Annotated in this window: 44 protein-coding genes and 1 pseudogene; 22 read left to right on the forward strand and 23 right to left on the reverse strand. The window is 69.3% G+C overall.

The genetic code is table 11. The features are described from left to right. A partial coding sequence (locus PIQ37_RS19575; RefSeq protein ID WP_342074747.1) for a hypothetical protein occupies positions 1–317 on the forward strand: 317 nt, incomplete at its 5' end. Positions 318–328: 11 nt separating this feature from the next. On the opposite strand, the gene PIQ37_RS19580 is transcribed toward PIQ37_RS19575, so the two are convergent. The 6 genes from PIQ37_RS19580 to PIQ37_RS19605 all read right to left on the reverse strand — a co-directional run bounded on the left by PIQ37_RS19580 (position 329) and on the right by PIQ37_RS19605 (position 4,576). Then, positions 329–1,417 (reverse strand): MlaA family lipoprotein, encoded by a 1,089-nt coding sequence (locus tag PIQ37_RS19580; protein WP_342074748.1) that lies wholly within the window; start codon positions 1,415–1,417, stop codon positions 329–331. Positions 1,418–1,420: 3 nt separating this feature from the next. Beyond that, complete coding sequence (locus PIQ37_RS19585) at positions 1,421–1,738, reverse strand: STAS domain-containing protein (protein ID WP_043093981.1); 318 nt, start codon at positions 1,736–1,738, stop codon at positions 1,421–1,423. Then, complete coding sequence (locus PIQ37_RS19590) at positions 1,728–2,396, reverse strand: MlaC/ttg2D family ABC transporter substrate-binding protein (protein ID WP_017909943.1); 669 nt, start codon at positions 2,394–2,396, stop codon at positions 1,728–1,730. The genes PIQ37_RS19585 and PIQ37_RS19590 overlap by 11 nt, the downstream gene beginning before the upstream one ends. Beyond that, entirely contained in the window at positions 2,393–2,932 is a 540-nt protein-coding gene (mlaD, locus tag PIQ37_RS19595; RefSeq protein WP_017909944.1) for an outer membrane lipid asymmetry maintenance protein MlaD, read from the reverse strand. The genes PIQ37_RS19590 and mlaD overlap by 4 nt, the downstream gene beginning before the upstream one ends. Positions 2,933–3,035: 103 nt before the next feature. Then, complete coding sequence (locus PIQ37_RS19600) at positions 3,036–3,785, reverse strand: MlaE family lipid ABC transporter permease subunit (protein ID WP_017909945.1); 750 nt, start codon at positions 3,783–3,785, stop codon at positions 3,036–3,038. Continuing rightward, the gene (locus tag PIQ37_RS19605; protein WP_342074749.1) at positions 3,785–4,576 is read right to left on the reverse strand and encodes an ABC transporter ATP-binding protein; all 792 of its coding nucleotides are present in this window, start codon (positions 4,574–4,576) and stop codon (positions 3,785–3,787) included. Before PIQ37_RS19605 ends, PIQ37_RS19600 begins: the two co-directional genes overlap by 1 nt. Positions 4,577–4,907: 331 nt before the next feature. Here PIQ37_RS19605 and PIQ37_RS19610 point away from each other — a divergent pair, with 331 nt between their 5' ends. Continuing rightward, complete coding sequence (locus PIQ37_RS19610) at positions 4,908–5,195, forward strand: DUF6916 family protein (protein WP_017909947.1); 288 nt, start codon at positions 4,908–4,910, stop codon at positions 5,193–5,195. Here the strand turns inward: PIQ37_RS19610 and PIQ37_RS19615 are convergent. The 5 genes from PIQ37_RS19615 to PIQ37_RS19635 all read right to left on the reverse strand — a co-directional run bounded on the left by PIQ37_RS19615 (position 5,188) and on the right by PIQ37_RS19635 (position 7,957). Continuing rightward, positions 5,188–5,757 (reverse strand): GNAT family N-acetyltransferase, encoded by a 570-nt coding sequence (locus tag PIQ37_RS19615; RefSeq protein ID WP_342074750.1) that lies wholly within the window; start codon positions 5,755–5,757, stop codon positions 5,188–5,190. The two genes, PIQ37_RS19610 and PIQ37_RS19615, sit on opposite strands and share 8 nt — an antisense overlap. Positions 5,758–5,764: 7 nt before the next feature. Beyond that, complete coding sequence (locus tag PIQ37_RS19620) at positions 5,765–6,301, reverse strand: phage tail protein (protein ID WP_017909949.1); 537 nt, start codon at positions 6,299–6,301, stop codon at positions 5,765–5,767. Positions 6,302–6,359: 58 nt separating this feature from the next. Beyond that, positions 6,360–6,887 carry a phage tail protein gene (locus PIQ37_RS19625; RefSeq protein WP_017909950.1) on the reverse strand — a complete coding sequence of 176 codons (528 nt, stop codon included), beginning with the start codon at positions 6,885–6,887 and terminating at the stop codon, positions 6,360–6,362. Between the two features lie 68 nt (positions 6,888–6,955). Next, complete coding sequence (locus PIQ37_RS19630) at positions 6,956–7,501, reverse strand: phage tail protein (RefSeq protein WP_017909951.1); 546 nt, start codon at positions 7,499–7,501, stop codon at positions 6,956–6,958. A 51-nt stretch (positions 7,502–7,552) separates the two neighbouring features. Next, positions 7,553–7,957, reverse strand: coding sequence for a hypothetical protein (locus PIQ37_RS19635; RefSeq protein WP_267112391.1), 405 nt, complete (start codon positions 7,955–7,957; stop codon positions 7,553–7,555). On the opposite strand from PIQ37_RS19635, the gene PIQ37_RS19640 reads away from it, so the two are divergent. From PIQ37_RS19640 to recD, 4 genes are all read left to right on the forward strand, one after another. Continuing rightward, a complete protein-coding gene (locus tag PIQ37_RS19640) occupies positions 7,857–12,809 on the forward strand; it encodes a putative Ig domain-containing protein (RefSeq protein WP_342074751.1) in 4,953 nt (1,650 codons plus the stop codon). The genes PIQ37_RS19635 and PIQ37_RS19640 overlap by 101 nt on opposite strands. A 459-nt stretch (positions 12,810–13,268) precedes the next feature. Then, positions 13,269–16,676: an exodeoxyribonuclease V subunit gamma gene (gene recC, locus PIQ37_RS19645; RefSeq protein ID WP_342074752.1), complete on the forward strand. Its 3,408-nt coding sequence runs from the start codon at positions 13,269–13,271 to the stop codon at positions 16,674–16,676. After that, complete coding sequence (recB, locus tag PIQ37_RS19650) at positions 16,673–20,518, forward strand: exodeoxyribonuclease V subunit beta (RefSeq protein ID WP_342074753.1); 3,846 nt, start codon at positions 16,673–16,675, stop codon at positions 20,516–20,518. The genes recC and recB overlap by 4 nt, the downstream gene beginning before the upstream one ends. Further along, positions 20,515–22,506, forward strand: coding sequence for an exodeoxyribonuclease V subunit alpha (gene recD / locus PIQ37_RS19655; protein WP_342074754.1), 1,992 nt, complete (start codon positions 20,515–20,517; stop codon positions 22,504–22,506). Before recB ends, recD begins: the two co-directional genes overlap by 4 nt. Before the next feature lie 139 nt (positions 22,507–22,645). On the opposite strand, the gene PIQ37_RS19660 is transcribed toward recD, so the two are convergent. Continuing rightward, positions 22,646–23,389 carry an SDR family NAD(P)-dependent oxidoreductase gene (locus PIQ37_RS19660; protein ID WP_342074755.1) on the reverse strand — a complete coding sequence of 248 codons (744 nt, stop codon included), beginning with the start codon at positions 23,387–23,389 and terminating at the stop codon, positions 22,646–22,648. A gap of 85 nt (positions 23,390–23,474) precedes the next feature. Here PIQ37_RS19660 and PIQ37_RS19665 point away from each other — a divergent pair, with 85 nt between their 5' ends. Further along, positions 23,475–24,041: a TetR/AcrR family transcriptional regulator gene (locus PIQ37_RS19665; RefSeq protein ID WP_342074756.1), complete on the forward strand. Its 567-nt coding sequence runs from the start codon at positions 23,475–23,477 to the stop codon at positions 24,039–24,041. 228 nt (positions 24,042–24,269) lie between these two features. On the opposite strand, the gene PIQ37_RS19670 is transcribed toward PIQ37_RS19665, so the two are convergent. Next, the gene (locus PIQ37_RS19670) at positions 24,270–24,602 is read right to left on the reverse strand and encodes a hypothetical protein (protein ID WP_152236469.1); all 333 of its coding nucleotides are present in this window, start codon (positions 24,600–24,602) and stop codon (positions 24,270–24,272) included. Between the two features lie 214 nt (positions 24,603–24,816). Here PIQ37_RS19670 and PIQ37_RS19675 point away from each other — a divergent pair, with 214 nt between their 5' ends. Both PIQ37_RS19675 and PIQ37_RS19680 read left to right on the forward strand, forming a co-directional pair. Further along, entirely contained in the window at positions 24,817–25,098 is a 282-nt protein-coding gene (locus tag PIQ37_RS19675) for a type II toxin-antitoxin system RelE/ParE family toxin (protein ID WP_342074757.1), read from the forward strand. Between the two features lie 16 nt (positions 25,099–25,114). Beyond that, positions 25,115–25,405 carry a HigA family addiction module antitoxin gene (locus PIQ37_RS19680; RefSeq protein WP_267087448.1) on the forward strand — a complete coding sequence of 97 codons (291 nt, stop codon included), beginning with the start codon at positions 25,115–25,117 and terminating at the stop codon, positions 25,403–25,405. Between the two features lie 189 nt (positions 25,406–25,594). Here PIQ37_RS19680 and PIQ37_RS19685 read toward each other — a convergent pair whose 3' ends face one another. From PIQ37_RS19685 to PIQ37_RS19695, 3 genes and pseudogenes are all read right to left on the reverse strand, one after another. Next, positions 25,595–28,114, reverse strand: a complete 2,520-nt coding sequence (locus PIQ37_RS19685) for a DEAD/DEAH box helicase (protein WP_342074758.1) — start codon at positions 28,112–28,114, stop codon at positions 25,595–25,597. Between the two features lie 5 nt (positions 28,115–28,119). Further along, positions 28,120–29,049, reverse strand: coding sequence for a HamA C-terminal domain-containing protein (locus tag PIQ37_RS19690; protein WP_342074759.1), 930 nt, complete (start codon positions 29,047–29,049; stop codon positions 28,120–28,122). A 116-nt stretch (positions 29,050–29,165) separates the two neighbouring features. Beyond that, a pseudogene (locus tag PIQ37_RS19695) lies at positions 29,166–29,480 on the reverse strand (restriction endonuclease); the annotation flags it as partial. Between the two features lie 308 nt (positions 29,481–29,788). On the opposite strand from PIQ37_RS19695, the gene PIQ37_RS19700 reads away from it, so the two are divergent. Next, positions 29,789–30,490, forward strand: coding sequence for a DUF2306 domain-containing protein (locus PIQ37_RS19700; RefSeq protein WP_342074760.1), 702 nt, complete (start codon positions 29,789–29,791; stop codon positions 30,488–30,490). A gap of 293 nt (positions 30,491–30,783) precedes the next feature. Here PIQ37_RS19700 and PIQ37_RS19705 read toward each other — a convergent pair whose 3' ends face one another. From PIQ37_RS19705 to PIQ37_RS19725, 5 genes are all read right to left on the reverse strand, one after another. Further along, positions 30,784–32,046 carry an alpha/beta hydrolase gene (locus PIQ37_RS19705; protein ID WP_342074761.1) on the reverse strand — a complete coding sequence of 421 codons (1,263 nt, stop codon included), beginning with the start codon at positions 32,044–32,046 and terminating at the stop codon, positions 30,784–30,786. 73 nt (positions 32,047–32,119) lie between these two features. After that, positions 32,120–32,332, reverse strand: coding sequence for a hypothetical protein (locus tag PIQ37_RS19710; RefSeq protein WP_342074762.1), 213 nt, complete (start codon positions 32,330–32,332; stop codon positions 32,120–32,122). 311 nt (positions 32,333–32,643) lie between these two features. Then, on the reverse strand, positions 32,644–33,099 hold the full coding sequence (locus PIQ37_RS19715) for a hypothetical protein (protein WP_267121703.1): 456 nt from the start codon (positions 33,097–33,099) through the stop codon (positions 32,644–32,646). 655 nt (positions 33,100–33,754) lie between these two features. Next, complete coding sequence (locus PIQ37_RS19720; protein ID WP_342074763.1) at positions 33,755–34,660, reverse strand: type II toxin-antitoxin system RelE/ParE family toxin; 906 nt, start codon at positions 34,658–34,660, stop codon at positions 33,755–33,757. 223 nt (positions 34,661–34,883) lie between these two features. Then, positions 34,884–36,992, reverse strand: a complete 2,109-nt coding sequence (locus tag PIQ37_RS19725) for a methyl-accepting chemotaxis protein (protein ID WP_342074764.1) — start codon at positions 36,990–36,992, stop codon at positions 34,884–34,886. Positions 36,993–37,327: 335 nt separating this feature from the next. Here PIQ37_RS19725 and PIQ37_RS19730 point away from each other — a divergent pair, with 335 nt between their 5' ends. The 6 genes from PIQ37_RS19730 to PIQ37_RS19755 all read left to right on the forward strand — a co-directional run bounded on the left by PIQ37_RS19730 (position 37,328) and on the right by PIQ37_RS19755 (position 46,185). After that, positions 37,328–37,882 (forward strand): YdeI/OmpD-associated family protein, encoded by a 555-nt coding sequence (locus tag PIQ37_RS19730; protein WP_342074765.1) that lies wholly within the window; start codon positions 37,328–37,330, stop codon positions 37,880–37,882. An 88-nt stretch (positions 37,883–37,970) separates the two neighbouring features. Beyond that, the gene (locus tag PIQ37_RS19735; protein ID WP_342074766.1) at positions 37,971–39,320 is read left to right on the forward strand and encodes an MFS transporter; all 1,350 of its coding nucleotides are present in this window, start codon (positions 37,971–37,973) and stop codon (positions 39,318–39,320) included. Positions 39,321–39,488: 168 nt separating this feature from the next. Then, complete coding sequence (gene folE, locus PIQ37_RS19740) at positions 39,489–40,088, forward strand: GTP cyclohydrolase I FolE (protein ID WP_342074767.1); 600 nt, start codon at positions 39,489–39,491, stop codon at positions 40,086–40,088. Positions 40,089–40,119: 31 nt separating this feature from the next. After that, complete coding sequence (locus PIQ37_RS19745; protein WP_342074768.1) at positions 40,120–41,589, forward strand: DUF3375 domain-containing protein; 1,470 nt, start codon at positions 40,120–40,122, stop codon at positions 41,587–41,589. Continuing rightward, the gene (locus PIQ37_RS19750) at positions 41,576–42,265 is read left to right on the forward strand and encodes a DUF4194 domain-containing protein (protein ID WP_342074769.1); all 690 of its coding nucleotides are present in this window, start codon (positions 41,576–41,578) and stop codon (positions 42,263–42,265) included. Before PIQ37_RS19745 ends, PIQ37_RS19750 begins: the two co-directional genes overlap by 14 nt. Before the next feature lie 95 nt (positions 42,266–42,360). Continuing rightward, positions 42,361–46,185 (forward strand): ATP-binding protein, encoded by a 3,825-nt coding sequence (locus PIQ37_RS19755; protein WP_342074770.1) that lies wholly within the window; start codon positions 42,361–42,363, stop codon positions 46,183–46,185. 57 nt (positions 46,186–46,242) lie between these two features. On the opposite strand, the gene PIQ37_RS19760 is transcribed toward PIQ37_RS19755, so the two are convergent. Beyond that, positions 46,243–47,016 (reverse strand): sulfite exporter TauE/SafE family protein, encoded by a 774-nt coding sequence (locus PIQ37_RS19760; protein ID WP_342074771.1) that lies wholly within the window; start codon positions 47,014–47,016, stop codon positions 46,243–46,245. 96 nt (positions 47,017–47,112) lie between these two features. Between PIQ37_RS19760 and PIQ37_RS19765 the strand changes: the two genes are divergently transcribed. The 6 genes from PIQ37_RS19765 (at position 47,113) to bphP (ending at position 56,457) form a co-directional block, all read left to right on the forward strand. Next, the gene (locus PIQ37_RS19765) at positions 47,113–47,505 is read left to right on the forward strand and encodes a YchJ family metal-binding protein (RefSeq protein ID WP_342074772.1); all 393 of its coding nucleotides are present in this window, start codon (positions 47,113–47,115) and stop codon (positions 47,503–47,505) included. 300 nt (positions 47,506–47,805) lie between these two features. Next, positions 47,806–49,299 (forward strand): GGDEF domain-containing protein, encoded by a 1,494-nt coding sequence (locus PIQ37_RS19770; protein WP_342074773.1) that lies wholly within the window; start codon positions 47,806–47,808, stop codon positions 49,297–49,299. 167 nt (positions 49,300–49,466) lie between these two features. Next, a complete protein-coding gene (locus tag PIQ37_RS19775; RefSeq protein WP_342074774.1) occupies positions 49,467–51,764 on the forward strand; it encodes a lytic murein transglycosylase in 2,298 nt (765 codons plus the stop codon). Between the two features lie 777 nt (positions 51,765–52,541). Further along, the gene (locus tag PIQ37_RS19780; protein WP_342074775.1) at positions 52,542–53,792 is read left to right on the forward strand and encodes a TCR/Tet family MFS transporter; all 1,251 of its coding nucleotides are present in this window, start codon (positions 52,542–52,544) and stop codon (positions 53,790–53,792) included. Positions 53,793–53,950: 158 nt separating this feature from the next. Then, complete coding sequence (locus PIQ37_RS19785; RefSeq protein ID WP_342074776.1) at positions 53,951–54,550, forward strand: biliverdin-producing heme oxygenase; 600 nt, start codon at positions 53,951–53,953, stop codon at positions 54,548–54,550. Beyond that, a complete protein-coding gene (gene bphP, locus PIQ37_RS19790) occupies positions 54,547–56,457 on the forward strand; it encodes a bacteriophytochrome BphP (RefSeq protein WP_342074777.1) in 1,911 nt (636 codons plus the stop codon). The genes PIQ37_RS19785 and bphP overlap by 4 nt, the downstream gene beginning before the upstream one ends. Positions 56,458–56,478: 21 nt before the next feature. Here the strand turns inward: bphP and PIQ37_RS19795 are convergent, their stop codons facing one another. Then, the gene (locus PIQ37_RS19795; protein ID WP_342074778.1) at positions 56,479–57,657 is read right to left on the reverse strand and encodes a benzoate/H(+) symporter BenE family transporter; all 1,179 of its coding nucleotides are present in this window, start codon (positions 57,655–57,657) and stop codon (positions 56,479–56,481) included. Positions 57,658–57,671: the final 14 nt, after the last annotated feature.

The following is a 57,671-nucleotide window of genomic DNA, read 5'->3' on the forward strand; positions in this document are numbered from 1 at the left end:
CACGACGGGCATTTTTCGACGGCACATCCATGTGCCGGCGAAAAACGACGCGCATCCTGCGCGTCGCCCTTCGGGTACTCGCCCGCCGCGGCTGCCGCGCCGAGGGGACCCCGGTAAATCAACAGCCAAAGCAACAGCCAAAGCCAAAGCCAAAGCCAAAGCAAGAGCAAGAGCAAAGCGAAGGCACGTCCGCTACGGATACGGCGTCACCCGCTGCAATCCAACAGCCATTCCACTCTGCGCTGCTGCTGTGCGCGGTGGCAAAAAAGTTCAGGCACAAAAAACCCGGCCGAAGCCGGGGTTTTTGTGCTGCCTAAGTGCAGGCGACTCAACGACCGCCGCGCCACTCCGGGACCGGCATCGCGTCCACCGGTACCGTCGGATTGGTTTCTTCCTCGCGCAGATAGGCTGGCAGATCGTCGTCCTGACGCTTGTGCCCGCGCATGTCGCTCTCGATCTGATAGTTGCGGCGCTGCAGCCACGCATCGCGGGTCAGCTGATACTCGTCCGGCGCCTGGTCGCGCAGACTGTCCAGCGACAGCAACTGCGCGCGCGTGTCGACCAACTGCAGGCCCTGCAGGCCGATGCGCACCCGGTCCTCCTCGATCTGCTGCAGTGGTGACAGCGGCGCGTCGCCGACCAGGCCGAACGCATCGCGCACCGTGCGCGGGCCGAACAACGGCAGTTCCAGGTAGCGCGAGCGGCGCCAGCCCCACACGCCCAGGGTCTGGCCGAAGTCCTCGCTGCGCCGCGGCAGGTTGGCGTCGGTGGCCGGGTCGAAGATGCCGCCGATGCCCAGCGTGCTGTTGATCAGGAACCGGCTCAGGGTCTGCCCCGCCTGCAGCGGACGGCCCTGCAGCAGCTGGTTGACCATGGTCAGCGGCGAACTGAGGTTGTCGAAGAAGTTGGTCACGCCCAGCCGCACCGGCCGCGGCACCACGTTGACGTAGGCGCGCGCCAGCGGCCGCGCCACGCCACGATCGACCACGTTGTTGAAGGCATGCACCTTGCGGTTGAACTTCTCCCACGGATCGTAGCTCTGCGGTGCAGGCACGCCCTCCGGCAGGGTCGGATCGGCGACCGGGTTGTACGGGTCGCCGCCGTACAGCGCGGCGTAGTCGTCCTCGGCCGAGGTCGGCGTGCCGTTGGCCGACCCGGCGCCCGGGGCAGCACTCGCCGGCGGCATCGCCGCCGGCGCGCTTGCCGATGCCGGCGCGGCGCCGGTGTCCATGCCGGTGGCGCTGTCCGCGGTCGCCGCTGCGGCGTGCGCATCGGGAGCCGCGGCGCTGTCGCCGGCGGCCGGCGCGGTCTGTGCCACCGGCGGCGGGGGCGGTGGCGGCGTGCGCTTGGGCGCGCCAGCACAGGCGCCCAGGGCGGCGGCCAGGGTCAGGGAGGTGAGGATACGCAGCACGTTCATGTGTCAGCTCGCCGCAGGGGGAGAGTGGAAGTCCAGGGTCGAGGCCAGCCGGTAGGCGGCGCTCAGGTCGGTCAGGCCGGCCGGGGCGCCATGGATGGCGACCTCGGCCTGGCCCTGGGCGCGCAGGCGCGCGGCGAGTTCGGCGAGCAGCGCCAGACCGGCGCTGTCCACCCGCGAGACGGCCTGCAGGTCCAGCGCGCGTGCGCCTGGCAGCGCGCGCAGCGCTGCCGGCCACAGCGCGGTGGCCGCCGCACGGTCGAGCACGCCGCTCAGCGCGAGCGTGTCGCCGTCGCGGCGCAGTTGCGGCGCATCACTTGCCACTGTTGCCCGCCGGTGCCGCCTGCAGCGTGCCGTTGCGCAGCTCGGCCGCGACCTCGGGGATCGACTTGTTGCGCAGCGGGGTATCGAACTGGTTGCGGAAGGTCTGCACGTAGGACACGCCCTCGACCATCACGTCGAAGATCTTCCAGCCGGCGCCGGTGTTGCGCAGCAGGTAGTCCACCGGCACCGGGTCGCCGCCGCTGCGCAGCAGCTCGGTGGAGACCTTGACGCCGCGGCCGCCCGGCAGCGGGGTTTCCGACTTCACCCGCACCTGCGGCTTGCCTTCGAAGGTCAGCAGCGAGGTGCCGTAGCGCTGCATCAGGTTGTCGGCCATCGCGTCGCCGAACAGCTTGACGTCGGCGTCGGAGGCGCCGCGGCCGTGCACGCCCAGCACCAGGCGGGCGGCGTAGTCGCGGTCGAAGGACTTGTTCATCTCGCTGTCGATGAACTGGCGCAGCGCGGTGGGATTGCTCTTGAACTCGCTGCGGCGCTGTTCCAGCGTGGTCAGGATGCGCGTGCTGTTCTCCAGCACCACCTTGCTGGCCGAACCGGCCTGGGTGGCGGCGGCGGCCGGCGCGGCGGCCTGGGCCAGGGCGGCGGAGGGGGCGGCCACGGCCAGCGCGGCGGCGAGAGCGGCGGAAAGCAGTTTGATCGTCATGGCTTGGGTTCCGTTGCGGGCGTGGTGGGATCGGCCGAGGGTGCGGCAGCGGGTGTTGCGTTCTTGTCGCCGCCGGCACTGCCGCCGCCGAACATGTACTTGCCGACCAGCTGGATCAGGTCCACAGCCGGCTGGGTGAAGGCGATTTCCTGGCCGGGCTTGAGCGTGTCGGGGTCGCCACCGGGCTGCAGGCCGACGTAGCTCTCGCCCAGCAGGCCGCTGGTCAGGATCGCCGCCGAGGTGTCGGCTGGCAGGTCCTTGTATTTGTCGTCGATGGACAGGGTCACCACCGAGTCGAACTTGGTCGGGTCCAGGTCGATCTTGGCGACCTGGCCGATGATGACGCCGCCGATCTTCACCGGTGCCTGCGCACGCAGCTGGCCGATCTGCGAGAAGCGCGCGACCAGGTCGTAGCGGTGGCCGCCGAAGCCCCACTGGCGGTTGGTGGAAGCCAGCGCCAGCACCAGCAGCGAGGCCAGGCCCAGCAGCAGGAAGGCGCCGACGGCGAACTCGAGACGGGGACCACGGAGAGCCATAACGTGTCTACCTTGTTGATTCAGCGTGGCCGCGGCGCCAGTGCCGCGACCGGAATGTTGCCGCGGAGCCTGCCGTCGCCGGCCGGACCCGCGTTGGCGCCGCTCAGCGGAACAGCAGCGCCGACATGACGAAGTTGAACATCAGCACCAGCAGCGAGGCGTTGACCACGGCGCGGGTGGTGGCCACCGAAGTGCCCTCGATGGTCGGCTCGGCATGGAAGCCGACATAGGCCGCGACCAGCGCCGCCGTGCCGCCGAACACCGCCGACTTCAGCATCGCCACGCCGAAGTCGTCCCAGAAATCCACGCTGCTCGACAGCGCCGACCAGAACGTGCCGCGGTCCAGGCCGAGTGCCGCCACCGCCTCGAAGTAGCTGGCGCTGATCGCCAGCGAGCAGAAGATGCCGGTCAGCAGCGGCACGGTCAGCACCGCCGCCCAGAAGCGCGGCGCCACCGCCTTGGCCACCGGGTCGATCGCCATCAGTTCCAGCGCCTTGATCTGGTCGGTCGCACGCATCAGGCCGAGTTCGGCGGCGATGGAACTGCCGGCGCGGCCGATGAACAGCAGCGCGGTCAGCACCGGCGCCAGCTCGCGGTACAGCGACAGGCCGAGCAGCGTGGACAACGCATCGGAGGCGCCGTAGGTCTGCAGCGTGCGGTAGCCCTGCAGGGTCAGCACCAGGCCGACGAAGGCGCCGCCCACCGCGATGATCGGCAGCGAGCGCGCGCCGACCTTGTAGATCTCGCGGATCAGCTCGGCGAGCAGGTCGCGGGTCGGCAGCGAGCCGCGCAGCACGGTCAGGAAGAACAGCCCGGCGCGGCCCAGGGAACGGATCGGGGCAACGATGGCCATCAGGCGGCGCTCCGCGCGCGCTGCGGCGCATCGAACGGGATCGGGCCGTCGGGACGACCGTGCAGGAACTGCTGCAGCAGCGGGTCGGTGCTGGCCTGCAATGCCTGCGGGGTGCCGGCGAAGACCACGCCGCCGTTGGCGATGGCCACGGCCTGGTCGCAGATCGGCAGGGTCTCGTGGACGTGGTGGCTGACGATGATGCTGGTCAGGCCCAGGGTGTGGTTGAGGCGCTGGATCAGGCTCATGATCACGCCGGAGGCGATCGGATCCAGGCCGGTCAGGGGTTCGTCGTAGATCATCAGCGGCGGATCCAGGGCCAGCGCCCGCGCCAGCGCCACGCGCCGCGCCATGCCGCCGGACAGCTCGCGCGGCCAGGCGTCGGCAGCGGCCAGCAGGCCCACCGCATGCAGCTTCAATGCGACCAGCCGCTGCAGCACCGGCTCGGGCAGGCGGGTGTGGGCGCGCAATGGCAGCGCCACGTTCTCGGCCACGCTCAGGTCGGTCAGCAGGCCGTTGCCCTGCAGCAGCACGCCAATGCTCTTGCGCGTCTCGCGCAGCGCACGGCTGCCGCGCGGCAGCGGCTTGCCGAACACCTGCAGCGTCCCCGCGGCCGGCACCAGCTCGCCGGTCAGCGCCGCCAGCAGCGTGGACTTGCCGCTGCCGGAGGGGCCGAGCACCGCGGTGATGCTGCCGCGCGGCACGCTCAGCGAGACGTCGCGCAGGATCGCCCGGCCGCCGCGGTCGATGCGCACGCCCGACAACTGCACCAGATTGGATTCGGAAGACGCCATCGCGACCTTTAACGAAAATACAACATAGGATCGATCCGTTCGGCTGAACTTAACCGAACTGGCCCGTGCAGTATTGTGGCACTGCGCGGGCCGGTGTGCGCGCCCGCTTCGCCCCGTTCATGCAACAGCGTGTCATACGGCCGCGCATTGGCCGCCGGCGACGCCGCACATCGCCTCGGGATGGCCGCCACCGCGCCAGCGCCGCGCAGCTGCACTTGAGGTGTGGACAAAGGGCGGTGTGGACAAATGCCCGCACAGCGCTTGTGCGCGTCGCGACGGCACGCGACGATGCCGGCATGGCGCCCGTGCCGAACCACACCTGGAGTCAAGGATGGAGCTGTTGAGCTTGGAACACTTCGCAGGAAGCGTGAACGAGACGTTCTCGGCGCAGTTGAACGAAGGCGAGGTCGCATTCGTGCTGGTCGAAGCGCGGCCGCTGCCGACGCCGCCCGCGGCGCGGCGCGCGCCGTTCTCGCTGCTGTTCCGCAACGGCTCGGCGTTCCTGTTTCCGCAGCAGACCTACCAGATGCGCCATCCGCGCTTGGGCGAGATCGGTATCTTCCTGGTGCCGGTCGCGCGCGAACGCGACGGCTTCCTGTATCAGGCGGTGTTCAACTGACGCGCGCGGCCGGCTTCGTGCCGGCGCCATCCCAGCGCATGGCCAGATGGGTCTGGCCGGCCTCGCCAGCGACAAAGCCCAACTGCGCGTAGAGCCGCTGCGCTGCGGGATTGGCATGCAGCACGTGCAGCGTCAGTGCGCGCCCATCCGCATGCGCGAGCGCCTGTGCCTGCGCGATCAGCGCGCCGCCGATGCCGTGGCTGCGGCAGTCCGGCAGCAGGCTGATATCGACCAGGACGTGCGGATCCGTGCTGCGGTCCAGATACAGCCTGCCCAGCCGCGCGTGCGCGTCTTCCACGATCAGGAAGTCCGCGCCGGGAAAGTGCTGCAGATAGTGCGCATGCTGCAAGGCGAACTGCTGGTCGAGAAAGGCGCGCTTGGCTGGCTCCGGCCAGGGGACTGCGGCCAGTTCGTCGCGCCGCGTGCTGGCGTACAGGTCGCGTAGCCAGTCCAGGTCCGCGGCCTGTGCTGCGCGCAGGACGATGCCGCGCGCCCGCAATGCGGGCGGCGCGGCGAGCCCGGCGTCCCGTTGCGGAAAGCCGGGCGACGCGGCGATCGACATCATGTCCTCAGTTGAAGACCGGATAGTTGCCCTGCAACGCGATGCAGAAGTTCACCGCCAGATACGGCTGCCGGTTCTCGTGCGCCTGGCCGATGCCGGTGGGCATCAACATGGTCGGGGAGAACTGCGTGTTCGGCGCGACCGCCAGGAACGGGCGTTCGGTATTCACGTTCAGCGTCGACAGGGCGACACCGCTCGCAGGCGAAGCGGTTTTCTTCGTGCCATCCGGCTGCGAGGCAGCAGTGACCCCGTGCTGGTGCATGGGGATCTGCGTGCTCTGCAGGCTGACCGATGCCGAGCCGAAGTTGCTGCCCAGCGTGTGCGGCGTCAGGCCCGGCCCCGCGCCCTGCTGGCAACCGGCGCGCGTGACGAAATTCGGCAGTTGGAACGTGGTGGTGCCATTGCCGCCGTAGGCCACGCCGAGCAGGGAATACAGTACGGTGTTCTGCGTGATCGGCAGGGTGGCGCCGTTGCACAACGCCCAGCCGTACGGGTTGTAGTCGAAGCCGAACAGCTGGATTTCGCCGATATAGGGTTCGGTCATGAGCGGATTCCTCCGATGAGCGGATGCGTGCCGCGGCCGTGTCGGCGCGGCGCAGAGGTCAGGCCTGTTGCGGGAAGATGCCGGTGGTGGCGATGCAGTACTGCACGGTCAGCGTCGGCATGACGTTGTCGTGCGGTTGGTTGCCGCCAGCGAAGGACGTGCTTTGCGGCGACAGCGACAGCATCGTGGCGCCGGTGACGTCGCTTGCATAGAACTGGCTACCGTTGACCGCGGCCGGCAACAGCCCGGCGGGCGCGGTGGTGGTGGCCGCGGCGGTGGTGGCCTGCGCGGTATGCGTGTGTGCCGGCATCTGCAGCTCCGTCAATGTCACCGTCTCGGTGCCTGCGCGCTGGGCGAGCGGGTAGTTGCTCAGGCCCGGTCCCTGACCCTGGTGGATCGGCAGGCGACCACGCAGATCCGGCACGCCGAAGGTGCTGGTGCCGTTGCCACCGTAGGCAGTGCCGAGCAGGACGTACAACGGTTCGTATTCGGAGATCTGCAGCAGCGAGCCGTCGCACGCCTGCCAGCCCTGGGGCGTACGGCCGAAGCCGAACATGCGGATTTCGCCGATGAAGGGAGTACCCATGAGATGCTTCCTGGTCGATGAGGCGCCACGCGCACGACTGTGCGCGGCGTGCCCGGATGCGGATGCGCCTAGCTGCGCGAAGGGAAGATGCCGGACAGCGCGATGCAGAAATTGATCGTGGTGTACGGCTGCACGTTCGGATGCGCCTGGCCGCCGCCGCTATTGGCGATGGTGGACTGCGACAGTGGCACCGTTGCCCCTGGCGCAGCGTACAGCGCGTGCGGAGTTCCAGTAGGGATGTAGTTGTTGGCGAACAGGCGGCCGGTCGGTATGCGGTTGTCACCGTTGGCGCTGCTGCAAGTCATCAGGTGGGTATGCGGGGGCAGGTTGTCGCCTACCAGCGTCACCGTCTCCGCGCCGGCGGCCTGGCCCATCGGCACCGCAGGCGGCTGCCACGCCGGGTCGGCCGATGGCCCGTAGCCTACCGGCGTGCGTCCGCGCATGTCCGGCAAGCCGAAGGTGGTTTTGCCGTCGCCGCCGAAGCGGGTGCTGAGCAGACTGAACAGGGCCTGGTTCTGATTGATCGGCAGCAATTGCCCGTTGCACTGCGCAAAATATTTTGGCGCAAACGCGAAACCGGTCAGCATGATCTGACCGATGAAGAACTCGCTCATGCGGATCTCCCCCCGGAGTGGATGGCGGCAGACCTCGTGTCTGGCGCCAGACTACTTAATCACGACTTCGGCGACTTGCAAGCGACGATTTCGCTGAACCAGACAGACGTGACGCATTTGTTGCTTTACGCGGCGTCGAATTTGCTGTTCCAATGGCCGCGCGACGCGCACGGCCGATGCTTGCTGGGCCGATGTTCCGCGAAGTCCGAGGCACCAGGATGGCTGCCAGCGCCCATGGGGTGGCGCGTTTTGGGGGAATCGAAATATGTCTACAAAATGCTCCGCATCGAGCGGCGTGCGACGGATGTTGCGTTGGCTGATGGCGCTGCTGTTGATGACGACGTCGCAGGTTTGCATGGCTTTGTACTGCCCGTCGCCTAAAACCGCGACCGTGAACCAGGGCCAATCGGTGACGTTCGACGTCAGCGACTGCGACGGGACCTCGAACGGTGGCATGACCGATCCTCTTGTGCAGCCTGCGCACGGCAGTTTCGTGCTCAGCCAGCAGTCCGGTCCTGGCACGCAGACGGTGACCTATACCAACAACGGGGACGGCGCGACCTCGGACTCGTTCTACCTGCTGGACGAGGACAACAACCAGGTCGTCTTCAACATCACCATCAACCCCTCGCGCACCGCCAGCATCGCCGTTTCGCCGTCCAGCGCCAACGAGGACAGCGGGACGGCCTTCGTCTACACGGTGACGCTGAGCCAGACCAACAGTTCGGCGACCACGGTGAACCTGACCCGGAGCGGCACCGCGACCAGCGGGACCGACTACACCGGCGCGGTCAGCAGTGTCGTGGTGCCGGCCAACACGACGTCCGCCAGCTTCAGCGTCACCCCGGTCGCCGACACGACGGTGGAGCCGGACGAGACGGTGATCTTCCAGGTGGCAAGCGGTAGCGGCTACTCGATCGGCAACCCGTCCAGCGCCACCGCCACCATCGTCAACGACGACTATCCCTCGGCGAGCATTGCGGTGTCGCCGGCCAGCGTGGCCGAGGATGGCAGCGCCAATCTGGTCTACACCGTCACCCTGAGCCAGCCATCGCCGTCGGCGCTCTCGATCGGTTTCAGTGTGGGCGGGACCGCGACGTCCGGTACCGATTACGCCGCGGTCAACTCGCCGCTGGTGATTGCAGCCGGGCAGACCAGCGGCACCATCACCGTCGATCCCACCCCCGACAGCACCGTCGAACCCGACGAGACCGTGGTGATCAGCCTCAACGCGGGCAGCGGCTACACGGTGGGCTCGCCGTCCAGCGCCACCGGCACCATCCTCAATGACGACCAGCCGGCGCTGACGATCAACGACGTGTCGCAGAACGAAGGCAATGCCGGCAACACCGCGTTCACCTTCACCGTCTCGCTCAGCCAGCCGGCCGGTAGTGGCGGGGTCAGCTTCGACATCGCCACCGCCGACGGTACCGCGACCGCGGGCACCGACTACGTCTCCTCCAGCGTGAACGGGCTGACCATCCCGGCCGGCAGCAGCAGCGCCACCTTCACCGTGCAGGTGATCGGCGACACGCTCAACGAGCCCAACGAAACCTTCTTCGTCAACGTCACCAATGTCAGTGGTGCCACGGTCGCCGACGGGCAGGGCCAGGGCACGATCGTCAACGACGATGCGGTGCCGGCGCTATCGATCGGCGATGTCAGCGTCGCCGAAGGCAACAGCGGCACCACCACGGCGACGTTCCCCGTCACTCTCAGCGCCGCCAGCGGCCAGACCGTCACGGTCAACTACGCGACCGCCGACGGCAGCGCCAATGCCGGCAGCGACTATGTCGCCCGCTCCGGCACGCTGACCTTCGCGCCCGGCACCACGACGCAGAACGTGGCCGTCACGGTCAACGGCGATACCACCGTCGAGCCGGACGAAACCTTCACCGTGAACCTGTCGGGCGCCAGCAACGCCACCATCGCGCGTGCCACCGCGACCGGCACCATCCTCAATGACGATGCGGTGGTGACGATCTCGCCGACGTCGCTGCCGGCGGCCACCGCCGGCACCAGCTACAGCCAGACCCTGAGTGCCAGTGGCGGAACCGCACCGTATGGCTTCGCGATCACCACCGGCACATTGCCGGTGGGGATGCTGCTGAGTTCCGCCGGCGTGCTGTCCGGCACGCCCAGCGGCAGCGGCAGCTTCAATTTCACCGTGTCCGCGACCGACAGCGGCGCGTCGCCCATCAGCGGTAGCCGTGCCTACACGTTGACGGTGGCGGCGCCAACCGTGTCGCTGCCGGCGACGACCCTGCCCAACGGCACCGCCGGCCAGGCCTACAGCGCGGCGATCACCCAGGCCAGCGGCGGCATCGCGCCGTACACCTATGCGGTCACGGCCGGCGCCTTGCCGGCGGGCGTGACCGTCAACAGTGCGACCGGTGCGCTCAGCGGCACGCCCACCGTGACCGGCAATTTCAGCTTCACCCTGGTCGCGACCGACAGCACCTCCGGCACTCCGGGCCAGGCGGCGCGCAGCTATACGCTGGCGATCGTGGCGCCGACCCTGACCGTCGCCCCGTCCACCCTGCCGTCCGGGACCGCGGGCACCGCCTACAGCCAGACGCTGAGCACCAGCGGCGGGACGGCCCCCTACACCTATGCGCTCAGTTCCGGTGCCTTGCCTGCGGGCCTGAGCCTGAGCAGCGCCGGTGTCCTATCCGGCACCCCGACCGTGGCCGGCAGTTTCACCTTCGTCGTCGGCGTCACCGATGCCGGCAGTTTCGGCGGCTCGCACGCCTACACCCTGTCCATCGCCTCGCCGACCCTGGCCATCACCCCGCCGACGTTGCCGGCAGCGGCGATCAACGCCAGCTACAGCCAGGCGCTGAGCACCAGCGGCGGCACCGCGCCGTACAGCTATGTGCTCAATGCGGGCGCCTTGCCGAGCGGGATGAGCCTGAGCGCGGGCGGCGTGCTGTCCGGTACGCCGACCACGGCCGGCAACTTCGCGTTCACCGTGGACGTGACCGACGCCAACGCCTTCACTGCGGCGCAGGCGTTCACCCTGACCGTGGCCTCGCCGACGCTGACGCTGTCGCCGCCGGCGCTGCCGGCCGGCACCGCGGGCAGCGCCTACAGCCAGGCGCTCAGCGCCACCGGCGGTACCGCGCCCTACAGCTACAGCCTCGCCACCGGCGCGCTGCCGGCCGGGCTGAGCCTGAGCGCCGCCGGCGTACTGTCCGGTACCCCGACCCAGGCGGGCAGTTTCGTCTTCACCGCCACCGTCACCGACAGCACCGCCGGCGTCCCCGGCCAGGCCAGCCGCAGCTACACGCTGAGCATCGCCGCGCCGACCCTGACCCCGGGGCAGCCGACTTTGCCTGCCGGCACCGCGGGCACGGCGTACAACCAGACCCTGAGCACCAGCGGCGGCACCGCGCCGTACAGCTACAGCGTGGTCAGCGGCGCGCTGCCGGCCGGGATGAGCCTGACCACGGCGGGCGTGCTGTCCGGCACGCCGAGCGCGGCCGGCAGCTTCGCCTTCAGCATCAAGGTGAGCGACGCCAACGGCTTCTCGGCCACGCAGGCCTACACCCTGACCATCGCCTCGGCGGTGCCGGCACCGGTGGCGGCGAACGACACCGGCGCCACCCTCGTCGATACCGCGCTGACCCTGGCGGTCACCGGCAACGACACCGGCAGCATCGACAGCATCGCCATCGCCACGGCGCCCAGCCACGGCACGGCGACCGTCGATGGCGTGCGCCTGGTGTACACGCCGGCGCCGGGCTACGTGGGCGTGGACAGCGTGCACTACACCGCCATCGGCGCCGGTGGCAGTTCGGCGCCGGTGGTGGTCACCATCACCGTCAATGCCCGCCCCATCGCGGTGTCGGTGACGGTGCCGGCGGTGACCGGGCAGGCGCAGACCCTGGACGTCACCCGCGACGCCTCCGGCGGTCCGTTCGTGGCGGCCGCCGTGGTCGCGGTGCTGCCGGCCAATGCCGGTACCGCCACGATCACCCGCGCGGCCGCGAAGGCTGCGGGCGTGCCGACCGCGGCCGCGGACGACGGCCCGGGCTTCATGCTGACCTTCGTGCCGAACCCGGCCTTCTCCGGCAACGCCACGGTGCGCTTCACCCTGTCCAACGCGTATGCGACCTCGGCCGAGGCGGACATCGTGTTCATGATCGCGCCGCGCCCGGATCCGACCCAGGATGCGCAGGTGCGCGGCCTGATCGACGCGCAGGCCGAGTCGACCCGGCGCTTCGCCAAGGCGCAGATCGACAACTTCCAGCGCCGCCTGGAGGCGACCCACCGGGGTGCGCGTGGCTTCGACAACGGCGTGAGCTTCCAGGCCGGCTCGCAGTGCCGCCAGCGCGACCGCACGCTGCAGAGCGATCGCAACCTGGACGCGCAAGCGTGCGATCCGGCCAACCGCGACCTGCGCGACGGCGCCATGGACGGCGGCGCCGACACCGCGTCGGCGGCACCACGCGATGCCACTGCGGCAGGCGATCTCGGCCTGTGGGTGGGTGGTGCGATCCGCTCCGGCAGCCTGGACAAGCAGTCGCAGCGCGCCGGCGTGGATTTCCAGACCGATGGCCTGAGCCTGGGCGCCGATTACCGCGTCTCCTCGTCCTTCGCATTGGGCGCGGGCGTGGGCTTCGGCCGCGACGACAGCGATGTCGGCCGCGACGGCAGCCGCAGCAAGTCGACCGCGTACACGCTGGCGCTGTATGCCAGCTATCACCCGGGCCAGACGCTGTTCTTCGACACCCTGGTCGGCTACCAGCTGCTGTCCTACGACCTGCGCCGCTACGTCACCGACAACGGTGCGCTGGCCGAAGGCGACCGCAGCGGCCACCAGTGGATCGCGTCGCTGTCGGCCGGTGCCGACCTGCAGCGCGGCGATTGGCAGATCACCCCGTACGCGCGGGTGGATGCCGCGCGCGCCACGCTGGACGCCTACAGCGAAGCGGCGATGGCGCCGTATGCGCTGCGCTACGAAGACATGGACGTGGCCACCACCACCGGCAACCTCGGCCTGCGCCTGGAATGGCGCCGGCAGATGACCTGGGGCCGGCTGACCCCGCAGTTCCGGCTCGAGTACCAGCACGACTTCCAGGGCCGTGGCGACGCCACGCTGGGCTATGCCGACATCGTCGGCGGCACCCTGTACCGCACCGGGCAGAGCGTGTACGACCGCAACCGGCTGATGTTGGGCGTGGGCGTGGTGTTCAGCACCGACCAGGGCCTGTCCACGCGCGTGGAATACCGCGGCGTGACCGACGGCGACAGCGGCAGCGGCAGCGACCAGACCTGGATGTTCAACGTCGAGAAGAAGTACTGACGTTCAAGCCCCTCTCCCCCCCGGGAGAGGGGTTGGGGTGAGGGTCCGGCGCGAAGCGTCTCGTGATGTTCGGGTGCACGAGAGCTGCGCCCGTACCCTCATCCGGCCCTTCGGGCCACCTTCTCCCGGTGGGAGAAGGGAGTCCGCTAGCCCCTCTCCCGCCGGGAGAGGGGTTGGGGTGAGGGTCCGGCGCGAAGCGACTCGCGATGTTTGGGTGCACGAGGCTGCGCCCGTACCCTCATCCGGCCCTTCGGGCCACCTTCTCCCGGTGGGAGAAGGGAAGAGCTAGCCCCTCTCCTCCCGGGAGAGGGGTTGGGGTGAGGGTCCGGCGCGAAGCGACTCGCGCTGTTCGGGTGCATGAGGCTGCGCCTGTACCCTCATCCGGCCCTTCAGGCCACCTTCTCCCGGTGGGAGAAGGGAACAGCGCCGCCTGCGCGCATCCGGCACAATGCCCGGCACATGCCTGCCCCGTCCGCGCCCGATTTCCGGCTGTATCCGTCCAACGCGCTGGATACCCTGGCCGCCCTTCTCGCCGAAGAACTGCGCCGGCCGCCGCCGGAGCAGCCCTTGCTGGCGCCGGAGGTGGTGCTGATCCCGCAGGTGGCGATGCGGCGCTGGCTGCAGTCGACCCTGGCCGCGGTGCACGGGGTGGCAGCGAACCTGGAGTTCCTCACCCCCGGCGAGTTCGTCGCGCGCGCGCTGGAGCGCAATCTCGGCGCGGCGGCCGACGATCTGGACATGGCGACCATGCATTGGCGCCTGTACGCGGCGCTGCAGGGCGACCTGGGCAGCGACGCGGCACTGGCGCCGCTGGCCGGCTATCTGGCCGACGGCGATGCGCTCAAGCCGTGGAGCCTGGCCGGCGAGCTGAGCAACGTATTCGAGAAGTACCAGGCCTGGCGCCGCGACTGGCTGCTGCGCTGGGAAGGCGGCGCCGACCCGGACGATCCGCAGGCGCGCCTGTGGCGGCGTATCGCCACGGGCCGCGCCTACCGCGCACGCCGCATCGGCCAATACCTGGACCGCTACGCGCGCCCCGACGGGCCGCTGCCGCAGGGCCTGCCGCGGCGCCTGTTCGCCTTCGCCGTGCTCAACATTTCCCCGGACGTGCTGCGCGTGCTGGCCACGCAGGCGCGCGCCGGCACGCTGCACTTCTACCTGCCGACCCCGGCGCAGGGCTACTGGGGCGATCTGCAGACCCTGTGGCAGCGCCGCCGCGAGGGCGGGGCGGTGGAGCTGTTCGCCGAGCAGGTGCAGGAGAATCCGCTGCTGCAGGCCTGGGGCGCGGCCGGGCGCGACTTCATGGCGCTGATCGGCGACTACGAGGTGGTGCACCCGCTGGCCGAGATCGCGGTCTACGCCGATCCGCTGGAGTCGGGCCGGCGCGCGCTCGCCGATGGCGGCCTCGGCGACAGCCTGCTGCGGCGCATGCAGAGCGACCTGTTCCATCGCCGCGCGCCGGCGCGGCCGGCGCCGCTGCCCGCGGTGGATGCGCACGATCCCAGCCTGCAGGTGCACGCCTGCCACACCCGCCTGCGCGAACTGCAGGTGCTGCACGATCAGTTGCGTGCGCTGTTGGACGACCCGCGCTTCGAGCCGCCGCTGCAGCCGCGCGAGATCGCGGTGCTGTCGCCGGACATCGACCCCTACGTGCCATACCTGGACGCGGTGTTCGGCGGCCACGCCGGCGACGACGCCTTGCCCTATGCGTTGGCCGACGCCAGCCCGCTGGCCAGCGAGCCGTTGGCGGAGGTGTTCCTGGCGCTGCTCGGGCTGCCGATCGCGCGCTTCGGCCTGCACGAGATCCTCGACCTGATCGCCAGCGCGCCGATCGCCGAGGCCGCCGGCCTGGACGAGGCCGGGCTGGAACGCCTGCGCAGCTGGCTGCACGCTGCCGGCACGCGCTGGGGCCTGGACGCGGCGCACCGGCAGCGCCACCAGGCGCCGGCCGACGACGCCTACACCTGGCGCTTCGCCCTGGACCGGCTGCTGCTCGGTCACGCCAGCGGCGCCGAGGACGACATCGACGGCGTGGCGCCGTGGCCGCAACTGGAAGGCAGCGCCCTGGCCGCACTGGACACGCTGCTGCGCCTGCTGCGCGTACTCGACCGCCACCAGGCCGCGCTGGCCGAGCCGATGCCGCCGGCGCAGTGGCGCGAAGTGCTGCTGGGCCTGCTCGAGGCGCTGCTGCCGCAGAGTCCGTCGGCGCCGCGCCAGCAGCGTGCCTTGGAGCGGCTGCGCGCGCTGATCGACCAGTTCGCGCGCGACGCCGCCCGCGCCGACTACGCCGACGCGGTGCCGGCCGAGGTGGTGCGCGCGCACTTCGCCGCGGTGCTGGGCGAATCGGACACGCGCGCGCCGCTGCTCACCGGCGGCATCAGCTTCGGCCGCATGGTGCCGATGCGGCTGCTGCCGTTCCGGGTGATCTGCCTGCTGGGCATGAACGACGGCGATTTCCCACGCCGCGATCCGGCCGCCGGGCTCAACCGCCTCACCGCCGAACTGGGCACCACGCGCCGCCGCCACGGCGACCGTTCGACGCGCGAGGACGATCGCTTCCTGTTCCTGCAGCTGTTCGCCTCGGCGCAGGAAGTGTTCTACCTGAGCTATCTCGGCGCGGACGCGCGCGACGGCAGTGTGCGCGAACCCTCGCCGCTGGTCGGCGAACTGCTGGCCTGCGCTGCCCAGTACCACGCCGACCCGGCCGCGGCCGCGGCGCTGGTGGTGCGGCATCCGCTGCAGCCGTTCGCCGCTGCCGCGTTCGGCGCCACTGGTGCCGAGGCCGCCGATCCGCGCCGTTTCAGCTACCGCCGGCAATGGCGGCCGGCGGTGGACAGCCTGGTCGGCCAGCGCCAGCCGCTGGCGCCGTGGATCGACGCGCTGCCCGCCGCGTCCGACGACGCGCTGCCTTCGCAGCTGTCCATCGACGATCTGCGCCGCCTGCTGGTCGATCCGGCCGGGCAGTTCCTGCGCCAGCGCCTGGGCCTGCGCCTGCCCGATCCGGCGCAGGCCGACAGCGACCTGGAACCGTTGCTGGCGCCCAGCCGCGGGCTCGATCAGTACGGCCTGCAGCAACAGGTGTTCGAGGCGGTGCTGCGCGAGGACACCGACGCCCTGTACGAACGCCTGCGCGCCCGTGCACTGCTGCCGTCCGGGCCACTGGGCCGGCGCCAGCTCGACGAGCGCGTGCGCCAGTTGCGCCCGTACGCCGAGGCGTTCCGGCATTGGCGCGGCAGCGATGCCGCGCCGCTGGCGCCGCGGCTGCAGGTGGACCTCGACGGCACCGCGCTGCACGGCCGCCTGCCGGGCTGGTACACGCCGGGCGTGGCACGGGTGCAGGTGGGCGCCTTGAGCGGGCGTAGCGCGATCCGCCACGGCCTGGAATGGTTGCTGCTGCGCGCCGCCGGCGAACGCGTGCCCTACGTGCGCTTCTTCGACCACGACGACAGCCTCGGCCCGCATCCGATGGACCGCGACCCGCTGCCCGCCGCGCAGGCGCAGCAGGCGCTGGCCGCGCTGCTGCAGCTGTATCGCCACGGCCGCCAGGCGCCGCTGGCGTTCGCGCCGTACAGCAGTTGGAAGTACTACCAGGCCGCGCGCGCTGGCGATCTCGACAAGGCGATCAAGGAGGCCGCCGCGCAATGGCAGGCCAGCTTCGGCTGGAGCGAGGCGGACAGCCCGGAACTGCGCCTGGTCGGCCGCGGCCGCGACCCATTCGCCGACGCGCAGCGTTTCGCCGACTTCGCCGCCACCAGCCAGCGCGTGTTCGGCCTGCTCGAACAGGGCGACGCCGGCCCCGCACTCGATCCCGAGCGGCTCAGCGAAAGCTGGCAGCGCTGGCGCGGCACGCAGGACGACGCCGAATGAGCGCCGCGCCCAACCGCGACCCCTACCTGCAGTTGCCGCTGCACGGCGTGCGACTGATCGAGGCCAGCGCCGGCACCGGCAAGACCTTCACCCTGGCCACCCTGTTCACCCGCCTGGTGGTCGAACGCGGCCTGCGCCTGGGCCAGATTCTCGCCGTCACCTTCACCGAGGCCGCCACCCAGGAACTGCGCCGGCGCATCCGCGAGCGCCTGGCACTGGCGGCCAGCCTGGTCCCCGATCCGGACCAGGACCTCGTAGGAGCGGCTCTTGTCCCCTTTTCGGGATTAGCCGCGACCGACCTCGCGACCGACCCATCGCATCCAACACCGCAACAAGACCCACCCGACGTCGCCCTGACCCGCGACATCCTCACCGCGCACCTGGCCGCGAGCACCGAAACCCCCACCGCCCTGCGCCGCCGCCTGCAGCAGGCGGCCGAGGACATCGACCTCGCCGCCATCTTCACCATCCACGGCTTCTGCGCGCGCGTGCTGCGCGAGCATGCGCTGGAAAGCGGCCAGGCCTTCGCCGCGCCGCAACTGCTCACCGACGACCGCGAACTGCTGCGCGACGTCGCCGCCGACCTGTGGCGGCAGCGCGCCGCCGATCCAGCGATGGCCGAGGATCTGGTGGCGCTGTGGCCGGGCGGACCTGACGGCATGGCCATCGATCTGCGCGAACTGGTGCGGCATCCGACGCTGTTACCGGCCGCGCCGGTCTTTTCCGCCGAGGACGGCGCCGTGCTGCAGCAGGCCGCGCAGCGCGCCGGCGTGGCGCTGGCCGAGGCGTTCCGCACCCACGGCACCGCCTGTTTCGAAGCGATCGCCGCGGCGATCGAGGCCGGCGTGCTGAGCAAGGTCAGCTACAAGCCCGACTGGCTGACCGCGCTGTGGCACTGGCTGGACGCCTTCGCCGCGGCGCCGGCGGCGGACGTGCCGCCGCATCCGAAGCTGGTCAAGCTCACCGCCGCCGAACTGGCCGCCGGCACCAACAAGAAGCACGCCGAGCGCACCCCGGCCTCGCCGCTGGGCCACGCCATCGACGGCTACCTCGCCGCGTTGGCGCAACTGGCGCAGTGGCGCACACGACGTCGCATTTGTCTCTTGCACGCGTTGCGTGCCGACGCGGCGGAGCGGCTGGCCTATCTCAAGCGCCAGCGCCGCGTGCAGACCTACGACGACCTGGTCGAGGGCGTGGCGCGCGCGCTGGAAGGCCCGCACGGCGCCGCCCTGGCGCAGCGGCTGCGCGCGCAGTATGCGGTCGCCCTGGTCGACGAATTCCAGGACACAGACGACCGCCAGTGGACGATCTTCCGCAAGGTGTTCGCCCCGGCGACGGCCGATGCCAACGTGGTGCAGGACGATGCGGCGCTTGCGCCATCGCTGTCGGCGCCGGACGACACGCCGCCGCTGCTCGCCCTGATCGGCGACCCCAAGCAGGCCATCTACGGCTTCCGCGGCGGCGACGTGCGCACCTACCTGGCCGCCGCCGCGGACGCCGAACGCGCGCCGCCGCTGGCGCACAACTTCCGCTCGCGCCCGGCGCTGCTGGCGGCGATCGACGCGCTGTACGCGCAGGCCGGCTACGCCGAGGCCTTCCTCACCGACGGCATCGCCTTCCACCCCGTGCAGCCGGGCAGCAAGCGCGTCGATGCCGACCTGCAGCGCGGCGGCGCGCCGGCCCCGGCGCTGACCGTGTGGCGCGCACCGGAACCGCCGCCGCCGGCCACCGCCAAGCCGGGCAAGCCCAAGCCGTGGAGCGCCGGTCGCGCCCGCGAGCTGTGCACCGCCGCCTGCGTGGCGGCGATCCGCGGCTGGCTGGCCGAGGCGCGCGACGGCAGCGCCAGCTTGCTCGGCCGACCCGTGCAGGCGGGCGACATCGCGGTGCTGGTGCGCAGTCATGGCGAGGCCACGCGCATCCAGCAGGCGCTGGCCGCGGCCGGCATTCCCGCGGTCGCCGCCGGCCGCCGCAGCCTGTTCGCCACTGATGAAGCACTGGAACTGCTGGCACTGCTGCAGGCGCTGCTCGATCCCGGCGACGACGGCCGCCTGCGCGCCGCACTGGCCACCGTGCTGATCGGCGAGGACGCCGCGGCCATCGCCGCGCTTGACCACGACGGCGAGCGTCACCGCCGCTGGCAGCAGCAGGCGCTGGACTGGCGCGAGCGCTGGCAGCGCGGCGGCCCGCTGGCGCTGATCGGCGACCTCGGCGCCGCACACGGGCAGCGCCTGCTGGCATTGGTCGACGGCGAGCGCCGCCTGACCAACTACCTGCAGCTGGCCGAGCTGCTGCAGGAAGCCGACACCCGCGCGCTCGGCCCGCATGGGCTGGTCGACTGGCTGGCGCGGCGCATCGCCAACGCCGACGACAGCGACGAAACGCAGCAGCTGCGGCTGGAGTCGGACGCGCGCCGCGTGCAGATCGTCACCCTGCACAAGAGCAAGGGCCTGGAGTATCCGCTGGTGTTCCTGCCGTACGCCGACATCGGCCGCAGCGAGCGCAGCCCCGGGCGCCACTGCGTGGTGCCGGCGCCGCAGGGCGGGCGCCAGTTGCAGTGGAACACCGGCCGCAGCGGCGGCGAGTCCGATCCTGCCTGGGACACCGCCGAAGCCGCGTGGAAACAGGAACAGCGCGCCGAGGACGCGCGCCTGCTCTACGTCGGCCTGACCCGCGCCGAACACGCGCTGTGGATCGCCACCGGCGCCTTCCCGCAGCACGAACGCACCGCACTGGCGCCGATGCTGCGCGACCTCGACGCCTTGCAGGCCGCCGCCGGTCCCGGCGCGGTCGCACTCGACAGCACACCGCCGCCGGCACAACTGCCGCGTCTGCCACCCGAGCCGGCGCCGCCGGTGCCGCCGGCGCGGGTGCCGCAGCGGCGCGTGCTGCCGGAGTGGTGGGTGTACAGCTTCACCCAGCTCGCCAACGCCGACGCCGGCAGCGACCCGATGGCCAGCGCCACCGTGCCCAGCAGCGGCGGCAGCGACGAACCCGCCGCCAGCGAGCCGGTCAGCGCCGCGGTGGAAGTGGACATGGTCGACCGTCGCTTCGTCGGCAACCGCTTCGGCGTGGCCATGCACGACGTGTTCGAGCGCTGCGACTTCGCCGCCTGGCGTAGCTGGCAGCCAGGCCAGCCGGCGCCGGCCGGCCAGGCCACCGCCATCGTCGAAGCGCTGCAACGCGGCGGCTATGCCGAGGACGAACTGGAAGACGGCACCGCCATGCTCACCGCCTTGGTCGGCAACACCCTCACCGTCGCCCTGCCCGAAGGCACCTGCCTGGCCGCGGTGCCGGACGCGCAGCGGCGCAACGAAATGGAATTCCACTTCGCCATGCGCCCGACCCGGGTCGATGCGCTACTGGCGCTGCTGCACCGCTTCGGCGTGGCCGGCGAGCGCCAGGCGTTCGGCACGCGGCAACGCCTGGAGGGGCTGATGACCGGCCTGATCGATCTCACCTACCAGCACGACGGCCGCTGGTACGTGCTCGACTACAAGTCCAACCGCCTGCCGGCCTACGACCCCGACGCCCTGTCGCGGGCGATGGCGCACAGCGAGTACACCCTGCAGGCGCTGATCTACACCGTGGCGCTGCACCGCTGGCTGCGCTTCCGCCTGGGCGGTGCCTACGACTACGCCCGCGACTTTGGCGGCGTGCGCTACCTGTTCTGCCGCGGCCTCGATGCCGCACGCGACCCATCGCCGGGCGTACACGCCTGGCGCTTCGACCCGCAACTGATCGAAGGCGTCGACACTCTCTTCGCCGGCGCCCCGGCTGAGCCCCTCTCCCCCCGGGAGAGGGGTTGGGGTGAGGGTACGTCCGCCCACGGAGCCACCCCGTGAGCCAATCCAACCTCCTCACCACGCTCTACCGCACCGGCACCCTGCGCACGCTGGACCACGCCTTCGCGCACAGCCTGAGCCGCCTCGACCCGAACACCCCCGACCTGGTCCTGGCCGGCGCCGCCCTGGCCTCGCTGGCAGTGACCAGCGGCCACGCCGGCCTCGACCCGGCACGCGCCAGCCTCCTGCTCGACAGCCGCGACGGCGCCGCCCCCACGCTGCCCACCGCAGACGACTGGACCCGCGCGCTGGCAGCCTCGCGCTGGATCGCGCAACCCGCCGCCGAGGGCGCCGCCAGCCCCGACTGCCCGCTCGTACTCGAACACGGCCTGCTCTACCTGCGCCGCTACCGCGAGTACGAACGACGCCTGGCCCTGGGCCTGCGCCGCCTCGCCGCGCAGCCGCTGCCGCACAGCGACCTCGCCGCCCTCGCGCCCCTGTTCGCCCAGCTCTTCCCTCTCCCCCCGGGAGAGGGTGCCCGCAGGGCGGGTGAGGGTCCGACCGCTAACGATCCATCCGATCGCCAAGCCCAAGCCGCCGCGCTCGCCCTGCGCCGTGCCCTGCTGCTGGTCACCGGCGGCCCCGGTACCGGCAAGACCACCACCATCGCCCGCCTGCTGCTGCTGCGCCTCGCCCAGGCCCGCGCCGCCGGCCTGCCGTCGCCGCGCATCGCCCTGGCCGCGCCCACCGGCCGCGCCGCCGAGCGCATGGCCGAGAGCCTGCGTGCCGCCGTGGCGCGCGCACTCGCCGACGGCGTCGACCCCACCCTGGCCGAGGCCCTGCCGGCCGGCGCCATCACCCTGCATCGCCTGCTCGGCGTCATCCCCGACCTGCCGCGCTTCCGCCACGACGCCGACAACCCGCTGCCGTTCGACCTGATCGTGATCGACGAAGCGTCCATGGTCGACCTGCCGCTGATGTGCAAGCTGGTCGAAGCCGTGGCCGACGGCGCGCAACTGATCCTGCTCGGCGACGCCGACCAGTTGCCCTCGGTGGAAGCCGGCGACGTGCTCGCCGCGATCCTGCAGGCCGCCGGCCCCGGCGACGCATTGCAGCCCGACGACGCGCAGGCGCTGCAGCCGCTGCTCGGCCACAGCGCGGTCGCGCACGACCGTGGCGGCCAGGCCGGGCACCGCGTGCACCTGCTGCGCGGCTACCGCCAGGCCCAGGACTTCGCCCTGGCGCCGCTGGCCGACGCCGTGCGCAGCGGCGATGCCGACGGCGCCCTGCGCCTGCTGCGCGACGGCCAGCTCGCCGGCGTGCAGTTCCACGAGGGTGTCGACGACGCCCTCGCCGCCGGCGGCGATGCCCTGCTCGCGCACTGGCGCGCCCTCGGCGACGCCGACGACCCGGCGCAGGCCTTGCGCGCTGCCGCGCGCCTGCGCCTGCTCACCGCCGTGCGCGCCGGCCCGCAGGGCGCGCGCGGGCTCAACGCACGCATCGAGCAATTGCTGGCCGAGACCGCCAGCGGCGCGCGCCGCCTCGGCGCCGCCTCGCCCTGGTTCCACGGGCGCCTGCTGCTGATCACCGAGAACAGCTATCGCCACGGCCTGTTCAACGGCGACGTCGGCATCTGCCTGCGCGACGCGCAGGGCACCCTGGTCGCCTGGTTCGACGGCGCCGGCGACGGCCAGGTCCGCGGCTTCCACCCGGCCGCGCTGCCCGCGCACGAGAGCGCGTTCGCCATGACCGTGCACAAGGCCCAGGGCAGCGAATTCGACGAAGTCTGGCTGCAGTTGCCGGCCCGCGACGCCCGCGTGCTCAGCCGCGAACTGGTCTACACCGGCATCACCCGCGCCCGCCGCGCGCTGCACATCGCCGCCAGCGAACCGGTGCTGCGCGCCGCACTCGCCCGGCATGCGGCGCGGATTTCGGGGTTGGCGTGGCGGTTGGGTGGAGTGGAGCCGAGCGTCGATCCGCCACAACCGCCACGGCCAGCGCCTCCAGCGAAGGATGAGCCGGTCCCCAGCCAGGGCACGTTGTTCTGACTGCTCCGGGCGCGTTGCACTGCGCGCCCGATTCGCCTGCGGCAGACGTCATGGAAAACGTCCGCTTCTCTGCAGGCAAGGCGCGTGCGGCGCAAAGCCGCTCGTTCTGGCTGGCCGCCACACACGCCCGCAAGCGGCCCTAGATGGCCATGACCCCGCCATCGACGAACAGTTCGTGCCCCGCGATGAAGCCGGACGCGTCCGAGGCCAGGAACAGCACCGCCTCCGCAATCTCCTCCGCATCACCCAGACGCCCGAACGGGATCATCTGCTTGAACGCCGCTTCGGCATCCGCATTGGCTTCCAGATAGGCCTGCATGGCCGGCGTGTGGACCATGCCGGGCGATACCACGTTCACGCGGATGCCGCGGTGCTTCAGGTCGGTCGTCCAGGTGCGCGCGAAGGAGCGGATGGCTGCCTTCGTCGCGCTGTACACGGAGAGCGCGCCGATCCCCTTGCTGCCGGCCACCGAGCTCGCCAGGATCACCGCGCCGCCGGTCGCCATCAGCGGCAGCGCCTTCTGCACGGTGAAGACCGTGCCCTTGATGTTGGTCGCCAGCAGGCGCTCCAGATGCGCGACGTCGATCTCGCCCAGCGCCGCCGACTCGGACACGCCCGCGTTGGCGAAGACGACGTCCAGCCGGCCATGGTCCTGCTGGATGCGCGCATAGAGCCGATCCATATCCTCGGGAACGCCGACATCGCCCTGCACGCCCGCCGCGCCGCCGCCGATCTCCGTCACGGCGGCGTCCAGCCGGTCCTGCCGCCGCCCTGTGATGTAGACCTGCGCGCCTTCCTTCGCAAACGCCTTCGCGGTCACCAGGCCGATGCCGTCGGTGCCACCGGTGATCGCGACCACCTTGCCCTCGAATCGCTTGTCCATTTCGCTTCCCTTGATAAGTGGAGGATTGCTCCACTTACTATACGGAGGTAGTCTCCGCTTCCACAAGCCATCCCGGAAAGCACCGTTGACCGCCGACACCCCCCTGCGCGCCGATGCCCAGCGAAACCGCGAACGCCTGCTCGCCGCGGCCGAGGAGGTGTTCCTGGAGCGCGGTGCCGAGGCGTCCATGGAAGACGTCGCCAAGCGCGCCGGCGTGGGGATCGGCACGCTCTATCGGCGCTTCCCCACGCGCGAGTCCTTGTTCGCCGCGGCCTACAGCGGGCGCTTCCTGTCGCTGGCTGCGGCCAGCCACACGCGCGCCAGCACGCTCGATGCGTTGGCCGCGCTGCGCGTCTATCTCGAGGAGTTGGCGCTGCATACCAGCGTCTATCGCGGGCTTGCCGCCTCGCTCGGCGCGGTGCTGCAGAGCGGCACGCCGGGCTGCGAGGCCGTCAGCAAGGAGGGTCAGCAGCTGTTGCGGCGCGCGCAGAAGAGCGGCGTCGTCCGCCGCGACGTCTCGTTCGACGATCTCGTGGTCGTCGCCACCGCGACCTCGCTGGGCACCGAGCAGCTCGGCTCGCCGAAAGCGCGAATCGCGCATCTGATCGGGCTGTTCGTCGACGGCATCGCCGCGCCCGCGCCGCGTGCTTAGCCGGTAAATTCCGCGGGCGCAGGCAGGCGCTGCTGCCAGTGCGATGTGCAAGGCCCATCCGCAATCCGGCAAGAGCCTCAGATATCCGTACTCGTATCCGTACTCGCGTGTGGCAGACACCGCACCCAGTCGAAGCGAGACCACGCTGCGCGCCGCGCTGGCGCGGCACGCAGTGGGATCTCACGGTCGGCGTAGCGTCATCTGAGACGACGCACGCCAGCGACGCGTTTACTTGGCCGGGACGCGCTGGTACTCGTCGCTACCGGTGTTGAGGTGCCCATCGGCCTCGTCGATGGCGAAGTTCACCGTCTCGCCGTCGTTGCTCACCTGAAGCACGCCGTCCTTGTAGATGGCCGGGTAGCTCTCGGTCTTGGGCTTGCGGGTGAAGAAGCGCGGGGTGGTGTTGCGCACCATGAACGACTCCCCATTGCGCTCGATGTCGATCGTGTCGTCCTTCGACTCCACGTTGACCCAGTGGCCGACGAACTTCTCACCCTCCACCCTGGCGCAGCCGGTCACCAGCATCGCCGCGGCCAGCGCCGCTCCCATCCACTTCGTCATGTCCCCGCCTCCGGTGTTGGAATCGGGGCGAGGATGCGGTGGGCTGGATGTATGGGAGGTCAAGAATGGGGAGGAGATCATGCCGGGCGCCGGTTGGCCCGAATCCCCCCTCCGCACGCCATTCCGCGTGCTGCCGAGGCTGGAGCAGTGTGGAGTTCGGTGCCTGTCACTATGACGGTTTGCGTCATATGACGAGTGCCGTTATGGTGACTGTGTGATCAGGAGCTTTATCGACAAGGAAGCCGAAAAGATCTGGCGTGGCGAGCGCTCGCGCAGGCTGCCGGCCGATATCCAGCCGGTCGCCCGACGCGAGCTGCGCATGCTCAATGCCGCTGCCAGTCTCGAGGATCTGCGTGTCCCGCCGGCCAATCGGCTGGAAGCGCTGAAAGGCGATCGGCGTGGTCAGCACAGCATCCGCATCAACGACCAATGGCGCATCTGCTTCCGCTGGCATGACGGCGATGTCGCCGAGGTCGCCATCGTCGACTACCACTGATTTCAGGCATCCCGTTATGGCTTCCCTGCCCAACATCCACCCCGGTGAAGTGCTGCGCGACGAGTTCCTCGTCCCGCTTGGCATCAGCCAGAACGCCCTCGCCCGCGCCACTGGCGTACCGCCGCGTCGCATCAACGAAATCGTGCTGGGCAAGCGCGGCATCACCGCCGACACCGCCGTACGCCTGGCCGCGGCGCTCGGCACGACCGAACGCTTTTGGCTGAGCCTGCAGGCGGACTACGAACTGGAAGAGGCGCATCGCCTGCTTGGCGATCTGCCGACGCGGATCAAGCGATTGGCTGCTTGAGGCAGAGCATACCGCGCAACCACGTGCAGCAGACTGACAGCCAAAGGCGATTAGATCGTCTTTGTAAATAGGCGCGAAGACGATCTGTTTTAACTGTACTGCGGACGTTAGGAGACTCGCAGCTGAAAATCCGCCTAAAAAATACTAAGTGGCCGACGGCTTGCAAAGGTCATCCACGCTATCGAGCATCTATCCGCCTGTCAGCTCTCTAAGCTCCCGCTTGCAAAGGCCGGGAATATCTAGCAGCTCTATGTCGATTCTCTTCAACTCGCTCAGAAGCTCTTCTGGTGTCAAAGAACCACTCCGTATACGCGCCTTGCGATCCGTCGCGATTGCTGTCGAACGCGATAACCCTAGTGAAATCATGCCAAGTAGAGATGGACTTGCCGCGCCACATTCTAGATAGATGTGGAAAGGTTCTATCTCGTTTGCGAGCTTGCTTTGACCATTTTTCTCAAGTGCGTGTCTTAGAACAGAGCAAAAAGCTACGTAGTGTTTGACTAGCCTAAATCTAATCTCCGATTCAAGAGTCTTTAATGTTTGCCGAATTTGCTTTGACAGTGCTTCGGTCTCAAGCGAGCCATCGACGTTAGCCGAAATTATTTCCCCCAATGGGACGCCATGGATCCACTTGCTCGCTAGCCATGCATAGAACTTGTAGCTTTCATTATCTCGATCTCTAAGGGTCAACTCGACCAACTTTATCGTCGCCTTCATACGATCGTAGTAGCCACTAACCCATGGACCAAGTGGCATCCACCCAATAAGTTCCTTAGAACTTAGCCCGGCAAGATAGTCATACAAGATCTGGAGACGATCAGGACGTATGCCAGCATTGCTTTCAAGCAAGCCAAGTGGGAGTGTTACTTTTATACTTCGCAATATTTCCTCAGTAACAGAAAGTGCTTCTGAATTTGTCTCTGTCCGCCATTTTTCAAGGCTAAAGTTTTGTAAATTCTGAACGCTATCTAAGTACAGTTTTCCCAGGATTGCATCACCAAACTCGCGTGTCTTCTCCTTAATTTTCTCGTCCCTAGTTACCTGGTGTACAACCACGCCCCCATCGATCATGGCAATGTCGACGGCTGAAGATATAGTTGTTAGCTCTGGGCCCTGATAGACAGGATCGGCCCATTTCTCTGGTCTGATGCACCAGATATTTCCGTGGAACTCTCTTAGTAGCCGGCCAGCGCGACCCGCAAGATTTAGAAAGTCGCGGCGTGGCATCGGCCCAGATCTTCCACGCCTGGGATCTTCAATGATGATATGTCTAGCTGGTAAATTCACTCCTTGTAGCAATGTGCTAGTGCAACACAGATATCTAACTTCGCCACTTTTAAAAAGATCCTCCACGCGCGCTCTAACTAAAGGTGGCATATCCCCATAGTGATAAGCGACGCCATGAGGAAGACAATCAATGAGCGGATATCGCGAATGGACGTCCGTTTTAATAAAATCAATAAGTTCATTTATAGCCTGCGAGACGCTCACAAGCTGAGTTGACTTTGAACAAATAGATTTCGCTGTACTCTCAGCACTACTGGCGTCGTTAGTAAAGATTATCGTAGATTCATCATCACCGGTTATTGAGCGAGCGAAAGCGGCCTTCTGAGATGCAATGTCTCCCCGTAGCTCGTAGTTAAGTACTCGACTGCCTAGATCAATTTCTTCTTCGCCGGTAAGAAGAGAAAATCGTGCAGACGACCGTTTGCCCCGAACCTCTCGTACAAGAATGATGTTCTGAGCAACAGGTGAAAGCCTATCGATCAGAATTGAGTTCTTAGTGGGACGTCTAGCAATTTCGAGTAGCTTCTCGGGATTTGCCGAAAGTGGACTGGCAAAATATACTTTGGTGCTAGGAAACATTGTAGTCACGCGTTCAATCGCAGCTTGAAGCACCACTCCTCGCACGTCGTCTTGAATATTGTGTGCCTCATCGACGATCAGCGTGGTGACCCACACTCCATCGCTTGCCGCTGCAAGAAGGCTCATCAGTCGTTCCTGTGTTAAAACGTAGATAAGCCCATTAGGGCAGCTTTCCTTGGCTACTGGGAATGGCACCGTACGGACTGGAACTTCAAGTCCAGCCTCACGAAGATGGTTCCTAACGCTATGGGAAACTTCTCGGATGAGAGCTCGCGTTGGCACTAGATAGATGACAGATTCTTGGCGTCGATGTAACCGACGCACTAAATCTAAACCGAGAACAAAAGACTTTCCGGCTGATGTTGGCGCAGAGACACTAAAGGAACTCGATTCGCCTAGGGCCTCAAACAAAGCAAACTGAAAGTCAGTAAGACACGCTTCTCGACCTCCACCGAGATCAATGGTGTTTTCAAACTCCCTTGCGAGCCTTTCCAATGATAGTCTACTTGGAGCTCCTTGAACGTTAGGTTTTAGTTCCCGTAGTAGCTGTCTTCCAGGAAAGTTCCCTAACCGTGAAAAAATAATGTCTGCTGCTGCTACGAGGCTTTCGTCGTGATCCTCTAACTCTAGTAGGCGGCTCGCTATTTCGTATGCCATCTTTCTGTCTTTCACTTGTTCTGAAAGAGAAAGAGCAGAAGCGGCAAGTATCATTTTTCTTTTATCTTCTGGTGCGAGCTTATCTGATGCTTTACCTTCAAATGGAATTCCGGGAAGTTGCAAAGAAAGATCAGCAATCACTAATCTTTTATAAATATTGCTGAGCCAAGGAAAGATGCTATCCATGCGGTTTAATCCATTGCTGCATTAAATGCGTCTCGAAAATCTTGTACTTTCTCAAATGGCAAAAAGAAGAAAACAAGTCGGAGGTGTCTATTCTTAAAAGAAGCTAGCTTATTTCGACAGATGTCGTGGACGCGGCCAGCATCCGCAGCATACTTTTCCTGTATTTCTGCAAGCCTATTTGCGGCCGGGAATTTGAGAATTCTTTCATATTCTTTCCAGTTATAGCCTATCAAGCACGCGTGATTTATTCTTATGCCGGTATGGGGTGTTCCATCTGACATTAGGTTTGTAACAAAGTCTTGCACTTCTGGATGAGCATACTTGAACTGCTTTGTAACTAGAAGAAATTCATGTCTAAGAATATCTTCTTCATGAAAGGAGTCGATGCTTTTAATGGCTGCAGCTAATGCCGCGCCGAGGTCTTGGTATATTTTCGACTCACCAAAATACACATCTACCAAGCCATCAGATTCTGACCAAGTCATGTGTATCCCATCCGAGCCATTCACTTCGAGGCTCGGATTCGTTTTAAGTTCCATTTTTGCTACAACCTGGGGAGCCCCGAGAATCGCCTCAATCAGTATATATAAAAGAAGCTCCCCCGCCTCACCCGTTTGATCTGGATCTTCGTCGGTCGCTGGTGGGTGAACGAAAAGCTTACGAGCCGCTTTTGAAATTCGCATAGAGTCCTGCGCTGTTAACTGGGCAGGGCGATCGCGAGCATTTAGGCAATAGTCAATCGCGTGCTGAAACATTAACTCAGCTAAGGCTTTTATCAATGGAATTCCGTTCCCATCAAATTTCAAAAACTTCATGTGGGTGACCGCGGTTAGTCCATCGATCTGCTCTTCATGTTCTACGCTCGTGATTAGGCTTTCAAGCTTTTCCTTGTTCGCAGAAAGGAACTTTTCAGGCAAAGACAACGGGATCTTCATTAACTACCTCAGATTCATTTAAACAGTCCCTCGCAGCTATAGGCTTGCTTACGATTGGCTTGGGTAATACGTATAGTCCTTTAAAACATCGGTGAAAATTCCCGTACATCTCAAGCAACGCTGATCCCGAAATTCTGCTGTTTCCATTGTTTGCGCTGAACCAGGGTGCGGCGGCGTTCTTGCGCAAGATCGGATCGATGCCGCCGTCGGCGCCTCCGAGGCCAGTTTCTTCCACTGCATCGCCCTGGGGCGGAAGGCTTCCCAACAGGAGTCCGAACTGTCGCCAGCCGCGAGCGGCCAGGCCTTTTGCTGGGCAATCGCTTGCGACAATGCACCGTCTTGGCGGGAGAACCACCAGGGGATCCGCCGCGCACGGCGAGGAAGCCGGCGATGCCAGCCGCGATACCTAACGGGCATGGCAATGCCGCCAGCGCGTCGAATCCGGTTTTCCCCCTGTCTGCATTTCATGCGGCACCCGTCCCCGGATCGACCTTAGTCCCGGGCGCGGCAGATGTCTGTACTGTTAACCTTGTCGTCTACAAATCGAGACGCAGTTGCCGCTAACGGCAGATGCATGGCTTGCCGGCCGGTACCGGACCCCTCGTGCTGACAGGCAGTGTGGCGTGTGCCGCAGCGATCTTAAAAACTCCTGTCTTGCTCCCGTCGCCGCCTTCCGCGGCGCCGAGACGTCCATGCTAGCGTCGCGCTGCCGAGGGTCCGGCGCAGCGTGGGGCAGGGAATGAACAGCGAGCCGACGAGGCCCCAACTCGGGCCACCGCTCACCCGCCGAGCCGTACGCCTGGCCTGGTGGCTGCTCTGGCTGGCCCTTGCCCTGTGCGCCGCGGAGTTCGTGCACTCGGTCTATCTGAAGTACGCCTCGCTGCAGTCGCCGGCCTATGCGATGTTCCTGACCCGCCGCGGGTGGCTGTGGTGCCATCTCGGTGGCGGGGCGGTCGGCCTGTTGCTGGGGGCGCTGCAGTTCGCGACGCAGCGGTGGCGGCGCTGGCCGCGGCTGCATCGTTGGGTGGGGCGGGTGTATTTCGCGGGGATGGGGGTGGCGATGGTCGGGGCAGTCGGGCTGATCGCGAACTCGCCGGCGCCGCCTGCGATCCGGGTGGCGTTCGCGGCCACGGCGCTGGCGTGGCTGGTTACCGGGTCGATCGGGTTGGTGGCGATCCGGCGCGGGCAGGTGCTGCGGCACCAGCGCTGGATGGTGCGGGCCTATCTGGCGACGCTGGCGCCGGTGGTGTTCCGCCTGGCGTTGCCGTCGGCGATCGGCTTGGGCCTGACGCCGTCGCCGGGCTTGATCGCGCTGCTGCTGTGGGCCAGCTGGGTGGTGCCGTTGTCAGTGCATGGCGTGGGCCGCGCGGTTGCCGATGCACGGGGTCGACGAAAGCAATCGGCGATGTTGCCGCGCGGCGTCGGCGTCGGCACGGGGTGATCGCCAGGCGTATGGGATCGTGTGCCGGCCGGTGATTGCCGCTGCCGGTACCGTTCGGCCGATCTGCCGTCATTCCAATCCTGGGTCAGGTGTGCCAGCGCTCGTGCATGCGCTGTCGCGCAGCTGCGCGCAACGCGCGGTCATCGTCGTCATCCGCATCGGCGCCCGCATCGTGCAGCGCCCGCATCGCACAGAAAACACTGCCACGCCTGCGCCCAGGCGTGGCAGCCAGCGGGACGGACGATCGCAGGCGCCGGGGGAGGAGTGCGCCTGCGTTGTCGCCCGCCGCGACCTCAGCGGAGCTTGTCGAACAGTTGCTGGCGCACGGCGATGGTGCAGGCGTCTTCGGTGAACAGATGCTCCAGCGCGCTGTTGTCGCTGGGCTTGCCGGTGCCCAGGTCGAGCACGGTCGCCTGGTTGCTGCCGCGGGCCTTGAACGCGGCGATGGCGGTGGTGGCGTTCTTCAGCGGCACGGTGGCGTCGTTGTCCGAGCCGCACAGCAGGGTCGGGGTGCGCGGCGCCCAGTCGAGCAGGTCGTTGCGCTCCAGGTCGCGCAGGAACGGGTCGTTGGCGTTGCTGGCGAAATCCTTGTAGAAACCGGGCTGGAAGTACTGGCGGATCTTGTCCACGCCCGGCAGGGTGTCGCCGAGCACCAGGTCGGTCAGGCTCTGGTTGCCGGGGAACAGCTTCTCCACTTTCTTGGCCCACGGATCCTGGAACACCTGCGACGGGTCGAGGTAGAGGTTCTTGTAGGTGTGCTGCATGCCGACGATGGCGTAGCTGGCCAGCACGATGCCGAAGGTGTTTTCGCCCACGGCGTTGCGGCCGCTCCAACTGTCGCGGAAGGTCTGGCTCAGCGCGTACGGGCCGGAGATCGGCGCGCTGGCGACCAGGTTGAACTCGTTGGACAGGTGCGCTTCGATCTCGCGCTGGGTGGCCATGGCGGCGTGGCCGCCCTGCGAGAAGCCGGTCAGCATCACCTTGCCCGACAGCGGGGTGTTGAGCCGTTGCAGCACCTGGCGCGCGGCGCGCATCGCATCGATGGTGGAACTGGCCTCGGACGCGGCGTGCAGGTAGGGGTGGAACGCATAGGTGGACTGGCCGATGCCGAGGTAGTCGCTGCTCACCACCACGTAGCCCTGGGTGGCGAGGTGGGTGACCATGGTGTCGTCGCCCTTGTCGTCGCGGATCTCCTTGGCCTGCTCGGCGCGGCGTTGCGACTCGGTGCCCTGGCTGTAGCTCACCAGCGGGAACGGACCGGGGCACTGGCTGCCGCCCGGCACCAGCAGCGCCGCCGACGCGGTGGTGGGTTCGCCATCGACGCCGATGGTGGCGTAGGTGAACTCGGCCACGCGCACGTCGCACTTGGCCTGGTCGGGGGATTGGTCGTTGGCCAGCAGCGTGGCGATCGCCTGGCGGGTGTAGCTGGTCAGGACATTGCTCTTGAGCACGGTGCCGCGCGCCGGTGCCGCCGATGCGGCTAGGGGCAACAACGCGCCCGCGATGCCGATGAGGGAAAGTGCGCGCAGCGCCAGTCGATTCCGCTGTGTGGCCATGGAAACATCCTCGTGTCGAATCCCGGTCGCCCGGGGGGTGGGGGAGGGCGCAAACGCTACTATGTCGTTCGCATTATTTTTGCGACACGTCGAGATAATATTTAGCTGCGGTATTGATTCGCATCGCACCTGATGGAATTTCACGACACATCGCGTTGGAAAATGCCGCGATCCATCGATGCTGCGGCGTGCGCTGCGCCACAGTGGCGACGAGGAAAGGATGAAAGATCCGCATGGTTTCGCGCGAATCCAGCCGAATTCCGCTGTTTCGGCCGGCTGCATGCACGTTGCGGGAATTTGTCTACGTTTCTGAAGCGGACTTTTCAGAAGTTAATAATCTTGATTTTAAGATAATAGAAGGGTGGCGATGGATAATCGCGCCTGATGATCCGAGTGTTGTCCGCTGGCAGGAAACGGGTGGGTGACGCAAGGACAGGGGCAGGACATCGTCGACGTCGTGCGCGTCACGGCGTGTCTTGTCTGTCGCCTGCGCGGTCGCGGTGGAGCTCGCAACGCGGCATAAAAAAGCCGGCGGACCTTGCGGGCCGCCGGCTGCGATCGACGTTGCTGGCCCGCGCGCGGGCCAGCGGAACGGGGTCAGCGCACCTGGTACAGCACGGTGGCGCCGGGCTTGGGTTCGAACGCGGGCACCGTTTGCTGCTTCAGCGCGGTGCCCTTGGCGTCCCACACCAGGGTGTCGGACGGATATTCGTCCTTGCGGGTCATGGCGTCGATCTGCTTGACGATCACGCTGGAGCCGGCGGGAACCTCGGGGTTCCAGGCGAACACGCCGAGCCTGCCGTAGAACACGGCCGGGGCGGTGGCGTCCAGGCGCCGATCGGGGCACATCACCAGGCCGCGGTCGAGCATCACCCGCAGCGCGCCCACCGGCACGGCCTTCACCGCCGGCGACGTGCGGTCGGTGCTGTGGCCGGGGCAGACGTTGGCCGAGCGGGTCAGCATGTCCTCGACCACCTGCCGGTCGGACTGGGCCAGCGCGGGCAGGGCGACGGCGGCGAGGGCGAGCGTTGCGAGGGGGAATTTCCAGGGCATGTCGAGACTCCTTCAATGGAGGAAAGACGCCGGGCTTGGCGGGACCTGCAAAGCGGGGGACAGGCGGCCGCGGCGGCGCGGGCCGACTCTAGCAATGGGGCCGGCGGCGAATGCAAAGCGGGCGTGAGGGTGCGTGGGTGTGGCTGCTTCGGGCGTGGCGCTGTGCAGGCTTCGCTTGGCATCGCCTGGGTCGCCTAGGTCGCGGTTGAAACCGCTCCTACAGCCCGCGCATCGCTTGGTGTCTGGTCCAAGTGCTGGCGCGAGCGGCAGTGCGGAAGACTGGTCGCTGGTTGCGGGAAGGACTTCACGGCTCCTCTAACAACGACGAAGCCCATTGGTAGGAGCGGCTTCAGCCGCGACGGGCGTTACCGGGAATGCCTGTCGCGGCTGAAGCCGCTCCTACAATCGAGCCAAGACATCATGCCGAGCCGCGGCAATAACGCATTGTGAGGTGTCCTTGAGTCCCGACGGCAGTGATGTCGGCTACGCCCGAGGCTTCAGGCGTCGCGGCTGAAGCCGCTCCTACGGGGGGGCGGGTCGCTTGTCCGCGATGTCAGTGCTGCCGGGAGTGCTGATAGAGGGCCGCTCCTTGTGGGAGGGACTTCAGTCCCGACTGCACTGAGGTCGGACGCATCGATCCCCTGCTCACAGCAACTCAGCGATACGGCCCCGGCCCGCGCCAGACCAGTTCGCCCTGGTGGTAGACCTGCAGCATGGTAATGACCTGGCGGGCGTCGCCGATGCTCTTCAGTTCCGGCGAGTCCGGCGGCAACGCGCGGCACTTGCCGGAGCCGCGGGTCAGGGCGATCTCCAGCGGGCAGACCATGCGGTACTCGGTGCCGGGCAGCAGGATGAACATCTCTTTCATGCCCTGCTGCTGCCAGGTGCGCAGCTGGCTCTCGCTGCCCAGGTCGTAATAGACCAGGTAGCCGCCGACCTCCAGGCTGGGCTGGGCCGCGTCCATGTCGTGGCGGTTGCCGCGGCTGCCGGGGCCGGCGGCCAGGCCGCTGTTGTCCGGCGCGGTGTCGGTGTCGAGCGCGCCGGGCGGGCGCCCGGTCCAGGTCTGCGGACGGCGCTCGGTCGGCGGCGGCGGATTGCTGTCGGCGGTCTGCGCCGGACTCGGCGCCGGGGCGTCCGCGGGCGGGGTGGGCGCCGGTGGTGCCGGACGCGGCTGCGGCACCGGGGCAGGCGTGGGCGTGTCCGCCGCTTTCGGGGTGTCGGCGCGATCGGGCGGCGGCACCGGGTCGTCGGACTGCGCGACCAGGGTGGATTGCACGGTGGTGGTGGCGCGCGTGCGCTTGGGTGCGGCGGACGCCGGCGGCGGGCTGGGCTTGGGCGGCAGCGGCTTCGCCGGCTTGTCGCTGTCGCCGAGGAAGTCCACGCGGATCCGGCTGCCGCCGGCCGCGCCCTGCGGCGTGGACATGGTGGGCTTGGCCGCATACAGCAGGGCGAGCGCCATCAGCACGTGCAGCAGCGCGCTGAGCAGCCAGGCGATCCAGCGCTGCCAGCGTTCGCTGCGGGTCTCGGCGGCGACGGGCGCGCGGTGCGACGCGCGGCTCATGCCGTCGCGGCGGCGTCGGGGAGGCCAGCCTTCATGCGGTTCCGGGGAGGGGACGAACGTGGGAGGCCGCCATCGTACCGCCTACGCCGGCGCCGGCCATGGCAGCCGATGCGATGGCCGGCATCGGCCGACACCTGGCGTTCACGCGCTGGGCTGCCGCCCGACCACCGCGGCCGGCGGGCGGGACGAGCCGAAGCGGCACGGTCGCCGCCGTGCCCGTGGGTCAGACGTAGGCGCCGACCTTGAACACTTCCACCGCCTCGGTGAGCTGCGCCGACTGCTCCTCCAGCGAGCGCGCCGCGGTGCTGGCTTCTTCCACCAGCGCCACGTTCTGCTGGGTGGTCTCGTCCATGCGCGCGATGGTCTGGTTGACCTGGGCGATGCCGTTGGCCTGTTCGTGCGAGGCGGCGGAGATCTGGCCCATGAGGTCGGTGACGTGCTGCACGCTGGCCACCACCTGGTCCATGGTGGCGCCGGCCTGGTGCACCAGCGTGGCGCCGTGGGCGACGCGCTGCACCGAGTCGTCGATCAGGGTCTTGATCTCCTTGGCGGCGCCGGCCGAACGATGCGCGAGCGTGCCGACCTCCGCGGCCACCACCGCGAAGCCCTTGCCCTGTTCGCCGGCGCGTGCGGCTTCCACTGCGGCATTGAGGGCGAGGATGTTGGTCTGGAAGGCGATGCCGTCGATCACCGCGATGATGTCGGCGATGCGCCTGGAGGCGGCCTGGATGCCGTCCATGGTTTCCACCACCTGGCCCACCACGTCGCGGCCTTCGCTGGCCACGCCGGCCGCGCCCAGCGCCAGCTGGTTGGCGCGCTGGGCGTGTTCGGCGTTCTGCTTGACCGTGGAGGTCAGTTCCTCCATCGAGGCGGCGGTCTCTTCCAGGCTGGCCGCCTGCTGCTCGCTGCGCTTGGCCAGTTCCTGGTTGCCGCTGGCGATGTCCTCGGCGGCGAAGCCGATGCTGTTGGTGGTGCGCTGGATGTGCGCGACGATGTCGGTGAGGCGGTGCACGGTGCTGTTGGCGTCGTCGCGCATGGCGGCGAACACGCCGTGGAAGTTGCCGCTCATGCGCACGGTGAGGTCGCCGTCGGCGATGCAGCGCAGCAGCGCGGAGAACTTGGCCAGGTTGGCGTCGGCGGTGGCCATCATGGTGTCGAGGTTCTCGACCATGGTGCGGAAGGCGTGCTCGAACTTCTCCGGCTGGCCACGGTGGGCGAAGTTGCCCGCGCAGGCGGCCTCGGCCAGAGTCTGGATCTGCACGTTGATCGCGTGCAGGTTCTGCTTGACCTGCTGCATCGCCGCGGTGATCGCGGCCTTCTCGCCGGGGTAGTGGGCGATGTCCTGGCTGAGGTCGCCGATGGCGTAGCGGCCCATCACCTCGGTGATGCGCAGCTGGGTCTGCACGTGCGCATCCACCAGGGCATTGGTGTCGGCGACCATGCGCCCGTACTCGCCGGGGAAGCGCTGCGCATCCATGCGGTAGCTGATGGCGCCGGCATCGTGGCGCGCGGCCATGTCGCGCTGCGCGGAAATCACCTCGTGCAGGCGCCGCTGCATCTGCTGCATGGCGCGCAGCAACTGCCCGGCCTCGTCGTGGGTGGTGGCGGTGTCCGGGCTGCTCAGGTCGCCGGCGCCGATGCGCTCGGCCAGGCCCAGCGCCTGCCGCAGCGGCCGCACCACGCGGCGGGTGAGCAGCAAGGCGATCAGCGCGCCCAGCAGCAGCGCCAGCACGGTGCAGCCGATCATCAGCAAGGCGAAACCGCGCGCGGTGGCCATCGCCTCCTTGGCGGCCTGGCGGTTCTTGGCCTCCTGCAGGTCGATGAAGGCGTTGATGCTGGCCAGCCAGTCGACGAAGGCCGGGCGCGCCTGCTGCAGCAGCAGCGCCTGCGCCTGCACGGTGTCGCCGGCATCGCGCAGCTGCCGCACCTGCGCGATCAGCGGCATGGTGCGCGCTTCGATGCCCTGGATGCGCTGCAGGATCGCTTTCTCCTGGGCGTCGCTGGAGGCGGCGAGCAGGGCATCGAGCGGCTGCGCGGCGCGTGCGTAGTCGCCGGCCAGTTTGTCGATGGTCTGCTCGGTCGCCTGCCGGCCGGCCGGATCGTCCAGCAGCACCACGTCGCGCAGGGCGATGGCGCGGTCGTGCACGCTGCCGCGGAAGTTGATCGCGTAGCGCTGCTTGACGCTGTTGACTTCGTTGATCGCGGTCAGTCGCTGGTCGATGCTGTGCACGCGCTGGATGCCGACCACGGTGAGCAGGACCATCAGCACGATGATCGTGAGGAAGCCGAGCGCGAGGCGCTGACCGATGCGCAGATTGGAAAGGGCGTGCATGGGATCGGGGGAATGGGGGAAGGAAGAGGGATCGACGGTGGGTGACGGTGGACGGGCAGGCAGGTTGCCTGCGCCCGCGTGACGCGCGCATGGCGCGGGTCCCCGGGCCGGCGCATGGATAGCGGCGATGGCCCGTCGAACTGAAGGGAAGGGGCGAGGACGCCCCGTGCGCCGTATCGGGAACGTGACGTTGTGCCCGTCTGCAGCGGCGATGGCCGCCGTGCAGGTCAGGCAGGGCGCAGTGCTGGGTGAGCGACAAGACCAGGAGCGCGTCGCGCCGCCGCCGCGCGCAGGTGCAGCATGGCACCGCGCGCGGCCGGTGCTAAGGTCCGCGCATGACCGGTCCCGCCGACCCGATCCGCTTCCAGGGGACACTGCTGCGTCCAGCCACGCCGCCGGACGCATCCTGGTGTTTCCTGCTGCTGCCTGCGGCGGCCAGCGCCGCGCTGCCCACGCGTGGCCTGGTCAGCGTGGACGGCCAGTTCGCCGGGCACCCGTTCCAGGCCACGCTGCAGCCCGATGGGCGAGGCGGCCACTGGCTGCAGGTCGAGGAGACGTTGCGGGCGGCCGCGGCGGTCGAGGTCGGCACCACGGTGGCCCTGGAGATCGCGCCGGTGGCGGTGGAGCCGGAACCGGCGGTACCCGACGATCTGGCGCGCGCGCTGGCCGCGCATCCACCCGCGCGCGCGGCCTGGGACACGCTGACCGCGGTGGCGCGGCGCGACTGGATCTTCTGGATCGGCTCGGGCAAGCAGGTGCAGACGCGGGTCAAGCGCATCGCCAGCACCTGCGACATGCTCGCCGCGGGCAAGCGCCGGGTCTGCTGCTTCGATCGCTCGGGCATGTACAGCAAGGCCTTCGCCGCGCCGCAGGCGCAGTGCGCTGGATGACGCGCACGCCCGGCGTGGCCGCCGTCGCGACAGGATCCTCGCAAGTGCCTGCCTATACTCCGTGACGTCCATCCATGAGGCCCATCGCATGAGTGCATCCACCTCTTCGTCCGCCGCCGCCGCACCGGGCAGCCTGCGCCGCTCGGTGTCCAACACGCTCAAGGGCTCGGCCGGCAACCTGGTGGAGTGGTACGACGTCTACGTCTATTCGGTGTTCGCCACCTACTTCGAATCGCAGTTCTTCTCCAAGGAGGACAAGAACGCCACGCTGTACGTGTGGGCGATCTTCGCGGTGACCTTCCTGATGCGCCCGATCGGCGCCTGGTACTTCGGCCGCTTCGCCGACCGCTACGGCCGCCGCCTGGCGCTGACGGTGTCGGTGTCGGTGATGGCGGCCTGTTCGTTCCTGATCGCGGTGACGCCCACCGTGGCCAGCATCGGCGGCGCCGCGGCGGTGGTGCTGCTGCTGGCGCGCCTGCTGCAGGGCTTCGCCACCGGCGGCGAGTACGGCACCAGCGCTACCTATATGTCCGAGGCGGCAATTCCGGGGCGGCGCGGCTTCCTGTCCTCGTTCCACTACGTCACCCTGGTCGGCGGCCATGTGCTGGCGCAGGCGGTGCTGTTCGGCATGCTGCACTTCTTCGACAAGGGCCAGATTTCCGAATGGGGCTGGCGCGTGGCCTTCGGCCTGGGCGGCATCGGCGCGCTGGTGGTGTTCTGGCTGCGGCGCACGATGGACGAGTCGCTGACCTCCGAGTCCATTGCCGCGGCCAAGCAGGGCAAGGACACGTCTTCCGGCTCGCTGCGCGAGCTGTTCGTGCACCAGTGGCGCCCGCTGCTGCTGTGCTTCCTGATCACCGCCGGCGGCACCGTGGCGTTCTACACCTACTCCGTGACCGGGGCGAAGATGATCCAGACCGCCTTCGCCGGCGACGACGTGATGGCCGGCACCATCATCAACCTGGCCGCGCTGATCGTGCTGATGCTGATGCAGCCGGTGGGCGGCTGGCTGTCGGACATCATCGGGCGCAAGACCCTGCTGGTGTTCTTCGGCATCGGCGGCGTGCTCTACACCTGGTTCCTGGTGCTGGAGCTGCCCAGGCAGAGCGACTGGCTGAGCGCGTTCGCGATCCTCACCATCGGCTTCGTCATCCTCACCGGCTACACCTCGATCAACGCGGTGGTGAAGGCCGAGCTGTTCCCCACCCACATCCGCGCGCTGGGCGTGGGCCTGGGCTATGCGCTGGCCAATTCGGCGTTCGGCGGCACCGCGCCGCTGCTGTACCAGGCCTCGCTGAAGACCGGCCACGTCACCACCTTCGTCTGGTACGCCACGGCGGTGATCGCGGTGTCGCTGGTGGTGTACATGTTCTTCCTGACCAACAAGGGGTCCAACTGGCTCGACCACGAGGGCGAGATGCGCGCGCGCCGGCGCTGACCGGCGCGGCGCCGGCCCAGGCGATGCGCGTGCCGCCCGGGCGCGGAGCAGGCGGACGCTGAACGGCGCACCCGGTATCGGCCGGGTCGCCTCGCCGCGCGGAGGCCGCGCATGCGGCGGCTGCCAGGCGACTCGGGTACCATGCAGCCCCCTTACGGGCGTTCCCCCATGGCCGATTCCGACAACAGCTCCACTCCCCCGGTGACCCAGGCGCAGGCCGAAGACGCAGTGCGCATCCTGCTGCGCTGGGCCGGCGAGGACCCCACCCGCGAGGGCCTGCTGGACACCCCGCGGCGCGTGGCCGAGGCCTATGGCGACTGGTTCAGCGGCTATCGCGCAGACCCGCGCGAGTACCTGCTGCGCACCTTCGAGGAAGTGGCCGGCTACGACGAGCTGATCGTGCTGCGCGACATCGAGTACGAAAGCCACTGCGAACACCACATGGCGCCGATCATCGGCAAGGTCCACGTCGGCTACCTGCCGCGCGGCAAGGTGGTGGGCATCAGCAAGCTGGCGCGCGTGGTCGAGGCCTATGCGCGGCGCTTCCAGGTGCAGGAGAAGATGACCGCGCAGATCGCCCAGTGCATCCAGGACGTGCTGCAGCCGCTGGGCGTGGGCGTGGTGGTGGAAGGCGCGCACGAGTGCATGACCACCCGCGGCATCCACAAGCGCGGCGTCAGCATGGTCACCTCGAAGATGCTCGGCACCTTCCGCGAGGACGCGCGCACCCGCGCCGAGTTCCTGCGCTTCATCGAGCGCGTGCGCTGAGTCTGCGGATGCGGTGGCGGTCGGTTCCTGCATGAAGCCGCATGTCCGGATCGCCGGCTATCGCCAGTTGCGCGAACAGCCGTTGTGGAAGCTGCTCGCCGCCGACCATGCCCCCGAGCTGATCGGTCTGCTGCAGACCCTGCTCGGCGACGCCCAGCGGCGGCTGCCGGCCGACGTGTTGCACGAGCGCCTGCAGCGCCAGCTCGATGCGCTGAAGGACGACGAGCTCTCGCGCGAACTGCCGCGCACCGCCCAGGCCTACGTGGCGCACTGGCTGGCGCAGGGCTGGCTGGAGCGGCGCCTGCCCGAAGGCGACGCGCAGGAAGAATACGAACTGTCGCGGCAGGCGGCGCAGGCCATCCGCTTCATCGCCGGCGTGCGCGACAGCGCCAGCGTGGCCACCGAGAGCCGGCTGTCGCTGGTGATCCAGCAGCTGGTGCAACTGGCCGGGCAGACCGAGACCGATCCGGACGCGCGCCTGGCCGCGCTGCGCGCTGAGCGCGAGCGCCTGGATGCGGAGATCGAGCGCGTGGCCGCCGGCAAGCTGGCCGCGCTGGACGGCAAGCGCGCGCTGGAACGCACCCGCGACATCATCCGCCTGTCCGACGACCTGACCGAGGATTTCCGCCGGGTCCGCGACGATTTCGAGCGGCTCAACCGCGAGTTCCGCGAGCGCATCATCGACGACGAAGGCGCGCGCGGCGACGTGTTGGAAAAGCTGTTCGCCGGCATCGACGTCATCGGCGAGAGCGAGGCCGGGCGCAGTTTCCAGGCGTTCTGGAGCCTGCTCAACGACGCCGAGCAGAGCGTGCAGCTGGACGCGGCGCTGGAGGCGCTGCTGGCGCGCGGTTTCGCCCGCCGTCTGGACCGCCACGAACGCGCCTTCCTGCGCGGGCTCACCGGCACCCTGCTCGAACGCGGCGGCCAGGTGCACGAGGTGATGCAGCATTTCGCGCGCAGCCTGCGTGGCTTCGTGCAGAGCCGCGGTTACCTGGAACAGCGCCGGCTCAACCAGCTGCTGAAGCAGGCGCAGGGCGAGGCGCTGCAGTTGCGCGATCACCTGCATGCCACCGCCGCCACCGGCTACGTGCTGCCGCTGAGCAGCGCGCGGCTGCGCTCGCCGTCGCAGTGGCGCCTGCACGACCCGCGCAGCCAGCAGGTGGATGGGCGCGTGCAGGCGGCCGAGGCGGCGACGATCTCGCTGGACAGCGTCGGCGACCTGGTGGCGCAGTCGGAGATCGACCTGCGCGGCCTGCGCAACGACCTGCACGACCTGCTTGGCCGCCAGCCGCAGCTGAGCATCGGCGAGGCGCTGCGGCAGCGCCCGGCGGCGCAGGGCCTGGGCAGCGTGATCGGCTACCTGGCGCTGGGCACCCGCCATGGCGTGGTGGTCGACGGCGAATGGGAAGCGGTGCAATGGGAGGGCGGTGACGGCCAGGTCCGGCGCGCGCGCATCCCGCTGGTGTGGTTCACCAAGGAAAAACGCAATGAAATGGTCTGACGAATTCCACGGCCACGATGCGGATGCCGGCGACGCCGCTGCGGCCGCCGCCACTTCCGCTACGGCCGAGGCCTGCACCGCGTTGTTCGCCGGCGACAGCGGCAGTCTGCCGCTGGAGGCGCGGCGCGCGCTGTGCCAGCTGCTGTCCGGCCCCAGCGTCGATGCCTACCGGCACGGCCCGCTGTGGCAGGCCTTGCTGCGCCACGAGGCCGCGATCCGCCGCGTCCTGAGCGAGCTGTTCCTGGAACTGGTGCTGGACCGCGATGGCGGTGTGGCGTTCGCGCGCCAGGCCGACACCGGCGAGCTGGAGACCCCGGCGTTGCTGCGCACCGCGCCGCTGACCTTCATCGAGTCGGTGCTGCTGCTGTTCCTGCGCCAGCAACTGGCCGAGGCCGACACCCGCGGCGAGCGTGCGGTGGTCGACGAGGCGCAGCTGCTGGAAGTGCTGTCGGTGTACGAGAAGAACATGTCCACCGACCGCGCCGGCTTCGCCCGGCGGGTGCTGGCGGCGATCGCCAAGATGCGCGACAACCACCTGCTGTCCAAGCTGCGCGGCAGCGAGGACCGCTACGAAGTCTCGCCCGCGCTGAAGCTGCTGTTCTCGGCCGAGGACGTGCAGGCGCTGTCGGCGGCCTATCGCGGCCTGCGCGACGGCGTGGCCGAGGCGGCGCCTTGACCGGCCCGCGCCCGCACGTCGCGCACGCCTAGCGCCGGCCTTGCCCCGTGCGCCGGCCGCCGTGGCGGCCGTCCCCGTTTTCCGATGAGTTCCCGATGACGTCCCTGTCCGAATCGTCCACCGTCCCCGTCGCCCCGTCCCTGTTCGCCGAGACCCTGGCCGAGCAGCGCGCGCAGCAGTACCGCATGCGCCGCCTGCAGGTGCACAACTGGGGCACCTTCAACGGCCTGACCGATGTGCCGATCGCCGAGAAGGGCTTCCTGTTCGTCGGCCGCTCCGGCTCGGGCAAGTCGACCCTGCTCGATGCGATGTCGGCGCTGCTGACGCCGCCGAGCATCGTCGATTTCAACGCCGCCGCGCGCGAGGCCGAGCGCAGCGGCCGCGACCGCAGCCTGGTGTCCTACGTGCGCGGCGCCTGGGCCGACCAGCAGGACAGCGCCTCCGGCGAGATCGCCACCCAGTACCTGCGCAAGGGCGCGACCTGGTCGGCGCTGGCGCTGGAGTACCGCAACGCGCAGGGCCAGGCGGTGAGCCTGGTGCGGCTGTTCTGGATCGCCGGCAGCGGCACCGCCGCGGCCGACGTGCGCAAGCACTACATGGTGGTGCCGCGCGGCTTCGACGTGGCCGCCGAACTGGACGGCTTCGACCTGGACCTGCGCCGGCTCAAGCTGCGCCTGGGCGAGGACGTGCATCACTTCGACAGCTTCGCCGGCTATGCCGAACGCTTCCGCCACCTGCTCGGCATCGGCAACGAGATGGCGCTGCGGCTGCTGCACAAGACCCAGTCGGCGAAGAACCTGGGCGACCTCAACGCCTTCCTGCGCAGCTTCATGCTCGACGAGCCGCGCACCTTCGAGGCGGCAGACCGCCTGGTCGAGGACTTCGCCGAACTCGACGGCGCCCACCACGCGGTGGTGACCGCGCGGCGCCAGGTGGAAACCCTGACCCCGGCGCGCGACTACCACGCCGAACTGCTGGCGCTGCGGCGCGGCGTCGGCGAGCTGCGCGAACTGCAACTGGGCATCGACGGCTACCGCGAGCAGCGCCGGCTGGGCCTGCTGGACGCGCGCCTGCAGGAACTGGACACGCAGGACCGCGGCCTGGCCGGCGAGGAAGGGCAGCGCCGCGAGGCGCTGGACAACCACGAGCAGACCCTGGCCGAGCTGGAGACGCAGCAGCGCGCGCAGGGCGGCGAACAGGTCGAGGCGCTGGAGCGCGAACGCGGCCGCGTCGAGCGCGAGCGCGACGAGCGCATGCGCCGCCGCAGCCAGGTCGAACAGGCCTGCCGCCAGCTCGGCATGGGCCTGGCCGGCAGCGCCAGCGGCTTCGCCGAACAGGTGGCGCAGGCGCGCGCGCTGCGCGACGGCGTCGCCGGCGAGGCCAGCAGCCTGGACGAGGCGATCGCCGAACGCATGGCCGAGCGCCGCGAGGACGAGCGCCGCTTCGCGGTCATCCGCACCGAGATCGAGGCGCTGCTGAAGGCGCCCTCGAGCATTCCCGCGCCGATGCAGGCGCTGCGCGCGCGGCTGTGCGCCGAGACCGGCCTGTCCGAAGCCGCCCTGCCGTTCGTCGGCGAGCTGGTGCAGGTGGAGGCCGACCAGGCCGCCTGGCGCGGCGCCATCGAGCGCGTGCTGCACGGCTTCGCGCAGTCGCTGCTGGTCGACGAACGCCACTACGCCAGCGTCGCCGACTGGGTCAACAAGACCCAGCTCGGCACCCGCCTGGTGTACTTCCGGGTGCGCCACAACGCGCCGCTGCAGCAGCGCGAGCCCGATGCCAAGTCGCTGCTGCGCAAGCTGGAGTTGCGCGACCATGCCTATGCGCCGTGGCTGCGCCAGGAACTGGCGCGGCGCTTCGACTACACCTGCGTCGATACCGTGGCGCAGTTGCGCGATGCTGAGCGCGCGATCACCCGCGAGGGCCAGGTCAAGCATCCGGGCGACCGCTACGAAAAGGACGACCGCCACGCCGTCGGCGACCGCAAGCGCTGGCTGCTCGGCTACGACAACCGCGACAAGCTCAAGGTCTTCGAGCGCGAGGGGCAGACCCTGGCGCAGCGCATCGCCGCCTGCGACGCCGACGTCGCCGCCCTGCGCAAGCAGCGCGAGCAGGACCAGGGCCGGCAACTGGCCGCGCACACCCTGGCCGAGCGCGAGTGGGACGAGATCGACGTCGCGCCCAAGCTGCAGCGCCTGAGCGACATCGCCGAGCAGTTGCTGCAGTTGCGCGAGGGCGACACCGCGCTGCGCGCGCTGGGCGAGCAGATCGCCACCGTCCGCGCGCGCCGCGACCAGGCGCGCCGCACCTACGAGGACGTGCGCCTGGAGCGCGCGCAGGTGAGTCGCGAGCGCGCGCGCCTGGAAGCGCAGCGCGAGACCTGCGCCGCGCGCGTGGCCACCGCGGTGATCGGCCCGGCGCAGGTCGCAGGGCTGGACGCGCGGCTGGCGGCGCTGCCGCCGCTGAGCCTGGACAACCTGGAAGCGCATCTGCGCAGCGTCGAGCGCGGGCTCGGCGAACAGCTGGCGCAGAGCCAGGCGCAGGACGCGCGGCTGAGCCAGCAGGTGCTGGACTGCTTCCGCCGCTACTGCCAGCAGTGGCCGGAGGACAGCGGCGACTTCACCGTCAGCCTGGCCAGCGCCGACGATTTCCTGGCGCGCCTGCAGCGCCTGGAGAGCGACGGCCTGCCGCGCCACGAAGGCCGCTTCTTCGACCTGCTGCAGACCCAGAGCAAGAACAACCTGCTGGCCCTGCAGCGCTACACCGCCGAAGCGCACAAGGCGATCAAGCAGCGCATGGACGAGGTCAACGCCAGCCTGGAACAGGTGCCGTTCAACCGCGGCACCCTGCTGACCATCGAGGTCAGTGACCGGCGCCTGCTCGAGGTGCAGGAGTTCCAGCAGCAGTTGCGCGCCGTGCTCGGCCACCAGCAGACCGAGGACCGCGCGCTGGCCGAGGCGCAGTTCGCCATGCTGCGCGGCCTGGTGCAGCGGCTCGGTGCGCAGGAGCCGGAGCTGCGGCGCTGGCGCGAGCAGGTGCTGGACGTGCGCCAGCACGTGGAGTTCGTCGGCGTGGAACTGGACGCCGACAGCCGCGCGCAGGTGGAGATCTACCGCAGCGGCGCCGGCAAGTCCGGCGGCCAGCGGCAGAAGCTGGCCACCACCTGCCTGGCCGCAGCACTGCGCTACCAGCTCGGCGGCGAGGACGGCGAACTGCCGCGTTATGCTGCGGTGGTGCTGGACGAGGCCTTCGACAAGGCCGATAACGAATTCACCGCGCTGGCGATGAACATCTTCGAGAACTTCGGCTTCCAGATGGTGGTGGCCACGCCGCTGAAGTCGGTGATGACGCTGGAGCCGTTCATCGGCGGCGCCTGCTTCGTCGAGATCAGCGGCCGCCACAACTCCGGCGTGCTGCTGATCGAATACGACGAGCAGGCGCACCGTTTGAAGCTGCCCGAGCGCAGCCGCAACGAGGCGGCGACGCCTGCGGTGGGGTCGTCCGTGGCGGTGGTGGATCAGGCCGACGGCGAGCTGCCGCCGCTGCCGACCGCTGCCGCAGCGGACGCAACCGCGGAGACCGTCGCAGACGCCGTTGCCACGCCGGCGCGCGCATCCGGCAAGGCGCGCGCTGGCCGCAGTAACAGCGTGCAACAGCCGACCACGCTCAAGACGCCGTCAGCGACGTCCGGCAAACGTACACGTACTGCTGGCGCGACGCCTGCGGCCAAGGCTCCATCGGTAAAGGCGTCACGCAAGTCCGCTGCGGCTGCGGCCGCTGCACCTCCGTCCACCGCAAGTCGGTCGGCGGCGCGCGCGGCCTCGACGAAGACCGCAAAAGCCGCCACAGCCAGCAAACCTGCGAAGCCGGCCAAGGCTGCGGCGCGCAAGACGCCGCCGACCGCCAAGCGCCGCGACGGCTAAGCGGTGCTGGCGGCCGCGTCGGGAGGACGGGCACGCGCCCATCGCGCCGCGCTGCACTCAGTGCAGCAGATCCCAGCCCATCTTGCCGATCAGCACCACCACCAGCACCAGGAACAACTGCCGGATCAACGGCGTGCCGCCGCGCAGCGCCAGTCGCGTGCCGGTTACCGCGCCGGCCACGTTGGCCACGGCCATCGGCACCGCCGCGGCCAGCAGGATCTTGCCGCTGGGCACGAAGAAGCACAGCGCGGCCAGGTTGGTGGCCAGGTTCACCACCTTCGATGCGGCCGAGGCGCGCAGGAAATCCAGGCCGAAGAAGCGGATGAACAGGAAGATCAGGAAGCTGCCGGTGCCCGGGCCGAAGAAGCCGTCGTAGAACCCGATCGCCGCGCCGATCGCCAGGGCGATCGCCAGTTCGCGGCGGCCGATGTGGCGTGGCCGGTGCAACGCGCCGAAGTCCTTCTTGACCAGCGTGTAGCCCAGCATCGCGATCAGAAGCGCCAGGATCAGCGGGCGCACCGCCTGTTTCGGCAGCAGGCTCACCGCGGTGGCGCCGAGGAAGGCGAACACGAACGCGGCGGCGGTCGCGTACAGCACCGGCCGCCACGGCAAGCGCACGTGGCGCGCGTAGCGCCAGGCGGCGGTGCCGGTGCCGGCCATGGAACTGAACTTGTTGGTGCCCAGGATCACGGCGGGCGCCTGTTGCGGCAAGGTCGCGAACAGCCCGGGCAACTGGATCAGGCCGCCGCCGCCCACCGCCGCGTCCACCAGCCCGGCGACGAAGGCGATGCACAGCAGCCAGGGCAGTTCGGTGGGGATCGACTCGAGCACGCCGGCGCTCCGCGCAAGGGGCCGCAAGCATAGCCGCCACCGGCCGCGACGCGTGCGCGGCGTGCGCCGTGTCGCCGCAGCCGGCACAATCGGCACATGTCCCGGTCCGCCCCACGCCTTGCCGATCCCTGCCCCTGCGGCCGTCCGCGCGACTATGCGCAGTGCTGCGGGCCGTACCACGCCGGCGCCGCCGCGCCCGATGCCGAAAGCCTGATGCGCTCGCGCTACAGCGCCTACGTGCGCCGCGACGCCGATTACCTGCGCGCCAGTTGGCATCCGTCCACGCGCCCGGCGGATCTTGCACTGGATACGCATACCACCTGGCTCGGCCTGACCGTGCAGCGGGTCGTCGACACCGGCGCAGACACCGCCGAGGTCGCCTTTCTCGCCCGCTATCGCATCGGCGGCGGCAGCGCCGTGCGCATGACCGAACATAGCCGTTTCGTACGCGAAGACGGCCGTTGGTATTACCTGGACGCGCTGGACTGACGCCATGGCCAGGCGCGGCATCGGAGTTCCGCCCGCTGGCCGAGACGGGGTGTCGTGTCCGCCGAGCCTGCCGTCGTGACGCCTGCCGAGTTTCCCGCGCTCTTCGCCCGGTTGCGCCGCTGGCGTCGCCACGGCCACGCATTCCTCTGCGGCTGCTTGCTGCTCGCCAGCCAGGGCGCCATGGCGGCGCCCACACCCATGCCGGCGCTGGAAGGCGCCTGGCGCCCAGTCGCCGCGGCCGACCGCGGGGTGCCGCCATCGCCCGCCGATCCGGCTTTGCAGCGTTTCGATCCGAGCCGGTTGACCAAGTTGCAAGGCGGCGAGGCCGGCGTCTGGGTGCTGTTGTGGCCGGCGCAGGGGCCATGGCCGCCGGCGCCGTGGGTGCTGGAGGTGCCCAGTCCTGCCTTGCAGCGGGTCACCTTGTTTGCACCGGTCGCCGGCGCGGCGCCGCAGCAGCGCGGGTTGATGCGCGACGACCCGCAGGCGTTGCCCGGCAATGGCCGTCTCGGCTTCCGCGTCGACGTCGCCCCACCCGCCGGGCAACCGCTGCGGCTGTGGGTGGACCAGCGCGGGGTCATGGCGGGTGCACTGCGCTTCCAGCTGCGCAGCGAGTCCGACTACCTGCGTCAGGACGGCCGCTGGCTGGTGGTCGCCAGCCTGAGCTTCGCGATCATGCTGAGCATGGCGGCGATGGCGTTGGTGTTTGCCTGGCGCCTGCGCGAGGCGACGTTCCTGTACTACGCCGTCTACGTGCTTGGCTACGGCCTGGTGATGGCGCTTGAGACCGGCTACGTGGTGCATCCGCTGGGCCTGGAAATGCTCGGCCAGGCCGCGCGGTTCTGGGGTCGCCTGGGCGTCGCCACGTCGATCGTGGCGGCGGTGCTGTTCCTGGAACGCTTCGCCGACCTGGAGCAGTACCTGCCGCGCGCGCGGCGCTGGCTGCGCGGCTATGCGCTGCTGGTGGCGCTGATCGCGCTGCCGGCGCTGCTACCGCTGCCGTGGCTGGACGCGCTCGGCCGGGCGCTGGTCAACCCGCTGCTGATCCTCGGCGGGCCGCTGCTGCTCGGCGTCGCAGTGGCGGCGGCATGGCGCGGCGCGCGCTACGCGCGGCTGTTCCTGCTCGGCTGGACGCCGTTGCTGGTGGTCACCGCGCTCGGCAGCCTGCAGGGCTTCGGCATGGTGGTGCACTGGACCTGGAGCGAAGAGGCTGCCTTGGCGGCCGGCGCGTTCGAGGCACTGGTGTTGTCGCTGGGCTTGGCCGAGCGCAGTACCTCGCTGCGCCGCGACCGCGACCAGGCGCGACAACTGGCCGACCTGGATCCGTTGACCGGCCTGCTCAACCGCCGCGCCTGGCACGAGCGCCTGACCGCGCTGAAACAGGCCAGCCGGCGCCGGCGGCAACCGTTGGCGCTGATGTTCCTGGACGTGGACCACTTCAAGCGGCTCAACGACCGCTACGGCCACCGTGCCGGCGACGACGGCCTGCGCGCGCTGGCCCAGGCGCTGCGCGAGGAGCTGCGCGGCGACGACCTGATCGGCCGTTACGGCGGCGAGGAATTCGTGATCGCGCTGCCCGGCCTCGATGCGGCGCAGGCCACCCCGATCGCCGAGCGCATCCGTGAGCGCTTCCGCGTCCAGGCCGCGCTGGCGTTTCCCGACCTGCAGCCGACGGTGAGCATCGGCGTGGTCCAACTGCGTCCCGCCGACGATGCCAACGGCCTGGTGCAGCGTGCCGACGAGGCGCTGTACGCGGCCAAGAGCGGCGGCCGCAACCGCGTGGTCGCGGTGCATTGAATGAGCGCCGTGCCGCGGTGCCCCGGGATCGGGGCGGGTGGCGATGCTGCTCCACACCGGCTCACGACCCCAGCACGACCGCCACCGCGCGGGCGCATCGCGCCACGTGAGCAGCCATTCCCCACGGTTGTTTATGATGTCCGGCCTGCTGTTGGCGAGGAACTCCGATGAAGCGTTTCGCCTGGGCCTTGCTGCTGGCCGCGCCTTGCATCGCCGCGCAGACCCTGCCCGCGTCACCGCCCGTGGCGCCCGACCCCGCGTTCGTCGGCTGCCTGTCCACGCTGCGCACGGCGGCCGCCAAGAGCGGCGTGACCACCGCCGCGTTCGATCGCTTCACCGCCGGCCTGCAGCCGGACCCGAGCGTGCTGCCGCTGCTCGACGCCCAGCCCGAGTTCACCACGCCGATCTGGGATTACCTGGCCGGCCTGGTCGACAGCCAGCGCATCGACGACGGCCGCGCCATGCTCGCCACGCACCGCGACCTGCTCGCGCAGGTGGCGCAGAAGTACGGTGTCGACCCGGAGACGGTGGTCGCGGTGTGGGGCGTGGAGAGCGACTACGGCCGCATCTCCGGCAAGCGTCCGCTGCTGGTGTCGCTGCTGACCCTGTCCTGCGAAGGCCGCCGCCAGCCGTTCTTCCGCAGCGAACTGTTCGCGCTGCTGAAGCTGCTGCAGGCCGGCGACCTGCGGCCCGAGGGCCTGACCGGGTCCTGGGCCGGCGCCTTCGGCCATACCCAGTTCATGCCCAGCACCTACGCCCGCGTCGCCGTGGACGGCGATGGCGACGGCCGCCGCGACCTGGTCGCCAGCATTCCCGATGCGCTCGCCTCCACCGCCAACTACCTCAAGCTGGCCGGCTGGCAGAGCGGCCAGCCGTGGGGGCTGGAGGTGAAGCTGCCGGCGGGCTTCGACCCGGCGCTGGCCGGGCGCACCCAGCGCCGGCCGCTGTCGGACTGGCGCGCGCGTGGCCTCACCGCCGCCGATGGCAGCGCGCTGCCGGCCCTGGCCGCGCAGACGCCGGCGGCGGTGCTGATCCCGGCCGGCGTACATGGCCCGGCGTTCCTGGTGTTCCGCAACTACGACGCGATCTACGCCTACAACGCCGCCGAAAGCTACGCGCTGGCGATCGCGCTGCTGTCCGACCGGCTGCGCGGCAAGCCGGGGCTGGTCGCGGCCTGGCCGACCGACGACCCCGGCCTGGGCCGCCCCGAGCGGCGCGAACTGCAGACCCTGCTGCTGGCGCGCGGCCACGCCATCGGCCAGGCCGACGGCGCCATCGGCACCGCCACCCGCCGCGCTATCCAGGCCGAGCAGCAACGCCTGGGCCTGCAGCCGGCCGACGGTCGCGCCGGGCAACGCATCCTCGATGCACTGCGTCGCGAGGCGGGCAGTCCGCCCGCGGCACCCGCGCCGACACCGGCCACGCCGCCGCAGCCGCCTGCACCGGCAACGTCGCCCGCACCCGCACCCGCACCGACGCCGGCACCCACCACGCCGCCCGCAACGACGCCATTCGGCGCCAAGCCACCCACCGCATTTCGGCTGCCGGCCGCTTACCCAGCCTTCGCCCAATCCCCCGCGCCACGGAGCATCCACCCCATGTCCGACGTCCCCGGCCTGAGCACAGGCGACTTCCACGGCTATCCCTCGCTGCTGGTGGAGACCCCGCAGTCCACCGCCGCGATCAGCCTGTTCGGCGGCCAGGTACTGTCGTTCGTGCCCAAGGGCGGCACTGACGCGCTGTGGCTGTCGCCGGACGCGCAGCCCACGCCGACCCCGATCCGCGGCGGCACCCCGGTGTGCTGGCCGTACTTCGGCCGCCAGGGCCAGAGCGACGCCGTGCCCGCGCACGGCTTCGTGCGCACCGTGCCGTGGCAGTTGCAGGATGCGCGGCGCGAGCCCGACGGCAGCCTGGTGCTGACCCTGGCGCCGCCCGACTTCGACGACCTGCCGCTGCGCCTGCGCATGCAGTTGCGCATCGGCGCCACCCTGGAGCAGCGCTTGGTCACCGACAACGTCGGCACGGTGCCGGCCCGCTTCACCCAGGCGCTGCACAATTACTTCCGCGTCGCCGACGCCACCCAGGTGCGGGTGCAGGGCCTGGATGGACTGGACTACCTCGACAAGTTCGAGAACTACGCCACGCCGCATCGCCAGCACGGCGACTGGAGCCTGCAGGATCCGCGCGACCCCGGCCGCAGCGACCGCATCTACACCGGTGCCGGCGGCCGCTACACCCTGCTGGACCCGGGCCTGCAGCGCCGCATCGAGATCGCGACCACCGGCAGCCGCACGCTGGTGGCCTGGAACCCGGGCGAGGCCGGCGCACAGAAGATGGCCGACGTCGGCCCGCACTGGCGCCAGTTCGTGTGCCTGGAAGCGGCCAACGCCGGACCCGAGGTGATCGAACTGGCGCCGGGCGCTCAGCATGTGCTGCAGCAGACGATTTCCGTCGTGGCGTTGTGACCGCGGCCGGACGGCGGCCCGGCGGTCGGCATCGGTGACGGCCCGGCCGTGATCGCGGCGCCGGTGCGCCTTGCTGGCATGCGTCGCGCCGCTGCTGCGCCGGACCCTCACCCCCGCCCCCTCTCCCGGCGGGAGAGGGGAGTCGCTCGGTGTAGCCGGACGTGGTGCCGATGCAATCGGGCCAGCGCGCAGACGTCATGGCACCCAATCACCGCAGGAAGCGTCCCGTAGGAGCGGCTTCAGCCGCGACGGGGCCTTCCCAGGTAAAGCCCGGTCGCGGCTGAAGCCGCTCCTACCGTGCAATCCGTATCCGGCCTCGATGGCGCCGGATGCAGGTTATTGGAGGTGCCTTTCAGTCCCAACGCGATGGCCTCTGCGGCCGCGGCTGAACCTGCTCGTCCGCCTTCGGCCTCCGCGGTGATGCGAGAGGGACTTCAGCCCGGCGCGCGATCGGCCAACCTCCCATTGTGGGAGGGACTTCAGTCCCGACGCGATGATCCCGGCCGGCCGCAGTCGGCGCTACGCCTGCGGCCAGCGGTGCAATTGGACTGGCGATGCAAGAGGGGATCGGCCTCCACCTGCGACCGGCCAAGCCGCAGACCATTGTGGGAGGGACTTCAGTCCCGACGCGACGACCTCCGCCGTTCGCGATCGGAATCGTGCCGACCGCACCCAGCCCAGCCACCGCGGTGCGGCAGGCAGGCGGCGCTGTCCACTCCGGTCTCCCGCGCCTGCTGCGGCGCCGATTACACTGCCGCGTCCGCCAGGAGGCCTGCCGTGCACGCTTCGACTCCCGCTGTCCGCTCACGCCGCGCCGCGGTCGCCTTCATCTTCGTCACCCTGCTGATCGACGTGCTGTCCTTCGGCGTCATCATTCCGGTGCTGCCCTCGCTGGTGCGCGGCTTCACCGGCGGCGATTTCGCCGCCGCGGCCAGGTGGGTCGGCTGGTTCGGCTTCCTGTTCGCCGCGCTGCAGTTCGTCAGCTCGCCGCTGCAGGGCGCATTGTCCGACCGCTACGGTCGGCGCCCGGTGATCCTGGCCTCGTGCCTGGGGCTGGGCGTGGACTTCATGGTGATGGCGCTGGCGCAGAGCCTGCCGGTGCTGCTGCTGGCGCGCATGGTCTCCGGCGTGTTCTCGGCCAGCTTCACCTCGGCCAATGCCTACATCGCCGACATCACCCCGCCCGACAAGCGTGCCCAGGCCTACGGCATCATCGGCGCCGCGTTCGGCGTCGGCTTCGTGGTCGGTCCGCTGCTGGGCGGCTGGCTCGGCAGCCTGCACCTGCGCGCGCCGTTCTGGTTCGCCGCCGGGCTGGCCCTGCTCAACTTCCTCTACGGCCTGTGGGTGCTGCCCGAATCGCTGGCGCCGGAACGGCGCACCGCGCGCGTGGACTGGGCGCATGCCAATCCGTTCGGCGCGCTGCGCCTGCTGCAGCGCTACCCGCAGGTGTTCGCGCTGGCCGCGGTGATCTTCTTGGCCAACCTGGCGCACTACGTCTACCCGAGCATCTTCGTCCTGTTCGCCGACTACCGCTTCGGCTGGGGACCGAAACAGGTCAGCTGGGTGCTGGCCCTGGTTGGTGTGTGCAGCATCGTGGTCAACGCCGTGCTGGTGGCGCGGGTGGTGCGCCGCTTCGGCGAGCGCGGGGCGCTGTTGTTCGGCCTGGGCTGCGGCGTGATCGGCTTCGCCATCTACAGCGTGGCCGGCAGCGGCGCGCTGTTCCTGCTCGGCGTGCCGATCAGCGCGCTGTGGGCAGTGGCCGGGCCGGCGGCGCAGGCGATCGTCACCCGCCACGTCGGCGCCGACGCGCAGGGCCGCATCCAGGGCGCACTGATGAGCCTGGTCAGCCTGGCCGGGGTGATCGGGCCGCTCTTGTACGCGTGGGTGTTCGCCGCCTTCATCGGCCCGCATGCGTTGCTGCACTTCCCCGGCGTGCCGTGGCTGCTGGCGGCGCTGTTGCTGGGCGGCGGCTGGATCGTGGCCTGGCGCCGCGCGCGGGTGCCGGCCGCCGGGGTGGCTGGCGGCTGAGGCGCAGCGCGGGCAGTGCGTCCGGCATGAACGGCTCAGCTTGCCGGGATGGGCGTCGTCGCGTCCCACGTGGCTTCGCCTGGCACCGCGCGGTCGCGGTTGTTACGCTGTACCACCTCTTTCGTCGCGGCCGGCCGGCTGCTGTACCAGTCGCCTGCATGATGTCTTCTCCCGACGGAACCGCCCTGCCGTTGACTGCTGCGCGCCTACTGCGCGAGGCCACTGCGCAGCAGCACCAGGCGGTGGAAGACCTGCCGGCGATGCGCGCGCTGATGGACCCGGCGCTGTCGCTGGCCGACTACGTGCAACTGCTGCGTCGCCATCACGCGGTGCTGGCCGGCTGGGAACAGCGCGAAGCGGCCTGGCTGCGCGACTGCGGCGACGCGCAGTGGCAGTACCAGCCGCGCACCCCGCTGCTGGCGCAGGATCTGCATGCCCTGCGGGCAACGCCGCCAGCGCCGCAACCGCTGCCGCCGTCCGCCGAGGCCGGGACCCGTTGGGGCATGCTCTACGTGGTCGAGGGCTCGCGCCTGGGCGGCCGCGTGATCGCCCGGCACCTGCGCCAGACCCTGGCCGGCGCCGCGCCGGCGTTGTCCTATTTCGAACTCGGCCATGCCGACCCAGCCGCCTGGCGACACTTCCAGCAGCGCCTGGAGCAGGCCTTGCCGACCGCGCCGCTGCAGCAGGCCGCAGTCGACGGCGCCCGCGCCATGTTCGCGCACTTCCATACCCACTTCGCCCTGGAGATCGCCGCATGAGCGACATCGTCGTGCCCCTGGACATGGACGCATGCGCACGCGAGCCGATCCATATCCCCGGCTCGGTGCAGCCGCACGGCGTGCTGCTGGTGATCGAGCCGCAGGACGGGCGCATCGTCCAGGCCAGCGCCAGCGCCGCCGACCTGTTCGGCCGGCCGCTGGACGAACTGCTCGAACAGCGCTACGACGCGCTGCTCGTGCTGGAGGATCCGCGCACGCGTCGGCTGCCGGACGCGGCCGAGCGCAGCGACCTGGCCTATGTCGAAGTCGCGCTCAAGCACGCGGCCGCGGCCGCCACGCAGCGCTGGGTCGGCGCCTGGCATCTGTATCCGGAGCAGTGGCTGCTGGAACTGGAGCCGCGCGACGCGCCGCTGGCCGATGCCACCCTGCGCGAAGCGCTGCCGGTGCTGCGCCGGCTGGAGGCCGACCACAGCATCGAGGAGGCCTGCCAGCGCGCCGCCAAGAGCCTGCGCAGCCTGATCGGCTACGACCGGGTGATGATCTACCGCTTCGACGACGACTGGAACGGCGACGTGGTCGCCGAGGCGCGCGCGGCGGAACTGGAGCCGTATCTCGGCCTGCACTATCCGGCCAGCGACATTCCGGCGCAGGCCCGCGCGCTGTACTTGCGCAACCGCGTGCGCCAGATCGCCAACGTCGGCTACGTGCCCTCGCCGATCCAGCCCACCCTGCATCCGCGCCTGCGCGCGCCGGTGGACCTGAGCGACGTCAGCCTGCGCAGCGTCTCGCCGGTGCACCTGGAGTATCTGGCCAACATGGGCGTCACCGCCACGCTGGTGGCCTCGATCGTGGTCAACGATGCGCTGTGGGGCCTGATCGCCTGCCACCACTACCGCCCGTATTTCTGCAACCACGAGATGCGCGACGTCGCCGATGCGTTGAGCCGTGCATTGGCCGGGCGTATCGGTGCGATCAGCGCGGTGGCGCGCGCGCGCACCGAGTCGGTGCTGCTGACCGTGCGCGAGAAGCTGATCACCAACTTCAACGACGCCGAGATGCTCACCGCGTCGATGCTCGACGAGATGGCCTCGGACCTGCTCGACGTGGTCGATGCCGACGGCGTGGCGGTGTTCCACGGCGACCACGTCACCCGCCACGGCATGCTGCCGGCCACCGAGGACCTGGCGCGGATCCGCGAGCAGATCGAGTCCACCCATCACGAGGCGCTGCGCCACGACGCGGTCGGCGCCCTGCATTCGGACCAGATCGGCGAGACCTTCCCGGCGCTGGCCGATCTGGCGCCGCTGGCGGCCGGTTTCATCTTCGTGCCGCTGATGCCGCAGGCGCGCAGCGCGCTGCTGTGGACCCGCCGCGAACAGGTGCGCACGGTCAACTGGGCGGGCAATCCGCAGTTGGCCAAGCTGCAGGACATCGCCGGCTCGCGGCTGTCGCCGCGCAAGAGCTTCGACCTGTGGCAGGAGACCGTGCGTGGCCGCGCACGGCCCTGGTCGCCGATCAGCCTGGAATCGGCACGCAGCCTGCGGGTGCTGATCGAACTGATGGAGCGCAAGCGCTTCCAGCAGGATTTCGCCCTGTTGGAGGCCTCGCTGTCGCGGCTGCGCGAGCCGGTGGCGATCGTCGAGCGCGGCGAGGGCGCGCGGCGCAGCCGCCTGGCCTTCGTCAACGAGGCCTTTGCGGCCCTGTACGAGCGCGAAGTCGCCGAGTTGATCGGCTGCGACCTGGAGCGCCTGTACGCCAGCGAGGCGGTGCTGGCCGAGACCCAGCGCATCGACACCCTGCTGCGGCAGGGACGAGCCGCCTACGTCACCCTGCCGCTGCGCGTGGACGGCACCACGGCCGTGCACCGCCAGTTCGATTTCGAACCGCTGCCCGATCCCTCCGGCGTGCCCAGCCACTGGCTGCTGCAGTTGCGCGACCCGCGCTGAGTCCGGTGTGGCGGCGCAGCCTCAGCGGCTGCGCCGCCACAGCGCCAGCGTCGCCGCACCGGCCAGCAGGCCCCACAGCGCCGCGCCGATCCCGAACAGCGACAGTCCCGACGCGGTGACCAGGAACGCGATCAGCGCCGGCTCGCGCTCGCGTTCCTCGCGCAGCGCCGAGGCCAGGCTGTTGCCGATGGTGCCGAACAGGGCGATGCCGGCGATCGCCATCACCAGTTCCCGCGGAAAGGCCGCGAACAGCGCGGCCACGGTGGCGCCGAACACGCCGATCAGCAGATAGAAGACGCCGGCGAACACCGCGGCCATGTAGCGCCGCTGCGGATCTTCCTGCGCCTCGCGGCCCATGCAGATCGCCGCGGTGATCGCGGCCAGGTTCAGCCCGTAGGCACCGAACGGCGCCAGCACAGTGTTGACCACGCCGATCCAGCTGATGGTCGGCGAGATCGGCACCGCATAGCCGGACGCGCGGATCGCTGCCACCCCGGGCAGGTTCTGCGAGGTCATCGTCACCACGAACAGCGGCAGCGCGATCCCGAACAGCGCCTGCCACGACAGCGTCGGCCACACCAGCACCGGCTGCGCCAGGCGCAACTGCGCCGCCTCCAGATGCAGCGCGCCGTTGCCCGCGGCCACGGCGATGCCGACCAGCAACGTGGCGATCACCGCATAGCGCGGGAAGGTCCGGCGTCCGAGCAGGTAGGTGGCGAACATCGCCAGCGCCATGGCCAGTTGGTGCTGCATCGCCACGAACACGTCCAGGCCGAAGCGCAGCAACACCCCGGCCAGCATCGCCGAGGCCAGCGACAAGGGAATGCGCCGCAGCAGGCGTTCGAACAGGCCGGAGAAGCCGGCGAGCGTGGACAGCAGCGCCACCACCACGAAGGCGCCGATCGCATCGGACAGCGGCAGTCCGCCACCGCTGCCGATCAGCAATGCGGCGCCGGGCGTGGACCAGGCGGTGACCACCGGCATCCGGTAGCGCAGCGACAGTCCGATGCAGGTCAGGCCCATGCCCAGCCCCAGCGCCCACATCCAGGAAGCGATCTGCGCCTGCGAGGCACCGACGCTGCGCGCGGCCTCGAACACGATCGCCGCCGAACTGGTGAAGCCGACGAGCACGGTGACGAAGCCGGCGATCAGCGCAGGCAGTGAAGCGTCGCGCCAGAGCGAGCGGGCAGCAGCGGTCATGCGGAGTTCCATGG

The organism is Xanthomonas protegens, from assembly GCF_038442435.1.
GTDB lineage: Bacteria > Pseudomonadota > Gammaproteobacteria > Xanthomonadales > Xanthomonadaceae > Xanthomonas_A > Xanthomonas_A sontii.

Excerpts from the sequence above, each read along its gene's own strand:
- PIQ37_RS19580 (WP_342074748.1), bottom strand. The coding sequence starts at position 1,417 with ATGAACGTGCTGCGTATCCTCACCTCCCTGACCCTGGCCGCCGCCCTG.
- PIQ37_RS19590 (WP_017909943.1), bottom strand. The coding sequence starts at position 2,396 with ATGACGATCAAACTGCTTTCCGCCGCTCTCGCCGCCGCGCTGGCCGTG.
- mlaD (WP_017909944.1), bottom strand. The coding sequence starts at position 2,932 with ATGGCTCTCCGTGGTCCCCGTCTCGAGTTCGCCGTCGGCGCCTTCCTG.
- PIQ37_RS19600 (WP_017909945.1), bottom strand. The coding sequence starts at position 3,785 with ATGGCCATCGTTGCCCCGATCCGTTCCCTGGGCCGCGCCGGGCTGTTC.
- PIQ37_RS19605 (WP_342074749.1), bottom strand. The coding sequence starts at position 4,576 with ATGGCGTCTTCCGAATCCAATCTGGTGCAGTTGTCGGGCGTGCGCATC.
- PIQ37_RS19610 (WP_017909947.1), top strand. The coding sequence starts at position 4,908 with ATGGAGCTGTTGAGCTTGGAACACTTCGCAGGAAGCGTGAACGAGACG.
- PIQ37_RS19615 (WP_342074750.1), bottom strand. The coding sequence starts at position 5,757 with ATGTCGATCGCCGCGTCGCCCGGCTTTCCGCAACGGGACGCCGGGCTC.
- PIQ37_RS19620 (WP_017909949.1), bottom strand. The coding sequence starts at position 6,301 with ATGACCGAACCCTATATCGGCGAAATCCAGCTGTTCGGCTTCGACTAC.
- PIQ37_RS19625 (WP_017909950.1), bottom strand. The coding sequence starts at position 6,887 with ATGGGTACTCCCTTCATCGGCGAAATCCGCATGTTCGGCTTCGGCCGT.
- PIQ37_RS19630 (WP_017909951.1), bottom strand. The coding sequence starts at position 7,501 with ATGAGCGAGTTCTTCATCGGTCAGATCATGCTGACCGGTTTCGCGTTT.
- PIQ37_RS19640 (WP_342074751.1), top strand. The coding sequence starts at position 7,857 with ATGGCTTTGTACTGCCCGTCGCCTAAAACCGCGACCGTGAACCAGGGC.
- PIQ37_RS19635 (WP_267112391.1), bottom strand. The coding sequence starts at position 7,957 with ATGCCACCGTTCGAGGTCCCGTCGCAGTCGCTGACGTCGAACGTCACC.
- recC (WP_342074752.1), top strand. The coding sequence starts at position 13,269 with ATGCCTGCCCCGTCCGCGCCCGATTTCCGGCTGTATCCGTCCAACGCG.
- recB (WP_342074753.1), top strand. The coding sequence starts at position 16,673 with ATGAGCGCCGCGCCCAACCGCGACCCCTACCTGCAGTTGCCGCTGCAC.
- PIQ37_RS19660 (WP_342074755.1), bottom strand. The coding sequence starts at position 23,389 with ATGGACAAGCGATTCGAGGGCAAGGTGGTCGCGATCACCGGTGGCACC.
- PIQ37_RS19670 (WP_152236469.1), bottom strand. The coding sequence starts at position 24,602 with ATGACGAAGTGGATGGGAGCGGCGCTGGCCGCGGCGATGCTGGTGACC.
- PIQ37_RS19680 (WP_267087448.1), top strand. The coding sequence starts at position 25,115 with ATGGCTTCCCTGCCCAACATCCACCCCGGTGAAGTGCTGCGCGACGAG.
- PIQ37_RS19685 (WP_342074758.1), bottom strand. The coding sequence starts at position 28,114 with ATGGATAGCATCTTTCCTTGGCTCAGCAATATTTATAAAAGATTAGTG.
- PIQ37_RS19690 (WP_342074759.1), bottom strand. The coding sequence starts at position 29,049 with ATGAAGATCCCGTTGTCTTTGCCTGAAAAGTTCCTTTCTGCGAACAAG.
- PIQ37_RS19700 (WP_342074760.1), top strand. The coding sequence starts at position 29,789 with ATGAACAGCGAGCCGACGAGGCCCCAACTCGGGCCACCGCTCACCCGC.
- PIQ37_RS19705 (WP_342074761.1), bottom strand. The coding sequence starts at position 32,046 with ATGGCCACACAGCGGAATCGACTGGCGCTGCGCGCACTTTCCCTCATC.
- PIQ37_RS19715 (WP_267121703.1), bottom strand. The coding sequence starts at position 33,099 with ATGCCCTGGAAATTCCCCCTCGCAACGCTCGCCCTCGCCGCCGTCGCC.
- PIQ37_RS19720 (WP_342074763.1), bottom strand. The coding sequence starts at position 34,660 with ATGAGCCGCGCGTCGCACCGCGCGCCCGTCGCCGCCGAGACCCGCAGC.
- PIQ37_RS19725 (WP_342074764.1), bottom strand. The coding sequence starts at position 36,992 with ATGCACGCCCTTTCCAATCTGCGCATCGGTCAGCGCCTCGCGCTCGGC.
- PIQ37_RS19730 (WP_342074765.1), top strand. The coding sequence starts at position 37,328 with ATGACCGGTCCCGCCGACCCGATCCGCTTCCAGGGGACACTGCTGCGT.
- PIQ37_RS19735 (WP_342074766.1), top strand. The coding sequence starts at position 37,971 with ATGAGTGCATCCACCTCTTCGTCCGCCGCCGCCGCACCGGGCAGCCTG.
- folE (WP_342074767.1), top strand. The coding sequence starts at position 39,489 with ATGGCCGATTCCGACAACAGCTCCACTCCCCCGGTGACCCAGGCGCAG.
- PIQ37_RS19745 (WP_342074768.1), top strand. The coding sequence starts at position 40,120 with ATGAAGCCGCATGTCCGGATCGCCGGCTATCGCCAGTTGCGCGAACAG.
- PIQ37_RS19750 (WP_342074769.1), top strand. The coding sequence starts at position 41,576 with ATGAAATGGTCTGACGAATTCCACGGCCACGATGCGGATGCCGGCGAC.
- PIQ37_RS19755 (WP_342074770.1), top strand. The coding sequence starts at position 42,361 with ATGACGTCCCTGTCCGAATCGTCCACCGTCCCCGTCGCCCCGTCCCTG.
- PIQ37_RS19765 (WP_342074772.1), top strand. The coding sequence starts at position 47,113 with ATGTCCCGGTCCGCCCCACGCCTTGCCGATCCCTGCCCCTGCGGCCGT.
- PIQ37_RS19775 (WP_342074774.1), top strand. The coding sequence starts at position 49,467 with ATGAAGCGTTTCGCCTGGGCCTTGCTGCTGGCCGCGCCTTGCATCGCC.
- PIQ37_RS19785 (WP_342074776.1), top strand. The coding sequence starts at position 53,951 with ATGATGTCTTCTCCCGACGGAACCGCCCTGCCGTTGACTGCTGCGCGC.
- bphP (WP_342074777.1), top strand. The coding sequence starts at position 54,547 with ATGAGCGACATCGTCGTGCCCCTGGACATGGACGCATGCGCACGCGAG.
- PIQ37_RS19795 (WP_342074778.1), bottom strand. The coding sequence starts at position 57,657 with ATGACCGCTGCTGCCCGCTCGCTCTGGCGCGACGCTTCACTGCCTGCG.